This window comes from Fluviicola taffensis DSM 16823 (assembly GCF_943372375.1).
In the GTDB taxonomy this organism is placed as follows: domain Bacteria; phylum Bacteroidota; class Bacteroidia; order Flavobacteriales_D; family Crocinitomicaceae; genus Fluviicola; species Fluviicola taffensis_A.
Map to the genome: position 1 here is coordinate 57,672 of NZ_CALRYJ010000013.1, position 56,904 is coordinate 114,575.

65 protein-coding genes (2 of these 65 running past the window's edge) are annotated in these 56,904 nt (G+C 38.0%); 12 read left to right on the forward strand and 53 right to left on the reverse strand.

What is annotated here, in order from left to right:
- The 28 genes from rpsM to rpsL form a co-directional block, all read right to left on the reverse strand.
- On the reverse strand, nt 1-273 hold the 5' portion of the coding sequence (gene rpsM, locus AAG807_RS16120) for a 30S ribosomal protein S13 (RefSeq protein WP_294861415.1). 102 nt of this gene lie to the left of the window's left edge; only the first 273 of its 375 coding nucleotides appear in the window; it begins with the start codon at nt 271-273; the stop codon falls past the left edge of the window.
- 2 nt (nt 274-275) lie between these two features.
- Nucleotides 276-392 carry a 50S ribosomal protein L36 gene (rpmJ, locus tag AAG807_RS16125; protein WP_013685533.1) on the reverse strand — a complete coding sequence of 39 codons (117 nt, stop codon included), beginning with the start codon at nt 390-392 and terminating at the stop codon, nt 276-278.
- Nucleotides 393-426: 34 nt separating this feature from the next.
- On the reverse strand, nt 427-645 hold the full coding sequence (gene infA, locus AAG807_RS16130; protein WP_013685534.1) for a translation initiation factor IF-1: 219 nt from the start codon (nt 643-645) through the stop codon (nt 427-429).
- A gap of 4 nt (nt 646-649) precedes the next feature.
- The gene (secY, locus tag AAG807_RS16135; protein WP_341906170.1) at nt 650-1,993 is read right to left on the reverse strand and encodes a preprotein translocase subunit SecY; all 1,344 of its coding nucleotides are present in this window, start codon (nt 1,991-1,993) and stop codon (nt 650-652) included.
- 23 nt (nt 1,994-2,016) lie between these two features.
- Entirely contained in the window at nt 2,017-2,463 is a 447-nt protein-coding gene (rplO, locus tag AAG807_RS16140) for a 50S ribosomal protein L15 (protein ID WP_294861413.1), read from the reverse strand.
- A 20-nt stretch (nt 2,464-2,483) separates the two neighbouring features.
- Nucleotides 2,484-2,660: a 50S ribosomal protein L30 gene (gene rpmD, locus AAG807_RS16145; protein WP_341906173.1), complete on the reverse strand. Its 177-nt coding sequence runs from the start codon at nt 2,658-2,660 to the stop codon at nt 2,484-2,486.
- A gap of 11 nt (nt 2,661-2,671) precedes the next feature.
- Entirely contained in the window at nt 2,672-3,190 is a 519-nt protein-coding gene (rpsE, locus tag AAG807_RS16150; protein ID WP_294861411.1) for a 30S ribosomal protein S5, read from the reverse strand.
- Between the two features lie 5 nt (nt 3,191-3,195).
- A complete protein-coding gene (rplR, locus tag AAG807_RS16155) occupies nt 3,196-3,549 on the reverse strand; it encodes a 50S ribosomal protein L18 (protein WP_341906176.1) in 354 nt (117 codons plus the stop codon).
- An 11-nt stretch (nt 3,550-3,560) separates the two neighbouring features.
- Nucleotides 3,561-4,115 carry a 50S ribosomal protein L6 gene (gene rplF, locus AAG807_RS16160; protein ID WP_341906179.1) on the reverse strand — a complete coding sequence of 185 codons (555 nt, stop codon included), beginning with the start codon at nt 4,113-4,115 and terminating at the stop codon, nt 3,561-3,563.
- A gap of 66 nt (nt 4,116-4,181) precedes the next feature.
- Entirely contained in the window at nt 4,182-4,580 is a 399-nt protein-coding gene (gene rpsH / locus AAG807_RS16165; RefSeq protein ID WP_341906182.1) for a 30S ribosomal protein S8, read from the reverse strand.
- A 58-nt stretch (nt 4,581-4,638) separates the two neighbouring features.
- Entirely contained in the window at nt 4,639-4,908 is a 270-nt protein-coding gene (rpsN, locus tag AAG807_RS16170; RefSeq protein ID WP_294861407.1) for a 30S ribosomal protein S14, read from the reverse strand.
- A gap of 4 nt (nt 4,909-4,912) precedes the next feature.
- Nucleotides 4,913-5,464 (reverse strand): 50S ribosomal protein L5, encoded by a 552-nt coding sequence (gene rplE / locus AAG807_RS16175; RefSeq protein ID WP_294861405.1) that lies wholly within the window; start codon nt 5,462-5,464, stop codon nt 4,913-4,915.
- Entirely contained in the window at nt 5,464-5,781 is a 318-nt protein-coding gene (gene rplX, locus AAG807_RS16180; protein WP_294861404.1) for a 50S ribosomal protein L24, read from the reverse strand. The genes rplE and rplX overlap by 1 nt, the downstream gene beginning before the upstream one ends.
- 14 nt (nt 5,782-5,795) lie before the next feature.
- Nucleotides 5,796-6,164 (reverse strand): 50S ribosomal protein L14, encoded by a 369-nt coding sequence (rplN, locus tag AAG807_RS16185; protein ID WP_013685545.1) that lies wholly within the window; start codon nt 6,162-6,164, stop codon nt 5,796-5,798.
- A gap of 12 nt (nt 6,165-6,176) precedes the next feature.
- Nucleotides 6,177-6,434, reverse strand: a complete 258-nt coding sequence (gene rpsQ / locus AAG807_RS16190; RefSeq protein WP_124747812.1) for a 30S ribosomal protein S17 — start codon at nt 6,432-6,434, stop codon at nt 6,177-6,179.
- Between the two features lie 25 nt (nt 6,435-6,459).
- A complete protein-coding gene (gene rpmC, locus AAG807_RS16195; protein ID WP_294861403.1) occupies nt 6,460-6,654 on the reverse strand; it encodes a 50S ribosomal protein L29 in 195 nt (64 codons plus the stop codon).
- Between the two features lie 6 nt (nt 6,655-6,660).
- The gene (gene rplP / locus AAG807_RS16200) at nt 6,661-7,089 is read right to left on the reverse strand and encodes a 50S ribosomal protein L16 (protein WP_294861402.1); all 429 of its coding nucleotides are present in this window, start codon (nt 7,087-7,089) and stop codon (nt 6,661-6,663) included.
- Nucleotides 7,090-7,113: 24 nt separating this feature from the next.
- Nucleotides 7,114-7,869: a 30S ribosomal protein S3 gene (rpsC, locus tag AAG807_RS16205; protein WP_341906190.1), complete on the reverse strand. Its 756-nt coding sequence runs from the start codon at nt 7,867-7,869 to the stop codon at nt 7,114-7,116.
- A 10-nt stretch (nt 7,870-7,879) separates the two neighbouring features.
- A complete protein-coding gene (gene rplV / locus AAG807_RS16210; protein WP_341906193.1) occupies nt 7,880-8,275 on the reverse strand; it encodes a 50S ribosomal protein L22 in 396 nt (131 codons plus the stop codon).
- A 16-nt stretch (nt 8,276-8,291) separates the two neighbouring features.
- Entirely contained in the window at nt 8,292-8,570 is a 279-nt protein-coding gene (gene rpsS, locus AAG807_RS16215; protein WP_300356766.1) for a 30S ribosomal protein S19, read from the reverse strand.
- A 3-nt stretch (nt 8,571-8,573) separates the two neighbouring features.
- The gene (gene rplB, locus AAG807_RS16220; RefSeq protein ID WP_341906197.1) at nt 8,574-9,398 is read right to left on the reverse strand and encodes a 50S ribosomal protein L2; all 825 of its coding nucleotides are present in this window, start codon (nt 9,396-9,398) and stop codon (nt 8,574-8,576) included.
- Nucleotides 9,399-9,408: 10 nt separating this feature from the next.
- Nucleotides 9,409-9,702: a 50S ribosomal protein L23 gene (gene rplW / locus AAG807_RS16225; RefSeq protein ID WP_294861395.1), complete on the reverse strand. Its 294-nt coding sequence runs from the start codon at nt 9,700-9,702 to the stop codon at nt 9,409-9,411.
- A 6-nt stretch (nt 9,703-9,708) separates the two neighbouring features.
- The gene (gene rplD, locus AAG807_RS16230; RefSeq protein WP_341906201.1) at nt 9,709-10,335 is read right to left on the reverse strand and encodes a 50S ribosomal protein L4; all 627 of its coding nucleotides are present in this window, start codon (nt 10,333-10,335) and stop codon (nt 9,709-9,711) included.
- Entirely contained in the window at nt 10,335-10,949 is a 615-nt protein-coding gene (gene rplC / locus AAG807_RS16235) for a 50S ribosomal protein L3 (RefSeq protein WP_294861391.1), read from the reverse strand. The genes rplD and rplC overlap by 1 nt, the downstream gene beginning before the upstream one ends.
- Before the next feature lie 88 nt (nt 10,950-11,037).
- Nucleotides 11,038-11,343 (reverse strand): 30S ribosomal protein S10, encoded by a 306-nt coding sequence (rpsJ, locus tag AAG807_RS16240; RefSeq protein ID WP_013685556.1) that lies wholly within the window; start codon nt 11,341-11,343, stop codon nt 11,038-11,040.
- A gap of 12 nt (nt 11,344-11,355) precedes the next feature.
- Nucleotides 11,356-13,461 (reverse strand): elongation factor G, encoded by a 2,106-nt coding sequence (fusA, locus tag AAG807_RS16245; protein WP_341906207.1) that lies wholly within the window; start codon nt 13,459-13,461, stop codon nt 11,356-11,358.
- 3 nt (nt 13,462-13,464) lie between these two features.
- Nucleotides 13,465-13,935, reverse strand: coding sequence for a 30S ribosomal protein S7 (gene rpsG / locus AAG807_RS16250; protein ID WP_124744418.1), 471 nt, complete (start codon nt 13,933-13,935; stop codon nt 13,465-13,467).
- Nucleotides 13,936-13,950: 15 nt separating this feature from the next.
- On the reverse strand, nt 13,951-14,331 hold the full coding sequence (gene rpsL, locus AAG807_RS16255) for a 30S ribosomal protein S12 (RefSeq protein WP_124744417.1): 381 nt from the start codon (nt 14,329-14,331) through the stop codon (nt 13,951-13,953).
- 247 nt (nt 14,332-14,578) lie between these two features.
- Between rpsL and AAG807_RS16260 the strand changes: the two genes are divergently transcribed.
- A complete protein-coding gene (locus tag AAG807_RS16260) occupies nt 14,579-15,568 on the forward strand; it encodes a transglutaminase domain-containing protein (RefSeq protein ID WP_341906214.1) in 990 nt (329 codons plus the stop codon).
- Between the two features lie 309 nt (nt 15,569-15,877).
- On the forward strand, nt 15,878-17,983 hold the full coding sequence (locus AAG807_RS16265) for a hypothetical protein (RefSeq protein WP_341906216.1): 2,106 nt from the start codon (nt 15,878-15,880) through the stop codon (nt 17,981-17,983).
- Between the two features lie 142 nt (nt 17,984-18,125).
- On the opposite strand, the gene AAG807_RS16270 is transcribed toward AAG807_RS16265, so the two are convergent.
- On the reverse strand, nt 18,126-18,575 hold the full coding sequence (locus AAG807_RS16270) for a hypothetical protein (RefSeq protein WP_341906219.1): 450 nt from the start codon (nt 18,573-18,575) through the stop codon (nt 18,126-18,128).
- Between the two features lie 154 nt (nt 18,576-18,729).
- Entirely contained in the window at nt 18,730-18,864 is a 135-nt protein-coding gene (locus AAG807_RS16275; RefSeq protein WP_341906222.1) for a hypothetical protein, read from the reverse strand.
- 73 nt (nt 18,865-18,937) lie between these two features.
- Here AAG807_RS16275 and AAG807_RS16280 point away from each other — a divergent pair, with 73 nt between their 5' ends.
- Nucleotides 18,938-19,945: a transglutaminase domain-containing protein gene (locus tag AAG807_RS16280; protein WP_341906224.1), complete on the forward strand. Its 1,008-nt coding sequence runs from the start codon at nt 18,938-18,940 to the stop codon at nt 19,943-19,945.
- Nucleotides 19,946-20,020: 75 nt separating this feature from the next.
- Here AAG807_RS16280 and AAG807_RS16285 read toward each other — a convergent pair whose 3' ends face one another.
- From AAG807_RS16285 to AAG807_RS16305, 5 genes are all read right to left on the reverse strand, one after another.
- The gene (locus AAG807_RS16285; protein WP_341906227.1) at nt 20,021-20,935 is read right to left on the reverse strand and encodes a T9SS type A sorting domain-containing protein; all 915 of its coding nucleotides are present in this window, start codon (nt 20,933-20,935) and stop codon (nt 20,021-20,023) included.
- 71 nt (nt 20,936-21,006) lie between these two features.
- Nucleotides 21,007-22,122 (reverse strand): lysine-epsilon-oxidase maturase LodB, encoded by a 1,116-nt coding sequence (gene lodB, locus AAG807_RS16290; protein WP_341906231.1) that lies wholly within the window; start codon nt 22,120-22,122, stop codon nt 21,007-21,009.
- An 11-nt stretch (nt 22,123-22,133) separates the two neighbouring features.
- Nucleotides 22,134-24,176, reverse strand: coding sequence for a CTQ-dependent lysine 6-oxidase LodA (lodA, locus tag AAG807_RS16295; RefSeq protein ID WP_341906234.1), 2,043 nt, complete (start codon nt 24,174-24,176; stop codon nt 22,134-22,136).
- A gap of 195 nt (nt 24,177-24,371) precedes the next feature.
- On the reverse strand, nt 24,372-25,433 hold the full coding sequence (locus tag AAG807_RS16300) for a ketoacyl-ACP synthase III (protein ID WP_341906237.1): 1,062 nt from the start codon (nt 25,431-25,433) through the stop codon (nt 24,372-24,374).
- Between the two features lie 186 nt (nt 25,434-25,619).
- The gene (locus tag AAG807_RS16305; RefSeq protein ID WP_341906241.1) at nt 25,620-26,402 is read right to left on the reverse strand and encodes an alpha/beta hydrolase-fold protein; all 783 of its coding nucleotides are present in this window, start codon (nt 26,400-26,402) and stop codon (nt 25,620-25,622) included.
- Between the two features lie 52 nt (nt 26,403-26,454).
- On the opposite strand from AAG807_RS16305, the gene AAG807_RS16310 reads away from it, so the two are divergent.
- The gene (locus AAG807_RS16310; RefSeq protein WP_341906243.1) at nt 26,455-29,091 is read left to right on the forward strand and encodes a glycoside hydrolase family 3 N-terminal domain-containing protein; all 2,637 of its coding nucleotides are present in this window, start codon (nt 26,455-26,457) and stop codon (nt 29,089-29,091) included.
- On the opposite strand, the gene AAG807_RS16315 is transcribed toward AAG807_RS16310, so the two are convergent.
- Nucleotides 29,081-30,511, reverse strand: a complete 1,431-nt coding sequence (locus AAG807_RS16315) for an alpha-L-fucosidase (protein ID WP_341906246.1) — start codon at nt 30,509-30,511, stop codon at nt 29,081-29,083. The two genes, AAG807_RS16310 and AAG807_RS16315, sit on opposite strands and share 11 nt — an antisense overlap.
- 220 nt (nt 30,512-30,731) lie before the next feature.
- Between AAG807_RS16315 and AAG807_RS16320 the strand changes: the two genes are divergently transcribed.
- Nucleotides 30,732-33,044: a UvrD-helicase domain-containing protein gene (locus tag AAG807_RS16320; protein WP_341906249.1), complete on the forward strand. Its 2,313-nt coding sequence runs from the start codon at nt 30,732-30,734 to the stop codon at nt 33,042-33,044.
- Between the two features lie 52 nt (nt 33,045-33,096).
- On the opposite strand, the gene AAG807_RS16325 is transcribed toward AAG807_RS16320, so the two are convergent.
- The 5 genes from AAG807_RS16325 to ssb (AAG807_RS16345) form a co-directional block, all read right to left on the reverse strand.
- Complete coding sequence (locus AAG807_RS16325; protein WP_341906252.1) at nt 33,097-33,825, reverse strand: GLPGLI family protein; 729 nt, start codon at nt 33,823-33,825, stop codon at nt 33,097-33,099.
- Nucleotides 33,806-36,568: an outer membrane beta-barrel protein gene (locus tag AAG807_RS16330; protein ID WP_341906255.1), complete on the reverse strand. Its 2,763-nt coding sequence runs from the start codon at nt 36,566-36,568 to the stop codon at nt 33,806-33,808. Before AAG807_RS16330 ends, AAG807_RS16325 begins: the two co-directional genes overlap by 20 nt.
- Before the next feature lie 187 nt (nt 36,569-36,755).
- Nucleotides 36,756-37,067: a single-stranded DNA-binding protein gene (locus AAG807_RS16335; RefSeq protein ID WP_341906258.1), complete on the reverse strand. Its 312-nt coding sequence runs from the start codon at nt 37,065-37,067 to the stop codon at nt 36,756-36,758.
- A gap of 1 nt (nt 37,068) precedes the next feature.
- A complete protein-coding gene (gene ssb, locus AAG807_RS16340; protein ID WP_341906260.1) occupies nt 37,069-37,419 on the reverse strand; it encodes a single-stranded DNA-binding protein in 351 nt (116 codons plus the stop codon).
- Nucleotides 37,420-37,430: 11 nt separating this feature from the next.
- Nucleotides 37,431-37,781 (reverse strand): single-stranded DNA-binding protein, encoded by a 351-nt coding sequence (ssb, locus tag AAG807_RS16345; protein WP_341906263.1) that lies wholly within the window; start codon nt 37,779-37,781, stop codon nt 37,431-37,433.
- 294 nt (nt 37,782-38,075) lie between these two features.
- On the opposite strand from ssb (AAG807_RS16345), the gene AAG807_RS16350 reads away from it, so the two are divergent.
- The 4 genes from AAG807_RS16350 to AAG807_RS16365 are packed head-to-tail and all read left to right on the forward strand — an operon-like array spanning nt 38,076 to nt 42,385.
- Complete coding sequence (locus AAG807_RS16350; protein WP_341906265.1) at nt 38,076-38,717, forward strand: TnsA endonuclease N-terminal domain-containing protein; 642 nt, start codon at nt 38,076-38,078, stop codon at nt 38,715-38,717.
- A complete protein-coding gene (locus AAG807_RS16355) occupies nt 38,705-40,594 on the forward strand; it encodes a Mu transposase C-terminal domain-containing protein (RefSeq protein ID WP_341906267.1) in 1,890 nt (629 codons plus the stop codon). Before AAG807_RS16350 ends, AAG807_RS16355 begins: the two co-directional genes overlap by 13 nt.
- Complete coding sequence (locus AAG807_RS16360) at nt 40,591-41,457, forward strand: TniB family NTP-binding protein (protein WP_341906269.1); 867 nt, start codon at nt 40,591-40,593, stop codon at nt 41,455-41,457. Before AAG807_RS16355 ends, AAG807_RS16360 begins: the two co-directional genes overlap by 4 nt.
- Entirely contained in the window at nt 41,435-42,385 is a 951-nt protein-coding gene (locus AAG807_RS16365) for a TniQ family protein (protein ID WP_341906272.1), read from the forward strand. The genes AAG807_RS16360 and AAG807_RS16365 overlap by 23 nt, the downstream gene beginning before the upstream one ends.
- Here the strand turns inward: AAG807_RS16365 and AAG807_RS16370 are convergent.
- Both AAG807_RS16370 and AAG807_RS16375 read right to left on the reverse strand, forming a co-directional pair.
- The gene (locus AAG807_RS16370; protein ID WP_341906275.1) at nt 42,382-44,106 is read right to left on the reverse strand and encodes a hypothetical protein; all 1,725 of its coding nucleotides are present in this window, start codon (nt 44,104-44,106) and stop codon (nt 42,382-42,384) included. The genes AAG807_RS16365 and AAG807_RS16370 overlap by 4 nt on opposite strands.
- Nucleotides 44,107-44,159: 53 nt before the next feature.
- Nucleotides 44,160-44,408: a helix-turn-helix transcriptional regulator gene (locus AAG807_RS16375; protein WP_341906278.1), complete on the reverse strand. Its 249-nt coding sequence runs from the start codon at nt 44,406-44,408 to the stop codon at nt 44,160-44,162.
- Between the two features lie 100 nt (nt 44,409-44,508).
- On the opposite strand from AAG807_RS16375, the gene AAG807_RS16380 reads away from it, so the two are divergent.
- Nucleotides 44,509-44,934, forward strand: a complete 426-nt coding sequence (locus AAG807_RS16380; protein WP_341906281.1) for a hypothetical protein — start codon at nt 44,509-44,511, stop codon at nt 44,932-44,934.
- A gap of 58 nt (nt 44,935-44,992) precedes the next feature.
- Complete coding sequence (locus AAG807_RS16385; RefSeq protein ID WP_341906284.1) at nt 44,993-45,139, forward strand: hypothetical protein; 147 nt, start codon at nt 44,993-44,995, stop codon at nt 45,137-45,139.
- Between the two features lie 72 nt (nt 45,140-45,211).
- Here the strand turns inward: AAG807_RS16385 and AAG807_RS16390 are convergent, their stop codons facing one another.
- The 7 genes from AAG807_RS16390 to AAG807_RS16420 all read right to left on the reverse strand — a co-directional run bounded on the left by AAG807_RS16390 (nt 45,212) and on the right by AAG807_RS16420 (nt 50,395).
- Nucleotides 45,212-45,514, reverse strand: coding sequence for a helix-turn-helix transcriptional regulator (locus tag AAG807_RS16390; protein ID WP_341906286.1), 303 nt, complete (start codon nt 45,512-45,514; stop codon nt 45,212-45,214).
- Between the two features lie 16 nt (nt 45,515-45,530).
- Nucleotides 45,531-45,728: a hypothetical protein gene (locus AAG807_RS16395; protein ID WP_341906288.1), complete on the reverse strand. Its 198-nt coding sequence runs from the start codon at nt 45,726-45,728 to the stop codon at nt 45,531-45,533.
- A gap of 17 nt (nt 45,729-45,745) precedes the next feature.
- Entirely contained in the window at nt 45,746-46,264 is a 519-nt protein-coding gene (locus AAG807_RS16400) for a hypothetical protein (protein WP_341906290.1), read from the reverse strand.
- A gap of 242 nt (nt 46,265-46,506) precedes the next feature.
- Nucleotides 46,507-47,031: a hypothetical protein gene (locus AAG807_RS16405; RefSeq protein WP_341906292.1), complete on the reverse strand. Its 525-nt coding sequence runs from the start codon at nt 47,029-47,031 to the stop codon at nt 46,507-46,509.
- Between the two features lie 30 nt (nt 47,032-47,061).
- Entirely contained in the window at nt 47,062-48,792 is a 1,731-nt protein-coding gene (locus tag AAG807_RS16410) for a DUF4209 domain-containing protein (protein ID WP_341906294.1), read from the reverse strand.
- A 2-nt stretch (nt 48,793-48,794) separates the two neighbouring features.
- Complete coding sequence (locus AAG807_RS16415; protein WP_341906296.1) at nt 48,795-50,117, reverse strand: hypothetical protein; 1,323 nt, start codon at nt 50,115-50,117, stop codon at nt 48,795-48,797.
- Between the two features lie 29 nt (nt 50,118-50,146).
- The gene (locus AAG807_RS16420; RefSeq protein WP_341906298.1) at nt 50,147-50,395 is read right to left on the reverse strand and encodes a hypothetical protein; all 249 of its coding nucleotides are present in this window, start codon (nt 50,393-50,395) and stop codon (nt 50,147-50,149) included.
- Nucleotides 50,396-50,652: 257 nt separating this feature from the next.
- Here AAG807_RS16420 and AAG807_RS16425 point away from each other — a divergent pair, with 257 nt between their 5' ends.
- Nucleotides 50,653-52,002, forward strand: coding sequence for a hypothetical protein (locus AAG807_RS16425; protein WP_341906300.1), 1,350 nt, complete (start codon nt 50,653-50,655; stop codon nt 52,000-52,002).
- Nucleotides 52,003-52,182: 180 nt separating this feature from the next.
- Here AAG807_RS16425 and AAG807_RS16430 read toward each other — a convergent pair whose 3' ends face one another.
- The 3 genes from AAG807_RS16430 to AAG807_RS16440 all read right to left on the reverse strand — a co-directional run.
- The gene (locus AAG807_RS16430) at nt 52,183-55,215 is read right to left on the reverse strand and encodes a metallophosphoesterase (RefSeq protein ID WP_341906301.1); all 3,033 of its coding nucleotides are present in this window, start codon (nt 55,213-55,215) and stop codon (nt 52,183-52,185) included.
- A gap of 163 nt (nt 55,216-55,378) precedes the next feature.
- Nucleotides 55,379-56,356: a RelA/SpoT domain-containing protein gene (locus AAG807_RS16435; RefSeq protein ID WP_341906303.1), complete on the reverse strand. Its 978-nt coding sequence runs from the start codon at nt 56,354-56,356 to the stop codon at nt 55,379-55,381.
- Nucleotides 56,346-56,904 carry the 3' portion of a nucleoid-associated protein gene (locus tag AAG807_RS16440; RefSeq protein WP_341906305.1) on the reverse strand. Its footprint extends 467 nt past the window's final position, so the window shows 559 of its 1,026 coding nt (coding positions 468-1,026); the start codon falls outside the window, past its right edge — the gene reads right to left on this strand; the stop codon is at nt 56,346-56,348. The genes AAG807_RS16435 and AAG807_RS16440 overlap by 11 nt, the downstream gene beginning before the upstream one ends.

The following is a 56,904-nucleotide window of genomic DNA, read 5'->3' on the forward strand; positions in this document are numbered from 1 at the left end:
GTGACGAATTCCTCGTGTACATCCGATATCCATCAAACGTTTAATGTTCAATTGGATCTCAGAACGCAACTGTCCTTCTGTCTTGATTTCCGAAATAGATGTACGTATCAAAGCAATCTGATCGTCATTCCAATCTTGTACTTTGATGTTTTCATCAATTCCGTTAGCTATCAATAGCTTCTTAGCCGTGCTACGACCAATTCCAAAGATGTACGTCAATCCGATTACACCTCTCTTGTTTTTTGGTAGATCAATACCTGCAATACGTGCCATAATTACCCTTGTCTTTGTTTTAGTTTAGGATTCTTCTTGTTAATCACGTAAACTCTTCCTTTTCTTTTTACGATCTTACAATCTACAGATCGCTTTTTTACTGAAGCTCTTACTTTCATCTTTTGCTTTTTTATCGGAGTTCTTTCTTACAAATTATTTGTAGCGGAAAGAAATACGTCCTTTAGTTAAATCATATGGAGACATTTCCACTTTTACTCGGTCACCAGGTAAAATCTTAATGTAAAACATTCTCATTTTACCAGAAATGTGAGCCGTAATAACGTGTCCATTCTCCAATTCGACACGAAACATTGCGTTAGACAATGCCTCGATGATCGTTCCGTCTTGTTCTATAGATGCCTGTTTAGCCATAATCTTAGAAACCTGATGACATTTCGTTTATACTTCTTCTTCCTCTAACTCGGGAACCTTCCATCAATCCATCCATGTGACGGTTCAATAAATAAGATTCAATTTGTTGAAGGGTATCTAAAACTACTCCCACCATGATTAACAACGAAGTTCCTCCGAAGAAATACTCAAAACCAGAAGTAATATTACAAGCATATGCAATTGAAGGTAGAATCGCAATCAAAGCCAAGAACATCGATCCAGGCAAAGTAATACGAGACACCAACGAGTCAATATACTCAGCAGTCTCATCTCCGGGACGAACCCCAGGGATAAATCCTCCACTGCGTTTCAAATCATCCGCCATTTTACGCGGGTTGATCATAATTGCAGTGTAGAAGTATGTAAATACGATAATCAAAAGCGCTAACAATGCGTTATAAGGAACACCATGGGTATCTCCTAAAGCGTATTGAATGACACCTCCCTCTTTTTGTTGAGAGAAAATCATAACGGGAATGGTCATAATCGCTTGCGCGAAAATGATCGGCATTACACCAGAAGCATTTACTTTCAAAGGCAAATAGTTTCTAGCTCCCTGCTCATCTACTGCTCTGGCACCAACCACACGTTTTGCAGTGTTTAATGGAACCTTACGCACACCTTGAACAATCAGGATTGTTCCAAGTACGATAAGCATGAATACGATGATCTCCAAAACAATTTTCAATGGGAAATTACTGTTAGCAGCCATTTCAGCTAGGAAAGAAGATGGGAGACGGGATAAGATCCCTACGGTAATCAATAGAGAAATACCATTCCCAATTCCTTTGTCTGTAATGCGTTCACCTAACCATACAGCAAACATTGAACCGGCAACCATACAAGACACTGCTGTTGTCCACCATAACATGGATTGATCAGCAGGCAGCGCACCTTTAATACTAGACGCATATAACGAAATATAACTTGGTGCCTGAACGGCACAAATTATAATCGTCAACACACGTGTATACGTATTGATTTGTTTTCTACCTGATTCACCTTCATTCTGCATTTTTTGAACAGCTGGAACAGCCATCCCTAATAATTGCATAATAATCGATGCACTAATGTAGGGCATAATACCAAGTGCCATAATTGACACGTTAGTAAATCCACCTCCTGAGAACATCGATAACAATGATTCAAGTACGTTGTCACCTCCTTTGCTAGATGCATTTGCCATTACAGCCTCTGCATTCACACCAGGTAACATGATAAACGATCCGATACGGTACACAAGAATTAAGAAAAGCGTCAATAAGATACGCTTTCTTAACTCTTCTACTTTCCAGATGTTTTTTATGTTTTGTATAAACCGTTTCATAAAAAAAATGTCGGCAAAGTTAATTAGATTTCTGAAATACTACCACCTTGAGCTTCAATTCCTGCTTTTGCAGAAGAAGAAAACTTGTGAGCACTTACTGTTACTTTAGATTTAAGCTCTCCACGACCCAAGATTTTCACTAGGTCATTACGAGATACCAAACCGTTTTCACGTAGTACTTCGATAGTAATATCAGTTATATTCTTACGTTCAACAATTGATTGAATAGCATCCAAATTGATTGCTTTGTATTCAACTCTGTTGATGTTCTTGAATCCGAACTTAGGAACACGACGTTGTAACGGCATTTGTCCCCCTTCGAATCCAATTTTCTTAGAATAACCAGAACGAGACTTCGCTCCTTTGTGACCGCGCGTAGCGGTACCACCACCACCGGAACCGTGTCCACGACCAATTCTCTTATCAGATAGAACAGATCCTGCAGCTGGTGTTAAATTATTTAAATTCATGGATAATTCGTTTTAAAGTATTAATCTACAACTTGTACCAAATGCTCAACTTTCTTGATCATGCCAAGAATTTGTGGAGTTGCTTCTTTCTCAATTACCTGGTTCAAACGGCTAAATCCTAACGCTTCGATCGTTCTTTTTTGACGAGCCGGACGTTTGATAGCACTGCGAACTTGTTTTATTTTAATTGTTGCCATACTATTTTTTATTAACCGTTAAACACTTTGTCCATACTGATTCCACGTTGACGAGCAACAGCAGCTGCATCGCGCATAGACGCCAATGCATTGATAGTTGCTTTAACAACGTTGTGTGGATTGGATGATCCTTGAGATTTTGCCAATACATTGTGAACACCTACAGATTCTAGAACTGCACGCATCGCACCACCAGCGATAACTCCTGTACCATTTGTAGCAGGTTTCAATAAAACTTCTGCACCACCGAATTTTCCTTTTTGAGCGTGAGGAACTGTACCTCTCAAGATCGGAACTTTAATAAGGTTCTTTTTCGCATCGTCGATTCCTTTTGTAATCGCTTCTGTTACTTCTTTCGCCTTACCAAGACCATGACCTACGATACCGTTTTCATCCCCGACAACTACGATAGCTGAGAAACTGAATGTACGACCACCTTTTGTTACTTTAGTCACACGGTTCACAGATACCAATTTATCTTTAAGCTCTATATCAGAGGCTTTTACTCTATTTCCTATAATTGCTGCCATGATGATTAAAATTTAAGTCCACCTTCTCTAGCTGAATCAGCTAATGATTTAACACGACCGTGGTATAAATACCCGTTACGATCAAATACAACTGTTTCTACGCCAGCTTTCACCGCTTTTGAAGCGATTTCTTTTCCTACAACAACTGCCTGATCAGATTTGCTTTTCTTGTCAGCTTCTTTGTTTTTGTAAGAAGAAGCAGCGACTAGTGTCACACCTTTTGTATCATCAATCAACTGAGCATAGATTTGCTTGTTTGAACGGAATACAGATAGGCGAGGCACTAAAGTAGTACCAGAAATTTTCTTTCTGATTCTTCTCTTAATTTTTGCTCTTCTGTTTAATTTACTAAATGCCATAACTTTTAAAATTATTTTTTACCTGCAGATTTACCAGCTTTTCTTCTAATCTCTTCGCCTAAGAAGCGAATACCTTTTCCTTTATACGGCTCTGGTTTACGAAGGGAACGAATTTTGGCAGCAACCTGGCCCAAAAGTTGTTTATCGTAAGACTCCAATGTTACCAATGGTGCCTTACCCTTTTGAGTATCTGCAGATACCTTAATTTCTTTCGGAAGTTCGATAATGATCGGGTGAGAATAACCTAATGCTAATTCCAACTGTTGACCAGTTGCTGTAGCACGGTAACCTACACCGATTACTTCTAACTCCTTTTTGAACCCTTCGGATACTCCAGCTATCATATTAAATACCAAAGCACGGTATAAACCATGTTTTGCTCTATGATCTGGCGCATCAGACGCGCGGATAAAAGTGATTTCAGAACCTTCAATCTGGATTGTTACACAAGAATCCAATTCTTGAGTCAGTTCTCCTTTTGAACCTTTAACGGTTACTGTCGTACCGTTCACTTTTACTTCAACTCCACTCGGGATTGTTACTGGGGATTTACCTATCCTTGACATTACTTTTTTAATTATGGATTACGAAAGGCGAAGCGAACTTCGCACAATCTGCATCTCTATATTAATTTAATATACGTAGCAAAGAACTTCTCCACCAACGTTTTCTTTTCTTGCTTCTTTATCCGTGATTACTCCACGAGAAGTAGAAACGATAGCAATTCCTAAACCATTCAATACGCGTGGCATTTCTGCTGCGCTGGAGTACTTACGAAGACCTGGACGAGACGCACGGTCTATCTTAGTGATCGCTGGAACTTTTGTTGATTGGTTATACTTCAATGCGATTCTAATGATACCTTGTTTATCATCTTCTTCGAATTTGTAATTCGCGATATAACCTTGATCAAACAAGATTGCTGTCATAGCACGCTTTGTGTTTGAACCAGGAATTTCTACGGTTTTCAAACGAGCCATACTCGCATTACGAATACGTGTAAGAAAATCTGCAATAGGATCTGTATACATGTCCTTTTCTTTTATTAATTACTCGGTAGAGTTTCAACCTGTCAACTGACAGAGACTTTTACCAACTTGCTTTTTTAACTCCCGGTATTTTACCAGCCAATGCCATTTCACGGAAAGTAACACGTGAAACACCGAACTGACGCATATAACCACGAGGACGACCTGTCAACCCACAACGATTGTGTACACGAACTTTAGAAGAGTTCGCAGGCAATTGTTGCAATGCATCCCAATCTCCGGCAGCTTTCAACGCAGCTCTTTTCGCTGCGTATTTTTCTACCATTTTTTCTCTTTTGCGCTCACGCGCTTTCATTGATTCCTTAGCCATCGTCTTATTTTTTAATGAAAGGGAATCCAAAGGCATCAAGCAATGCTCTTCCTTCTTCGTCGCTTTCAGCTGATGTTACAAAAGTGATATCCATTCCTAAAATCTTGCTTACCTTATCGATATCGATCTCAGGGAAAATGATATGCTCTTTAACTCCTAAATTGAAGTTACCACGTCCGTCAAATCCTTTTGGATTAATCCCACGGAAATCGCGAGTACGTGGTAAAGCAACAGCGATAAAACGATCTAAGAAGTCGTACATTTTATCTCCACGCAACGTAACTTTCGTACCAATTGGCATTCCTTTACGTAGTTTGAAGTTTGATACGTCTTTTTTAGACATTGTAGCTACTGCTTTTTGACCTGCGATACGAGAAACATCTGCAACCGCATTGTCAACAATTTTCTTATCAGCAACTGCATCACCCAAACCTTGGCTGATAACAATCTTTTGTAACTTAGGTACACGCATAATGGTTTTGTACCCAAATTTCTCAGTAAGTGCAGGAATGATTTCCTCTCTGTACTGTTTCTTTAATCTTGGTGAATAACTCATTACTTGATCTCCTCTCCTGATTTTTTAGAATAACGAACTAACTTACCTTTAGCATCTTCCTTACGGCCTGTGCGACTAGCTTGTCCTTTAACCATCACCATTAAGTTGGAAATATGAATAGTTCCTTCTTTTTCGATGATTCCGCCTTGCGGCTCAGATGCACTAGGTTTGGTGTGGCGTTTTACCATGTTCACACCTCCTACGGTAGCACGTTCTTTGTTTCTGTCAATGGTCAATACTGTTCCTTCTTGACCTCTAGACTCACCGCTTAATACTTTAACAGTGTCGCCTACTTTGATGTGTAATTTCTTTTGCATGACTTCACTACTTATTAAAGTACTTCGGGAGCAAGTGAAACAATTTTCATGTAATTGTTTTCACGAAGCTCACGAGCTACTGGTCCAAAAATACGGGTTCCTCTCATCTCCCCCGCCTGATTCAAGATAACGCAAGCGTTATCATCGAAACGAATGTAAGAACCGTCTGGTCGGCGAACCTCCTTACGTGTTCTTACAACAACCGCCTTGGCAACCGATCCTTTTTTTACGGCTCCAGAGGGCATTGCGCTCTTAACAGCTACGACGATCTTATCTCCTACTGAAGCATAGCGACGTTTAGTTCCGCCTAATACGCGGATACATAACACCTCTTTTGCTCCGGAGTTATCGGCAACTGCAAGTCTTGATTCTTGTTGTATCATTGCAACTAATTATTATTTAGCTCTTTCTAAAATTTCTACTAATCTCCAATTCTTGTTTTTAGACAAGGGGCGAGTCTCCATGATCTTAACGGTGTCACCAATGTTACAGTCGTTATTTTCATCGTGGGCCACAAATTTAGTAGTTTTTTTGACGAACTTACCATATTTCGGGTGTTTTACTTTTCTTTCTACAGAAACTACGATAGATTTTTCCATCTTATCGCTAGTAACAGTCCCAATACGTTCTTTTCTTAAATTACGCTTTTCCATTTCAAGCTTCTTTTACTTTCAAGCCTTAAGCTTGAATTTCACGTTTTCTCAATTCTGTATTTAAACGAGCAATATGCTTGCGAACGTTACGAATTTGAATCGGGTTTTCCAGTGGAGTCACTGTATGTCCTAATTTCATTTTCGTTAACTTTTCTGTTTCGCTTGTCACTTGCTTTTTCAAATCATCAACTGAAAGTTTACTAATTTCTTGTTGTTTCATCTTGTCTTATTTTCCTGGTACAACATAATCGTTACGAACGATGAACTTACATTTTACTGGAAGTTTTTGAGCAGCTAGACGAAGTGCTTCCTTAGCAACTTCATATGGAACTCCATCAGCTTCGAACATAATACGACCTGGTCTTACAACTGCCACCCAGTGGCTAGGAGCTCCCTTACCTTTACCCATACGAACCTCTGCAGGCTTCGATGTGATCGGTTTGTCAGGGAAGATACGAATCCACACCTTACCTTCACGCTTCATGTAACGCGTAACTGCGATACGGGAAGCTTCGATTTGGCGTGATGTAATCCATCCTGGCTCCAATGTTTTCAGTCCAAAAGATCCGAATGCAATTGTAGCTCCGCGTTGCGCTTCACCACGATTACGACCTTTTTGAACTCTTCTAAATTTGGTTCTCTTTGGAGATAACATCTTCTGAAAATTTTAAATGTGTTTTTACTTCTTTTTACGGTTGTTTCCACCTTTTCCTCCAGCTGGGCGACGGTTACCTCTATCACGGTCTCCGGATGGCGCACCACCTTTTGAACCTTGAGCAGCCATTCCAACATTTGGAGAAAGATCACGACGACCGTAAACTTCACCTTTGCAGATCCATACTTTGATACCGATCAAACCGTAAGTAGTCAATGCCTCACCTACTGCGTAATCGATGTCAGCTCTGAACGTATGTAACGGAGTACGTCCATCTTTGTACATTTCTGAACGAGCCATTTCAGCTCCATTCAAACGACCTGAAATTTTCACTTTGATCCCTTCGGCACCCATTCTCATGGTTGAACCGATAGACATCTTAATAGCGCGACGAAATGAAATACGAGCTTCAATTTGACGAGCGATTCCATCAGCTACCAAGCGAGCATCCAATTCAGGACGTTTCACTTCGAAAATGTTGATTTGAATCTCTTTTTTCGTCAATTTTTTTAACTCTTCTTTCAATTTGTCTACTTCTTGACCACCTTTACCGATAATCACACCCGGACGAGCCGTGTTGATTGTTACAGTAACGAGCTTGAGGGTGCGCTCGATGATGATTTTCGAAATACTTGCTCTGGATAAACGGGCGTGTAAATATTTACGAATTTTATCGTCTTCAACGATTTTATCTTTGTAATTATCTCCACCGTACCAGTTAGACTCCCATCCGTGGATGAAACCTAATCTATTTCCAATTGGATTTGTTTTTTGTCCCATTTTCCTTCAATTATTTTGAACCATCGACAACGATAGTCACGTGGTTTGATCTTTTACGAACTCGGTAAGCTCTACCTTGAGGAGCAGTTTGAATACGTTTCAACATTCCTGCACTACCTACTTCAATAGATTTCACCACTAATTTTTCATCCTCAATGCTCTTACCTTCGTTTTTAGCTTCCCAGTTAGCAATTGCTGAACGCAATAACTTGGATAAACTTAACGATGCGTCTTTCGCATTGTGTTGCAATATGTTTAGAGCTTTGTTTACCTCTACTCCACGTACAAGATCTGCAACCAATCTCATTTTACGAGGAGAAATAGGAGAATCATTCAACTTAGCGAAAGCTATTGACTTGTTCTCTTCTTTAATTCTATCAGCTCTTAATTTCTTTCTAGCGCCCATGTCACTTGAATTTTAACTATCTTTTTTTATCCTTTTTGTTAGCACCATGCCCACGGAAGTTACGAGTAGGAGAAAACTCCCCTAACTTGTGTCCAACCATGTTCTCTGTTGCGAACACAGGAATAAACTTATTCCCGTTATGCACTGCAAACGTCAACCCAACCATGTCAGGAGTGATTGTAGAAGCGCGAGACCATGTTTTGATTACTGCTTTGCTTCCACTTTCTTGTGCTGCATCCACTCTCTTTGTCAACTTATAGTGTACAAAAGGTGGTTTTTTCAACGAACGACTCATACCTTATTTCTTTCTTCTCTCGATGATAAACTTATCTGAATACTTCTTTTTCGAACGCGTTTTGTATCCTTTAGCAGGCATACCGTTACGAGAACGAGGGTGACCACCGGCGTTACGCCCTTCACCACCACCCATCGGGTGATCGACCGGGTTCATCACAACACCACGTACACGTGGACGACGACCCAACCAGCGCGAGCGACCAGCTTTACCAGAAACTACTAATGAATGTTCTCCATTCGATACAGCACCGATTGTAGCCATACAAGTAGTCAAAATCATACGAGTCTCACCTGAAGGTAACTTGATAATCGCAAAGCGACCATCACGAGCGTTCAATTGAGCATATGTTCCTGCTCCACGAGCAATTGCACCACCTTTTCCAGGTTGCAACTCAATGTTATGGATCACAGATCCAAGAGGAACATCGGATAAAAATAATGCGTTTCCAACATTTGGAGTGGCACCAGCACCTGAAACTACTGTATCACCAACTTTCAATCCTTCAGGAGCAACGATGTAACGTTTCTCTCCATCCACATAATAAAGCAATGCAATACGTGCAGTTCTGTTTGGATCGTATTCTATTGTCTTAACTACCGCTGGCACTCCGTGCTTGTCGCGTTTAAAGTCAATAATACGATACTTTTGCTTGTGTCCACCACCGATGTAACGCATGGTCATACGACCATCATTGTTACGACCACCAGACTTGCTTTTCTTCGCAACTAAGCTCTTTTCAGGAACATTCGTTGTTACTTCAGCATACGTACTGTTGATCTTGTGTCTTTGCCCTGGAGTAATAGGCTGAAATTTTCTAAGACTCATCAGTTTTTACTTAAAAATTATTAAACAAATCAATCGTTTCTCCTTCGGCAACAGTTACGATGGCTTTTTTCCATACGCGACTTTTTTGCTCAACGACACCTCTATTCGTAAACTTCGTAGAGGATTTACCACCGCCATAAGTGAGTGTGCGTACATTCACAACGTGAACTCCGTACATCTTTTCGACAGCGCTTTTTATTTCCAATTTATTCGCCTTGCGATCAACTTCGAAAGCGAAACTACCGTTTTCATTAGCGGCAGTTGCTTTTTCTGTTATAATTGGCTTTTTGATAATAATGCTCATCATCAATTAATTTAAAATCTTTTCGATTACTTCGATTGAACTTTCTGTTAATACAACTTTCTTCGCATTCAACACATCGTATGTGTTAACCGAATCAGCAGATACAACTTTAACGCGTTGTAGGTTACGTGAAGACAAGTAAACATTGTCGTTACCTGCTCCTACGATCATCAACACCTTCTCGTTTAACAAGTTCAAGTTCGATAACATCGATCTGAATTCTGCTGTTTTTGGTGTTGCAAGCGCTACATCTTCTACTACTAAAATTGAATCCAATTTTGCTTTATAAGCGAAAGCAGATTTACGTGCCAAACGCTTTAATTTGATATTCAATTTGAAGTGGTAGTTACGAGGGCGTGGTCCGAAAATACGTCCACCACCTACACGTGTACCAGATTTAACACTACCAGCACGAGCACCACCCGTACCTTTTTGTTTTTTAATCTTTCTGGTAGATCCAGCGATCTCAGCTCTTTCCTTAGACTTGTGCGTTCCTTGACGACGATTCGCCAAATGTTGCTTAACATCCAAATAAATTGCGTGATCATTTGGTTCGATTCCAAAAATTCCGTCAGACAAGGTTACCTTTTTGGAAGTAGCCTTTCCTTTGCTATCAATTACTTTTACTTCCATTATTTCTGAATTGTTACGGTTGAACCTTTAGGTCCTGGAATAGAACCTTTAACTACGATTAAATTTTTGTCAGCCAAAATACGTAATACCTCCAAGTTCTCTACTGTTACGCGTTTGTTACCCATTTGTCCAGCCATGCGCATTCCTTTGAATACACGTGCAGGATAAGAACAAGCACCAATTGAACCAGGAGCACGCAAACGGTTGTGTTGACCGTGAGTTGATTGTCCAACACCACCAAAATTGTGACGTTTTACAACTCCTTGGAAACCTTTACCTTTTGATGTTCCAGCAATTCCAACGAATTCACCTTCTTCGAACATTTGAACGTCCACTACATCTCCAAGATTAAGTCCGTCAAAACCTTTAAACTCTACCAATTTAGATTTTGGTGTTGTTTTAGCTTTTTTGAAATGACCTTTCAATGCATTTGGAGTGTTGCGCTCTTTACGCTCTCCAAATCCTAATTGAATTGCCTCGTACCCATCTCGATCTTGTGTCTTAACCTGAGTCACTACACAAGGACCAGCTTCTATTACTGTGCATGGCGTTGCCTTACCCTCGGCACTGTAGACGCTAGTCATTCCGATTTTTTTACCAATAATTCCAGGCATACTTTACTAATTATAAATTATAAATTATTAAAGTGATGTAAATCTCAATGTCGGGGTGAAAAATTTTCACCCCGACCAGAGTATTTCATCACACTTTAATTTCTACATCAACTCCCGAAGGAAGTTCTAATCTCATTAACGCATCAACAGTTTTAGAAGAAGAACTGTAGATATCCAACAAACGTTTGTAAGAACACAATTCGAACTGCTCACGCGCTTTTTTGTTAACGTGTGGAGAACGCAATACTGTGTAAATACGTTTGTGCGTTGGAAGTGGAATTGGACCACTAACTACTGCTCCTGTTGCTTTAACCGTCTTAACGATTTTCTCAGCCGATTTGTCAACCAAGTTATGGTCGTACGACTTTAATTTAATTCTAATTTTTTGGCTCATTACTCGTTTGTATTAAGCGGATACTTTTCCGTTAATTTTTGCAATCACTTCTTCTGCTACGTTCTTAGGCGCTTCTGCATAATGCGAAAACTCCATAGAAGACGTTGCACGACCTGACGATAACGTACGCAATTGCGTTACATATCCAAACATTTCAGATAAAGGAACATCAGCTTTAACAACTTTACCTCCTGCTTTATCATCCATACCTTTCATCATACCACGACGACGGTTCAAGTCACCTACAATATCTCCCATGTTTTCTTCCGGACAAATCACTTCTAATTTCATGATCGGTTCCAACAAGATTGGTTTACATGCTTTCAATGCATGGCGATATGCCATTTTAGCTGCCATCTCGAACGACAATGAATCTGAATCGACCGCGTGGAATGAACCATCAATCAATTCTACTTTCATTGCTTCAACAGGGAATCCAGCCAAAACTCCATTTTTCATAGATTCTTTGAAACCTTTCTCAACAGATGGGATAAATTCACGAGGAATGTTACCACCTTTGATAGAGTTAACGAATTCTAATCCAGTTTTCTCAGCATCTGTTTGTGGAGAAATCTTAACCAAAATGTCCGCGAATTTACCACGTCCACCAGATTGTTTCTTATACTGCTCACGGTGTTCAACAGGAATTGTAATATCCTCACGGTATGTTACTTGAGGAGCACCTTGATTTACTTCAACCTTGAACTCACGACGTAAGCGGTCAACGATAATGTCTAAGTGCAACTCACCCATTCCTGAGATAATTGTCTGTCCTGACTCCTCATCCGTATTTACACGGAAAGTCGGATCCTCTTCAGCCAATTTATTCAATCCGTTAGATAAACGGTCAGCATCTGCTTGAGTTTTAGGCTCAATTGCAATACCAATTACCGGATCAGGGAAATTCATAGATTCAAGAATGATCGGATGCCCTTCAGCACACAATGTATCTCCTGTACGAATATCTTTAAATCCAACAACAGCACCGATATCACCAGCACCTAACTCATCAATTTGATTTTGTTTGTTTGCGTGCATTTGGAAGATACGAGAAATACGTTCTTTTTGATTTGAACGTGTATTGTAAACGTATGATCCAGCAGGTAATTTACCTGAGTAAGCACGGATAAAACACAAACGACCTACGAAAGGATCCGTTGCAATTTTAAACGCCAATGCAGCAAATGGAGCATCGTAAGATGGTAAACGCTCTTCTTCTTCATCTGTTTTAGGATTGACTCCAACGATGGAACCGTTATCCAATGGAGAAGGAAGAATTTCCATTACCATATCCAACATTGCCTGTACACCTTTGTTTTTGAAAGATGAACCACACATCATCGGAACTACTTTTCCTGAGATTGTAGCTGCACGTAATGCAGTCAAGATCTCACGCTCTGTCAATGAATTCTCATCTTCGAAGAATTTCTCCATCAAAGTCTCGTCAAATTCAGCAACTGCTTCCAATAATTCACTTCTTAAACGTCTTGCTTCGTCAACGATATCTGCAGGAATTTCAACTTCTTGAAAAGTCATCCCCATATCGTGCTCGTTCCATTCAATTCCTTTAAAGTTGATCAAGTCAACAACTCCTCTGAAGTTATCCTCGTCACCAATATTGATTTGCAATGGTAAAGCATGGCTACCCAACATTTCTTTCACCTGTGCACACACGTTTAAGAAATCTGCTCCCTGACGGTCCATTTTGTTAACGAAACCGATACGTGGAACATTGTAGTTGTTTGCCAAACGCCAGTTTGTTTCAGATTGAGGCTCAACACCATCAACTGCTGAAAACAAGAAAACCAACCCGTCCAATACACGTAACGAACGATTCACCTCAACTGTAAAGTCAACGTGTCCCGGAGTATCGATGATATTGATGTGGTAGTTATCTCCTCTATATTTCCAATTTACTGTTGTAGCAGCAGAAGTAATGGTAATACCACGTTCTTGCTCTTGCTCCATCCAGTCCATTGTAGCTCCACCGTCGTGAACCTCACCAATCTTGTGGTTTACACCAGAATAGTAAAGAATACGCTCAGTAGTTGTTGTTTTCCCAGCATCAATGTGAGCTGCGATACCAATATTTCTTGTGTATTTAAGATCTCTTGCCATTTCTTAGAATCTAAAATGTGAAAATGCTTTGTTAGCTTCAGCCATTCTTAAAGTATCTTCTTTCTTTTTGAAAGCAGCACCTTCTTCTTTTGAAGCAGCAATAATTTCAGAGGCTAATTTACCAGCCATAGATTTCTCATTACGTTTACGAGCGTAACCAATTAACCATTTCATAGCCAATGATTGTTTACGTCCTTCACGAACAGGAGTAGGGATTTGGAAAGTAGCTCCACCAACACGACGAGAACGAACCTCCACTGATGGAGTAACGTTTTCCAATGCTTTTTTGAACACTTCTAATCCTTCTTGATCTTCTAATTTTTTATCTACGATCTCTAACGCGTCGTAGAAAATTTTAAATGCCAAATTCTTTTTACCAGAATACATTAAGTTGTTAACGAACTTTGTTACTACAACGTCATTAAACTTTGGATCTGGGAGTATGGCTATCTTCTTCGCTTTTCTTCTTCTCATCTCTTCAAAGTTTTATTATTTCTTAGCTTTTGGACGTTTTGTTCCGTACTTAGAACGACGTTGTGAACGGCCTTCAACACCTGCAGTATCTTCCGCACCGCGAACGATGTGGTAACGAACCCCTGGTAAATCTTTAACCCTTCCACCACGCACAAGAACCAATGAGTGTTCTTGTAAGTTGTGACCTTCTCCACCGATATAGGCATTCACCTCTTTACCGTTGGTAAGACGAACACGCGCTACTTTTCTCATAGCTGAGTTCGGCTTCTTAGGTGTAGTGGTGTACACACGTACACATACTCCTTTGCGCTGCGGGCAAGAATCCAAAGCCGCTGACTTTGATTTCTTTACTACCGCAGTCCTTCCCTTTCGCACTAACTGTTGTATAGTTGGCATACAGTACTCAAATTTTGATAATTAATAAATATAATATTCCCCAAAGAACACACTTTGAGGGGTGCAAAGATAGAGAGAAAATCTTAGGATGCAAGAAATTTGCTAAAAAAGTGCTGTTTTTGAACAAATTAATGTTGATATAGTATTCTTCCACGTCAATTCATAGTCTGATGATAATTTATGAGAATTGACTTAACTTTGAATGCAACTATCATAACAACATATGCGGTTTATACTAATTACCTTTTTGATTCTCACAACTCAAACAACAAATGCACTAGAAAAGTTAAATGTTAAGTTGAATAATTATGCTAAAGCCTGTCCTGAACACACATCAAAAAATCTAAAAACATTAGTCGATTACCTCTACAAGGGAGGGAACACACAAACCCAGCGAGTTGAATTGTTTTGTTACTGGATAGCGGACAATATTGCGTATGACACGGAAAATTATATCTCTGGAAAAGATACCGACACCGATGATATTCTCATCTCTAAAAAAGGGGTCTGTCAAAACTATGCTGAACTCTTACAAAAAATGTGTGAATCTATTAGAATCGAATGCCACATTGTATCCGGATATTCCAAAGGTTATGGCTATTCAAAAAACGAACCCTTTCAAGATCCTAATCATGCTTGGAATATTGTCAAGGCTGATGGCAAATATCTTTTTATTGATGCAACCTGGTCTAGCGGATATGTTGATATCGTTAAAGGCACTCTCACCTTTTTCAAAAAACTTGAAATTGAGGAAATATTTGCTGAGCCAGACTCCTTTCTCAGCACACATCTTCCTGGTGATCCCAGATGGCAAATACGAAACAATCCAATCACAATGAAAAGCTTTGCTTCGAATGATTCAATCAAAAACATGCTAAAACTCACTCTTCCCAAATACAATTATCTTGACAGTTTAAAGACCTACATTGCTTCTGACAGCTTGGATCGTAGAGTTATTTCAGCTATTAGTACTTACAATTTTCATCCGGTTAATGCTAATCTTACGGAAGTAGGAGACGCTTATTACCATAAGGCATGGACAATAAGTCACAATTCAAATCAGATTAAAAATTATGAAACTGCAATCATCTGGTATAATAAGTCTATTACTGTTTTCTCCAAGCTTAACAATCCTTACGGAGTAAAATGGATTAATCATGCGAAAACAGGAATTACCCATTGCAACTATCAACTAAAAAAACTAAAAGAAGCTGCTCCAAGTAAGTCGATGAAATAATTCAGAGAAAATTTCAAATGAAAAAAGTGACCAAATTCCAGTCAACTAATTTCAGAAAAATAATCGGATGCTAACAAGCTTTATTTCTTCGGATTTTGCTTTAAAAAACCCCTTTTTTAAATTGTTTCAGATCTTTTACAAAATTACCAAGAAATAGTTTACTAAAATTTAAGATTTTCTAAACAAGACTAAATCGTTTTACATCTGAATATTCCAATTTTCAAGAGTTTAGGCTCACTGAAAATTAATCTTACCTTAACTTTAACTTGATTACACCTACACTACTTTAGCAAAAAAATTCGCTACAATATGAAGTTATTTCTCTCCTCCTCCTTATTGTTCCTGTTTGGTTCTATTTCTGCTCAAACAACTATTGCTACTCAGGATTTTGATGGAGGCACTCCAGTATGGGGCTACTCCAATACAGGTGGAGCAACTGTTACCGGAAACTCCGCTGCCGGTGACAGACCGGCTTCATCAACCGTTTATACAAGCGCAACAACAGCTTTTGGTACAATTAATACAACATCTACATTAACCTTTACCAATATAAGCGGTTTAGCATCTTACACAACTAAGTATGTTGAGTTCCGTTTAGCATCCTGGTCTATTGGATCAACAGGCAATGGTGCTGAAGCTTCTGACGCAGTCAATCTGGACATCTCTTTTGACGGTGGTGCAACTTATTCCAATGAAATCCAGGTTACCGGAAGCTCAACTAGTAATGCATACTGGCATTACAGTACAGGAACAGGTTTGGCAACAGCTGTCTATGACGGAAATAATACGGCCACCAATTTTGCACCCACAGGTTCAGGTAACAGAACAACAGACGGTTATTCTACCGTTCATTTGGATCTTCCGAACTCATGTACACAAGTGCAAATCCGCATCCGTTCAAATAACAACGCTGCAGCAGAACGCTGGACGATTGACAATGTAAAACTAATCGGAACACTCTCTACTCCTTGTTCGCCCGGGGCAGCACCCACAACAAATGCAAGCGCGATTATCTCTACCGATTTCTGTACAAGTTCTCAATTGAGCTTTACAGCAGGAAACGGAGCGAATAGAATCGGAGTCATCTCGTTGACGAACTTCTCCAATACGCCTGTGAACGGAACAAGCTATGCAGCAAATGCGTCGTATGGATCAGGATCAACGATTGGAGCGGGAAACTACGTCGTAATGAATGGAAGCGGGAACACTGTTACTGTAACTGGACTTTCTTCCGGAACAACTTATTATTTCAAAGTTTTCGAATACAACGGAACCAGTGTCAACTGCGATGAATCATATCAGATTACATCAGTAGCTACCTATTCCTTTACAACCCAATCCAATTGCAACACTCCTCAAATCCGTTCGATTCTGGCAGATGCCTGCTCAAGTGTGGAAGGATTAGATGAGCAAGTAATCATCGAGAACGGTGCAAATCCTTTATCAGTAAACAGCATTTCACTTGCATTTCCATCAGGAGGAACTTATTGTAATTCCGGTTGCGGAACAAATACGCTTGGCAACAATGCGGCTTACATCGCTCAATTAAATACCCTCGCGGGTTGCGCATTGTTTACTTATGCAGATCCGATCCCGGCAGGACAAATCATTGTGGTCTTTACAGGACAAACACCTTCCTACGTATTTGATTATTCTCCTCAGTGTCCTTCAACACAACAATATTATGCGGTTTTCTGCAACAATACCAGTACAGCCGGACGATTTGCAAATAGCGGTACCGGAACACGAACACTGGATGCTATTTTTAGCGGAACAAACGAATCTGTAACTTATGCACCAAACTCATTGGGTGGAAACGGAAGTTTTATTGATTTCGATGATCCGGGAAATCCGACTTATCATGTTGACCCTACTTGTATTTATCCTCTAGGCATTGAATTGCTAAACTGGCAAGCTTCCATGATGGATAATGATGTTTTACTGACTTGGACCACACTTTCAGAAACCAACCTCAACCAATTTGAAGTTCTCAATGTAGATCCTTATAACAAGACGGAGCAGGTTGTTCAAACAATTTATGTTGAAGAAGGGAATTCCAACTCAAGAAAAGAATATTCAGCAGTTGATCCAAATCCGAATCCGGGAATGAATTATTATCAATTACTGTCGGTAGACCGTGATGGAAAACAGCAACGAAGCGAAATCATTGCCATTAACACTCAATCTTCAGAGCAATATGCCAGATATAATTCAGGAACTATCATCTTCGGGAAGGCACTGAAAAAAGGAGATGCATTGACATTCTACAACTGCGAAGGGAAAGAGATCAGTTCATTCGATATTCATGAAGCAAGTAACTTTGTAGAGCAGGAATTGAGTAATGGCGTTGCATTGATACGCATTACTTACCGAAATGGTTTTTCAGAAGTAATAAGGCTGTTAGTAACCAATTAATCAGGAAAACAAACTAGAATTTAAAACAAATAAAGCAGCTCTATTCAAGTTGCTTTATTTGTTTTTGTCAAGTCATTATTATTTATTCAGAAGCTGAACTGGTTTAACCATCAATTGACCGTTTGAATTTTCAAATAATTCTCTACTTACTTTGATTCCTAGATACCCACCGCTCAAGTGCAGAACTTTTAGTCACAAGCAAAAAGCCCAAGATAACTTTCAACAATGACAACAATGTCAGTTTAGAAGCGAACAACTGTAAATTCCCCAAAAATTCAGGGATACTTTGAGTCAATGAGTAAATCCCAATAACCGCAATCGCAATCTGTAAAATTTTACTGCTTTCAATGTTTGCATCGATTCTCTTTTCAGGAATGGATTCTTCCAGATGAAACCGCTTAATAACAGAATCTGTCCGGAATAAAAACATGTAAGCGAAAACAGCCTCTACAATAAAAACAGCGAATCCGGCGGGACCTGCCTTATCTATATTAAAGGTTGCCAAAGAAAAAACGAGCATCATGATCGTGCCGTATGCAAAGTAGACTCCAAAGATTTTGATGATGATGGACCAGAGCGTGATTAATTTCATAATAGATTACAGCGGTAAAAGTATGAAGGCAAAAATAAGATTATCTCTCAAATTCGCTGTTAGTTAATGGATAAACATGGAGTATTGTGAAAAATGTTCGCATTTCATACAAAGCAAAAAAGTCACTTTCAATTTCCGAATCAAATTCAGTCCATCATCTTCCCGAAATTTGAATCGGTTTGATACTATGCGCTCCGTTTGAATTTTCGATTTTCAAATAATAGGTTCCCTGAGGCAATTCCGTCAGATCAATTTCTGTTAAAGTCAAATTCGCATCAAATTCTTTCAATGTCAATTTATTGTACTGATGAATAATTTATAGGAATTGACTTACCTTTGAATACAAATTATCATAACAACACATGCGGTTTATACTAATTACCTTTTTGATTTTCACAGTTCATACTGCAGATGCATTAGAAAAGTTAGATATAAAGTTGAACAATTATGCCAAAGCTTGTCCTGAAAACACATCCAAAAATCTAAAAACATTAGTAGATTATCTCTACAAGGGAGGAAATACGCAAACGCAACGAGTTGAATTATTTTGTTACTGGATAGCAGACAATATTGCATACGATACAGAAAGCTATATATCCGGTAAAGACACTGACACGGATAAAATTCTCATATCAAAAAAAGGTGTTTGTCAAAACTATGCTGAGCTTTTGCAAAAAATGTGCGAATCCATTAAGATCGAATGCCATCTTGTTTCTGGTTATTCCAAAGGTTATGGCTATTCAAAAAACAAACCCTTTCAAGATCCTGATCATGTATGGAATATTGTTAAAGCTGATGGCAAATATCTTTTTATTGATGCGACCTGGTCTAGCGGATATGTTGATATAGTTAAAAGTACTCTTACCTTTTTCAAGAAACTTGAAATTAAGGAAATATTTGCTGAGCCTGATTCCTTTCTCAGTACACATCTTCCAGGTGATCCAAGATGGCAATTACGAAACAATCCAATTACAATGAAAAGTTTTACATCGAATGATTCAATCAAAAACATGCTTAAGCTCACACTTCCCAAATACAATTACCTTGACAGTTTAAAAACCTATATAGCTGCTGACAGTTTAGATCGCAGAATAATCTCGGCCATTAGTATTTACAATTTCCATTCGGCTACTGCTAACCTTATTGAAGTAGGTGACGCTTATTACAATAAAGCATGGACAATAAGTCACAATTCAAATCAGATTAAACATCATGAGGCTGCAATTATCTGGTATGACAAATCAATTACCGTTTTTTCAAAGCTTAATAATCCTTATGGAATGAAATGGATTAATAATGCGAAAAAAGGGATTAACTATTCTAGTTATCAAATAAAACTGCTAAAAGAAGTTGCTCCAGAAAGCAAATAAAATAATCTGGAGAAAATTTTAAATAAAAAAGGCGACCAAAAAGTCGCTTTCAATTTCCGAATCAAATTCAGTCCATCATCTTCCCGAAATTTGAATCGGTTTGATACTATGCGCTCCGTTTGAATTTTCGATTTTCAAATAATAGGTTCCCTGAGGCAATTCCGTCAGATCGATTTCTGTTAAAGTCAGATTCATATCAAACTCTTTCAATAATGCTCCAACCACATTAACAAGCTGAATATTCCTTAAAGGTATATCCGATAGCAATTCGATCTTTCCGGAAGAAGGATTGGGAAAGACAGAAACATGATTTAATTCGGCTTCGTTCACTCCAAGATGCATTTCACATGACTGACTATTCGGATTGTAGTACAAACTATCATCTTCAAAGCAGATAAAGCTTACCTGATCGTATTCAACGATAGAGCTGTCGCAATTGGTCGGGAAGGGAAGTAAATAACCCTCTGAGGATCCAAAGCGAGAGTTTGCCTTTCCTGATAAATATACATTGGAGCCGGGGGCATGGCTCAAAGTTAGTTCCGGATAATTCTCTCCGCCAATGGTAACCGTTGCTGCGGATTGAACCACGCATATAGATGTATCATTACATCCAAAAGCAGAACCGCCGGTTTGCAAATACCAGGTATCATTCATTGTCGCTGAAAAATCATAAAGCACGGAAAAGTGATCCACGTCCCAGTGAAAAACCGTATCATTCGAAGTATAAACAATCCCTGAAATATAACCGCTTACGGATTCGAAATAATTACCGTTAGGTCCTGTCAGCATAAAGCTGTGTCTTTCTGCTTTCAGTTTCGTACACTGCTTCCCCAAAAGAGTGGTATCCCCATTTTCCCAAACCTTGATATATCCGGTTTCCCCAACGTTGAAAAAACGGTAATGCCAAACGGCGTTTCCTTTGGTCCAAATAGATTGTGCCAACGAAGACAAACTGATCAATGCAAAAATGAATAGTAAACTTTTTTTCATGTCGATGATTTATGAGGTTAACGGTTAAAAATACAACTTTAGAAAAATCGGGAAAATAAATTCCTCAAAAATTAGTGACTGTTTTTTTCTAAACCTTCATTTCTACGCTTCCAAAATAAGGAATCAGACCATCTTTTCTCTTTGCTGTAAAAGTACTTATATGTAGATTCAAACTGAATAAATTGCTTTCGGATATCTTCCCTGAATTGTTCAACACCTGATTCATCTCCCGAAATCAACTCATTTTTAATCACCAGTGATGCATTACATGCGCTGGAAATCGAAAAACCCACTCCCAATGACGCAATCGGATCAAAGGCAGCAGCAGCATCACCAACAGCCAAAAATCTTGGAACCCCGCTTACATCCGTATACTGACTGGAAGCACTTCTTACCCATGGTGTCGAAGTCAAAAACTGATATTCATCAAGAGATTCTTTAACATGAACTGTTTTTCCCAATTCCTCAAGCCATTTCTCTGTCGTACTCCATTTATTTTCAGAAATCAGATCCGCATCGGAAAAGAAAACTGCAGTGGCTATTCCATTTGGGAGAAAGGCATGGTACCACCAGCCGTTTTCTACTGCTTCGATGGTTTGCTTAATCGAACAAGGCTTTGATAACTTCATGTGCATACCAACTCCGGTTAACTTATCTTTCTTTTGGACTTCAACTCCCAATATTCTGCCAACACTCGCTTTTCTTCCGGTAGCATCTACCAAAAACTTAGCCTGAATTGTTATTTCATCTCGTTCCGGATGTTGTAATGTAACCTTCCAACCATCTTCATTCGATACATAGGTTTTACATTTCGTTCTAGGGAAAACCAAGCCACCCCGCTCTGAAACAGTCTCCAGCAACTTCAAATCAAATTGAATGCGATTGAGCTGATAGGTTTCTATTTCTGTTGTGAAAATATTATCCCTATTTACTTTTTCCGGGTTTCCCCAAACGGAAGAATGACTGTGTGAGGAAATAAACGTATCCGATTCGAAATCTTGCCTGCTTAACTTCAGATAATTGAGCAGAGGAAAGATAGCCCCGGACACATGTTCCCCAACCCGTTCCGAAGTCAGATCTGAATGTTCTACTACAACGACCTCCAAATCAGAGTAAGCCAACAATCCCAAAGCAGTGGAGGCCCCTGCAGGACCTCCACCTATGATTAAAACATCTGTTTGAAACATTTCCTTTCAAATTATCGGCGTGCACGCGTTCCTGAACGAGGCATTCCCAATCCTCCGGCAGCAACCTCAATAGCTTTGAATGCCCTCTGTTCCAAAGCAGAAACCAAGAGCATTCCTTTATTACCTTTTGCCTGAACAGATTCCATATTCGGATCAATGTAATAGACAGGAATAGTTGTTTCACTATCTTGAGTGTTTCCGCTAATCTGACTAACAGGAACTTCTTCAAAAGTAAACAAGACATTATTTCGTTCTGTTTCCGTGAAATAAGGATAACCAAAAGAACCTGAGTTTCTGTTGCGGATAAATGCCAAAGCAGACCAGTGTTCCACCATTTGAACAAAACTATTTATTCCTCGCGCATAATTCATCTGCTGTCCCATCGGAACATTAAAATCTGTAAATGATTGCTCTTCTATTGTCATATCTCCAACCAATACATCCCAAGGACTTTGAGGTGGCCACCAGTATGAATAATAAGCCGGAGGTAAAGGCTGCCCGGCTTCTTTATTAATTGCAGGAACTGTAAAGTTGATATACTGAATTGTACACTGAAAGAAATCTGCCTGCCACGGACAAGCCATTCTTTTCGTTAAATCTCCAGGCTGACAACCTCCCCCTTCACATTCATCTCTTGACGGATTCAATCCTGTTTGATTGTAGCCATTCTTCCCTTTTTCATCTGCTATTACAAAAGGAGCTTTATAAATACTCGGATTTTGTAAACTCCATGTCACTTCAATTCCGGGACACATCGGCAAACCGACGCAATTTCCAGCTGCTGCCATATCCATATAACTAACAGGATAAGGTGTAAAATCAGGATTACTCTCAAATTTCCCATTAGCCCATTGTTCCATGAAAAAATACTGCGTTTCATTCAGTGAAAGAAACTTTACAACTGTAACATTACTAACAGAATTACTTCCTGAATTCAAAGGCATCATTGGAAAAATATCTGGTCCATTTTCTAAAAACAGGGTTCCGGAAGGTTGATTCGGAGAAGGATCACTAGTTCCATTTGGTTGACGGAAGTAGGAAAGATACTTCATCCGGTTAATCATATTTGCATCCGAGGCATCTGAAAAGTCAAATATTGCACTTGTCAAAGCTGTCATTGGTTGCACATTAGCTACCCATTGATAATTTGCCATTCGCTGAATAATCGGCAAAATGTCGCGTTGAAAATTCACCTTGTAATTTGTATTCCATTGATTATCGGAGTAAACATCCGGCATCAGATTAAAATTTCTTATCCCAACGTCCAACATTGTATCACTTAGGGCAGAAATATTGACAATTTCAGGAGCATAATCCGGTGAGCCGACGATTACCCATGCCTGAAGATTAACAGCAGGTGTTCCGTCATTAAAGTTGACTGTACAATAAACGGGACCGTCTGAAATATCGTCATGCCAGGTATTCGAACCTCCGTAACTTGTCAAGGGTTCATCTCCTCCGGCATTTCCGTAACCACCCAATACAATTAACCTTCCGTAACTATCTGTCTGTAAATTACCCAGAGACAAAATCGGAGTGCCATACTCAACATTTGACGGTGGAAAAGATGCAGGATATCCGTCAGGAACAGAATCCTGGGTGAAACTGGCAGAAGCCTCAGCGCCCGAAACAGTTCGCGGTCCGGGATCAATGATCAATTGTTGGCGGGCATCTCCTGAAACATCCGGATTTCTGAAGGCTACCTTTCTGTTTTCATAACTGTTTTCATTACCGAAAAGCAGGTTTCCTTCTAATTCGCTGTACTGATACCAAGCAGCTTTTTTATTAGCCAAATGAACAGTCCATTCGATGCTTGCTACGTTAGCCGTTTTTACCGTAACTTCATTCCCATTGTCGTCATAAATGGAAAATGGCTGTCCCTGCCTCCTTACTCTTCCTGCCGCATCTTTAAAACGTACTACAGGACCGAGTTTGTTGCCAAGACTGTCAGATTCATAGGGTAATCCTCCGATTGCATCCGGAGCGAGATAAAATTGTCCAGGACTGTTTCCCAACCGGGCAACACCTAGTGATGGATGAATGTTTAAATTCATAATAGTGAAGTGAATAATGGTTCTTAAGTGCTTTTCACACCCTTGTGACCAAAATAAACATTCTACTTCATTATTTAAATATTTTCAAAGACTAAATATTCAACAATTTAAAAGAGCGGCATATTAAAAGATCATTTAAACAAAACAATCTCTTATCCATCAATAGGTTTAATAGCTCAAGTTACGGGTGCGTTCCTAAACCCGATAACAAACTGCATTGATATTCATCCCTGCTCCAACGGAAGCAAACAACACAATATCTCCTTCTGTGATTTTATATCCGTTCATTTCCTCTCGTTTCACCATACTTAACAAGGTAGGAATCGTTGCAACAGAACTATTTCCCAGCTTATGAATATTCATCGGCATCAGATGTTCCGGCATATTAGAAACACCATAGAGCTTGAACAGTTCACGAACAATAGCCTCATCCAGTTTTTCATTTGCCTGATGAATGAAAATCTTCTTCACATCGGTGATTAAAACTCCGGCCTTATCCAAACAATCTTTCATTGCTAAAGGCACATTCTTGATTGCATATTCGTAAACTTTTCTTCCTTTCATTTTCACGTAGCGAATGCGCGGGTCGGATTCAGGGAAGTTTGATTTTCCCAGATTGAGATAAGTCACCTCATCTTCACAATGACTTTGTGCACTAAAGGAAAGTATTCCTGAGTTTGAATCCTGCAATTCGAGGATGGTTGCCCCTGCTCCATCGGAAAAAATCATACTGTCGCGATCATGCTGATCCAATACCCGACTGAGAGCTTCGGCTCCAATGACCAAACATTTTTTTGCCATTCCCGCCTGAATGAATGCATGTGCTTGAATCAGTCCTTGTAACCAACCCGGACAACCGAATATCAGATCGTATGCTACACAATTGGGATTCTTGATTCCCAGATTGTGCTTTACCCGTGAAGCAATGGAAGGAATCATATCTGTTTGGATCGTATGCTTAACCACATCTCCAAAATTGTGCGCCACGATAATCTGATCTATTGTCTCGCGGTCACAATTCACATCTTGAATGGCATCTTCTGCGGCACTGGTTGCCATGTCCGAACAATTCATATCGGAAGTGGTATACCTTCTTTCTTCAATTCCTGTTATGGTCTCAAACTTGCGGGCAATCACTTCAGGATTCAATGGAATAGGCTGCTGATTTTCATCATAAAATTTGTGAAGTGCGAAGTCACCATTTGTTTTGATAACAGTCGGAATGTATCTTCCGACACCTGTAATTACACTTTTCATGCTCAACTAAAAACGTTAATAAATAATTACAGAAGCTCTGGGGTACCGATGATTGCTATCGGCTTGTTTTTTCCTTCAGAGTAGGGCGCTCAGATCAAAGGTAAGAACAATTTAACGGGATGGTGTTTTTTTAATGTTTTTTATAGGAAAGACAGGCAAAAAAAGTAATTTTTACTAGCTCAAATTCTATTTTAATTGTTCTTCCAGTCTCACCAAGGCTTTAAAAAAGGCCAATTCCCATTCTTTCCGATCATGCCCACCTGTCCAGGTAACAAGGAAATGAGAAATCCCACGTTTTATGAAGTATTCTTCCATTCGAAGGGCTTCTTCTTCAACATGCTGCATTTCCCTTATACCATAACCCAGATAAAAATAAATCCCATCCTTTTCCTTCCATTTGAACGGTTTCTCTGTTCCTCCAAAAACTGAGAAGAGTATAAAACACTTAACCAATTCCGGATGATCCTGTGCAAGAGAAACACCAAAATCTGCACCATTTGAAACCCCATAAAAAATACGCTCTTGCGGTTTTATGGAAACCCGATAGTTGGATTCTGCATATTGGATCAATTCCTCCGAATAGAATTTCATATGCTCATTGAATCTGATGGTCAAAGGAGATTCGGGATTATACTTCATCCGCATGTAATCCAGGTTCCTGTATTCCACCCCGCCAACCGGTTGTTCATTAGAATGAGAACCGATCAGTATAAAAGGCGCTGTTAATTTATTTTCAATCAGCGAATCCATGCTTTTTCGATAAAAATCGGTGATTAACTGACCATCAGTAGTATAAATTACGGGATAAACAATTGAATGTTCATCGTATTTATCCGGAAGATAAATAGTGATCCTGCGGTATTCATTTAAGCTGCTGCTGAACAGTGAATCCGTGAAAAATCGGGATTGAGCGCTGCCCGCTAAAGGAAGGGATACAAATAAAAAGAAAAACAGCTTATTTTGAATCATGGATGATTTGGCTTTCGAACATGAAATTAATCAAATAATGTAATTTTGTTACATGAAACAACTCCTCTTTTTTCTTCTACTGATTCCAGTTCCGTCTGTATTCGGGCAACTTTACAAAGATGCAACTCAACCGGTAGAGGTGCGCGTGAAAGACCTATTGAGCAAAATGACAATAGAAGAAAAATTCTGGCAAGTATTCATGATTCCATCTGATGGAGACACTACTGATGGAAAATTGAAACACGGAATTTTCGGGTTGCAGCTCAGTGCAAACGCTCAGGGAGATGCAGGTGGACAGTTGCTTTCTTATAACACTTCAGATAACGCTTCGCAACTAGTAAAAAAGATCAATAACACCCAACGGTTCTTTGTAGAAAAAACCCGCTTGGGAATACCCATCATACCTTTTGATGAAGCATTGCACGGACTGGTTCGGAATGATGCTGCTAGCTTTCCGCAAGCCATTGCAATGGCAGCGACTTGGGATACAACCCTGATTAAACTTGCAGCCGGGCACATTGCAGAAGAATGTAAGGTTCGGGGAATTCGACAGATCCTTTCTCCTGTGATTAATTTGGCAACTGATGTTCGTTGGGGGCGCACAGAAGAAACCTATGGAGAAGATCCATTCTTAACCACTCAAATGGGATTAGCATTTGTTCGCGCTTTCGAATCGCGTGGAATTATTACTACTCCCAAACACTTTGTAGCCAATGTTGGTGATGGAGGTCGTGACAGTTATCCCATTCATTTAAGCGAGCGCGCTTTGGAAGAAACGCATTTTATCCCTTTCAAACAAGTGATCCAACTAGGAAATGCCCGTTCCATTATGACCGCTTACAATTCCCTCAATGGAACTGCCTGCTCTTCAAACAAGTGGCTTTTAACCGAAAAATTAAAAGATGAATGGAAGTTTAAAGGCTTTGTTATTTCTGATGCCAATGCAGTAGGTGGAGAATTGGTATTGCATCGAACCGCTAAAGATTATGCTGAAAGTGGAGCTCATGCAATCAATGCGGGAATGGATGTCATTTTTCAAACGGATATCACTCATGCTTCTTTATTCTATCCGGCTTTTGAAAACGGACTAGTCGATACAAACCGTTTGAATGATGCTGTTTCGCGCGTGCTTCGGGCAAAATTTGAGTTGGGTTTGTTTGAGCATCCTTATGTGTCAGAAGAAATTGACGAAAACACACTTCATCAGGAAGGGTCAATCCTTAGTCGCCAGGTTGCAAAGGAATCGATTGTTTTATTGAAGAATGAGCAAAAAACGCTTCCGATTCCTTACTCGACAAAACGAATAGCATTATTCGGAGCAGATGCCATAGAAGCCCGATTGGGCGGATATAGTGGTCCCGGATATCGAAAAGTAAGTATTTTGCAAGAACTGGGGAATCATATTGATAAAAAGGCAACCATCACTTATTCGGAAGGTGCAAGTCGTTACGACCTTTCTTACGAAATTATTTCAACCAACTATTTGACATCGGATGGAACTCCCGGACTAAAAGCAGCTTATTTCGACAATACCGAATTAAACGGAACACCAATTTACGAATGCAAAAACGAAGCAATTGATTTTCACTGGACCTTGTATTCTCCTCATGAAAAATTGAAAGCTGATCACTACAGTGCTCGCTGGACCGGAGAGCTAACAGCTCCAGAAAACGGGAACTTTCAAATCGGGCTGGAAGGCAATGATGGATTTCGTTTGTACCTGGATGACAAAATGCTAATCGACCGCTGGAATAAACAATCTTATCATACGGACCTGGTAAACTATTCCTTCAAAAAAGGAAAAAAGTATGCTATTCGAATTGAATTCCATGAAACACAGGGCGATGGAAAGCTCAAATTACTTTGGAATGCAACGACTAAAACAGACTGGAAAAAAGAGATTGATAAGAGTGTCAAAATTGCCAAAAAGTCTGATATTGCTATTGTAGTTGCCGGAATCACGGAAGGTGAATTTCAGGATAGGGCATCGTTGAAACTTCCAGGACATCAGGAGGAATTGATCCAAGCACTAAATGCTACGGGAACGCCAGTCGTGGTATTAATTGTAGGAGGAAGTGCCGTATCAATGGAAAACTGGATCGATGGAACAAATGCCGTTGCCATGCTTTGGTATCCGGGACAAGAAGGTGGTCGTGCGGTGTCCGATTTTCTTTTGGGAGAGGTGAATCCGAGTGGAAAATTACCCATTACATTTCCGATGAATGAAGCACAACTTCCGCTTGTCTATAATCACCAGCCAACCGGTCGCGGAAATGATTACAACAATCTAAGCGGTCAACCACTCTTTCCATTCGGATTCGGGCTAAGTTATACTCAATTTGCCTACTCGGATATTCTTTTAGATCGTTCGGTTATTTCGAAAAATGAAAAGGCAATCGTTCGTTTCAAGCTGAAAAATGTTGGAACACGAGACGGAGATGAAGTCGTTCAGTTGTACATCAAAGATATTCTAAGCTCTGTTGTAAGACCTGTACAGGAATTGAAGGGTTTTCAGCGGATTCATCTGAAAGCCGGGGAAGAAAAAGAAGTTGCATTCGAGATCACTCCCGAATTATTGGAACAACTGGACACTGATTTAAAACCAATCGTGGAGTCCGGAGAATTTCGCATCATGATCGGTTCTTCTTCCAGAGATCTCCCGTTGAAGACGATTCTGACTATTCAGTAGCTTGTTCAAACTTGAACACCCAAACCGGATTGTCTTTTTGTTTCATGACCAGCTTTCTGGATAAATCCAATTGTACAACACCATCCACAATCCGATAAGTTACTTTTTCTCCGGTTGGAACAAAAATCAATTTTGAACCTTTTTTTGGAAGATTCACAGTCCATTCAACCCTTGTTAAAGCCATATCATTCGGAACAAGGATATAGGCTGTTTTTTCATCTTTCGATTGGGTGAAAAAGAAATCTGAGTCATTGTAATGAGGCATGCTTCTCGTATGGTAGATTGCTTCTCCATTTACATCCAGCCACTTTCCAATTTCCAACAGCCGCGCTTCTACATCAACAGGAAATGTTCCATCCGGTTTCGGTCCAACACCCAAAAGCAGGTTTCCTCCTTTTGCCACAACCTCTACCAAAGTCCTGATTATTCGGTCGGCAGATTTCAAGTTGTTATTTGGAACATATCCCCAATCATTTCCTAGCGGCATGCAGGTTTCCCATGGATTATCAATACGTTTTTCAGGAATCGTATGTTCCGGTGTCTGGTAATTCTCAAAAGGTCCTTGAACTGTTCTGTCTACCACAATCATCCCCGGCTGATTGGATCGCGCCATCTTTGCAATTTTCGCAATATCCAATTCCTGATCCCACTGTGGAATGGGCGCTCCCCACATCAAAACTTCTTCATCAATCGTGTTTTTCGGTCTCACCCAACCGCCATCCAACCAAAGAATATCCACGCCACCATATCCGGTTACAATTTCCTGAATTTGCTTGAACGTATAATCCTGGAATTGTTGCCAACGCCAAGGATGTTTCCGCGTATCGTAATTGTTATTTCGATCCGGAGTTGCATACAAAGGCCACCAGTAATTTTCATTGTGCCAATCAGGTTTGGAGAAATAAGCTCCAATCATAAATCCCTGATTGCGGTAAGCCGAGAAAACATGTTTCAACACGTCTGATTTCGGATTCGTTGCAAAAGGACCGCTGGCAATACTAAAATCCGTTTGTTTGGTATCAAACATGCAAAACCCATCGTGATGCTTGGTAGTAAAAACCAAGTACTTCATCCCTGCCTTTTTCGAAATCTCTGCCCATTTTTCAGGATTGAACGTTGTTGGATTTAACGAATCTTTCAAGCCAAAATACCATTTTTTATAATCGTCGTAAGATGAATTCGTATCTCTGGTGATCCAATCTTCCGAACAAATGGACCATGATTCAATCATTCCGGGAACGGCATACAATCCCCAATGAATGATAATCCCAAATTTCTGATCCTGCCATCGATCCAATTTCTGAAGTACTTGCGGGTCTGTTGGTTTTTGATAAGCGTTTGAAATGGGATGGGTTCCTAGATTCTGGGCGAATGAGCCGGAAGAAAGAACCAAAAAAACAAAAAGAATAAGTCGAATCATAATTAGTTATTGCGAATTAAATATAGCTTACAAGTTCCAATTAAAGTTTTTTGAGAAGTCAATCGTCAAACCACACTTGGTGTATGTTTTAATCAGCTTCGCTCTTTTTACCTAATCATTCCTTTGCATACTAAGGCATTCGTCGTCAAATTTAAACTTTTCAGGAAATTACACATCTGATATCCTAGTTTAAAAGCTTCAATGTTCTAACTTTGTAGACATGAATTATTTGGATGGATTAAACGAAAGTCAACGCATTGCAGTAGAGAACTTTCAAGGCCCAACGATGGTAATTGCCGGAGCCGGATCGGGGAAAACACGGGTGCTTACGATGCGCATTGCTTTCATGATTGATCATGGAATTGATCCGTTCAATATTTTGGCATTGACTTTTACCAATAAAGCCGCAAAGGAAATGACCGAACGTATCGGTTCGATTATTGGTGCCAGCGAAGCGAAAAATATTACGATGGGTACATTTCACTCGGTTTTTTCACGCATTCTGAGAATCAATGCTGACCGATTGGGATATCCTCAAAATTTCACCATTTACGATACTCAAGATACCAAGAGCTTGTTGAAAGATATCATCAAGGAATTGAACCTGGATGATAAGATCTATAAACCAAGCATGGTTTATGGTCGCATTTCTGCTGCAAAAAACAATCTGCTTTCCGCTGACGATTACGCTTTGAATCCTGAAATAATGGAGGAAGACAAAATCAGTCAACGACCGGAATTGGCACGTATCTATAAAGCCTATGCCGTTCGATGTTTCAAAGCAGGAGCTATGGATTTTGATGATCTATTGTATCAGACGAATGTGCTTCTGCGCGATTTCCCGGATGTTCTTTCCTATTATCAGCATAAGTTCAAGTATATTTTGGTGGATGAGTACCAGGATACCAATTACGCACAGTATCTGATTGTAAAAAAACTGGCCGCTGTTTTTGAGAACATTTGTGTCGTTGGAGACGATGCACAAAGTATCTATTCTTTCCGCGGAGCAAATATTCAGAACATTCTGAATTTCAGGAACGACTATCCGGATTACAATTTGTATAAGCTCGAGCAGAATTACCGAAGCACTCAAAATATCGTTGAAGCTGCGAATAGTATCATCTCAAAAAACAAAGAGCAAATCCAGAAAAACGTTTGGACGAATAACGATAAAGGAAACCTGATTCGCGTGATTCGCGCCATGACCGATAACGAAGAGGGTCGAATCATTGCCAACAAGATTTTTGATGTCAAACACCAGGAAACCGGAGATTGGACTGACTTTGCCATTCTATACCGAACAAATCGTCAATCTCGTGCATTTGAGGAAGCATTGCGCAAGATGAATATTCCATACAAGATTTATGGAGGACTTTCATTTTATCAGCGCAAGGAGATCAAAGACATATTGGCTTATTTCCGATTAGCGGCCAATCAGAAGGATGAAGAGGCTTTGAAACGCGTCATTAACTATCCGAAACGAGGTATCGGGAAAACATCCTGGGAGAACATCATCATTGCTGCAAATCACCACGATGTATCCATTTGGGATGTCATTTCGGAATTTGGAAGATACCCTGTATCCATTCCAGGTGCCACGAAACAAAAAATTTCGGAGTTCGTGATCATGATTCAAAGCTTTACAGCTCAACTGAATTCTCAAAATGCCTATCAATTGGCGCAAACCATTGCAAAAAGTTCCGGAATTTTGAAAGAATTGTATTCGGAAAAAGACAAAGGTCCGGAAGAAGTAGAGCGTTATCAGAATATTGAAGAGTTATTGGCTGCAATCAAGGAATTTACTGTTCAGAGAGGAGAAGAAGATCCGGGGACACTGGCCGACTTCATGATTGATGTGGCTCTTTTGACCGATGCAGATAATGAAAAAGAAGAGGATAAGAACAAAATCAGTCTGATGACCATTCACTCCAGCAAGGGATTGGAATTCAAACATGTCTATTTGGTTGGACTGGAAGAGAATTTATTTCCGTCTCAATTATCGATCAACTCACGAACCGAACTGGAAGAAGAAAGACGGTTATTTTATGTTGCTGTAACAAGAGCAGAAAAGAACTGTACCATTTCGTATGCCGCTTCCCGTTTTCAGTGGGGAAATCTGATTACCTCGGAACCAAGCAGGTTCATCTCGGAAATCAACCAGGATTATTTGAGTTTTGAAACTGCATACGGTGCTTCACAAGGAGGCGGAGGTCGCTCCTTAAACTCAGGAAGAGGTGGATTCGACAAGCCCTTTACCGGGGGATTAAACCGGATGCCAGGCTCAACAACTAGTCAGACTGCTCCAAGAGGTTTAAAAAGCATGTCGGAATTGACTTCAAAAGCTGGAACCAGTGATTCGAACATTGACATTAAGGTGGGTTACAATGTAGAACACGAGCGTTTTGGAAAAGGGAAAGTCACTAAATTAGAGGGAAGCGGAGTGGATCGAAAAGCAACCATTTTCTTTCCTCATGCCGGAGCTAAAACGCTCTTACTGAAATTCGCCAAGCTAACGATATTGGATATTGATTAAAAAACAAAAGGCTAGTCAAATGACTAGCCTTTATAGTATCTAAAAAGTTATTCTACCAAAAGAACAAACCGCTTATAATGCGATCTCCCATCGGCTGCCCCTTCAATTTCTCTGTCAAATCAGCGATTAGCTCTGCCTCTGTAGTTTGTTTTCCTTTTTTCTTAGGTTGCGCAACTTGCTCCGGAGTTGGAGTCATCAAATCCACTTTCTTCGCAAAATAAACGATACTTCCATCTTCTGTCGCCAAACCAAGAACAGCACCAGGTAATCCCTGAATGTTTTCTGGTCCTACCGTAGCGATAATATCTGTTGTATACCAAGCATAGATACGAGTGGAATCATCCTTTTGCCAAATCACACGTGTGCATTCATATCCTGCAATTTTTCGTGTTTTGTCAGTGATCTTCCAGGTATGTTTGACTAAAGAATCTCCGATAGTCATTGAATTTCCCATCATATCCATGTAAACAAATCTCATGTGTTGATTGAATTTGTTATACACTGTATTTTTAAGCGTCATCCAACTTTGCGGATCCGGTTGTTCAGGAGTGATATAAGAAAATAAGGAAACCGTATCATTGAAGTACAGACTAAATTCCTCCGTTTTAATTTTGTTTTTCTCCCCGATCATTTGACGAAACCGGTCATCATCGAACATCTTCCAAACATTGGTGCGTCTTTCGTAAGTGATTTTCCCTTCACGAACCAATTGTGCTTGTGCCGTTCCTCCTAAGAAAACCATTCCTAAAAGGACCAGAATCCTAATACCAGCCGTTACCATCTTCTTCTTTTGTTTTAAAGTTATTGAATCTAAGTGTCATTTTTGCCATGAAATAACGGCGAATGATGTTTGTTTTCTGATCGACAATCACGTTATTGTTAACCGTTCTGTAGTTACTGATATTCTGATTCAGGATATCGTATGCTTCGATACCGAATAATAGATTTCCTGTTTTCAGGAATGAACGCTGAATGGAAGCATTCCAAATCACATAATTCACATTGTAACCACTTGTTCTACCGGTATTGACATTGTATGTCGCATCCGTCTTAAAGAACCAACGGTAAGGAAGCGTCCAATCAACCACGGCTCTGAAGTTATACGTTGTGTATGGTTGATTTGATTGAGTGGATAATGAGTTGAATGGAATATTGTAATCAACTCCACCACCCAATTCTGTTCTCAAGGAATCGCCGTTATAATTCAACGATAAATCTCCTCCAATTCCGGTATTTCTGGTATCATTATCCACCGAATTAATTTGATTTTTCGATGATGTGAAATTACCATTTGCATTAATCTGTAAACTCAAATCCTTCACAGATTTTATCGGAACTCCAGCACCGGCCCAGTAATACAAAAAGTCTGAACTTTTCACATTGATTGCTTGGGAAATAGATCCTCCGTTCATACCGAAAATCGTGTTTGTACTGAAGTTGTCCTTGATATGTGAATAACTGAAACCGGAATACATATAGAAACCGCTCAAGCCTTTCCAAGTATTGAAATTACCATTGATACTGTGGGTGTAATTTGGTTTCAATTCCGAGTTACCGATTTGGATAAAGTTCGGGTTAGTATTGTTCAAAACCGGCTGCAACTGATCTATCGATGGCAAACTGGAATTCGTGTTATATTGAATCATTAAACGAGTTGTTTGGCTAAACTTGTATCTGAATACAACTCGTGGCAATACGTTATTCAAACCTTGTTGAATCACTGAATCCGTAAACATATTTCTATTATCTATAGCAATTGTTCTGAATCGCGATCCTGCTGATATTCTCAATTTGGTATTCTCATAAATCAAGAATGCTCCTGCACGGTGTTGTTGTCTATCCGTTTTGAAATTATTCGAGAACAAAGTATCAACATCCACATATTCACCATTAATCGGATTCAATGTGGTTTTGCGCTGACCGTTGTTATTTTGATAAAACTCGTAATCGAATTCCAGCTTAAATCGTTTCCCAAGTGGCTCAAAATAGTCTGCATAGGCAGTATGAATCATTGAATTACTTCTGATCTCTTTACGTTGATCAAATCTCAAACCATTGTTCGAAGTATTGGTAATTGCATTGGTATCTGAAGAGAGCAAATCACCATCTGATTTATTATCCGATCCCACAAAATTGTAACGGGCAATCAACTTTCTGTTTTTCTTCTTGAAATCCTTAAACAATCTGAAAGTGGTATTCAAACTAGATCCTGTTGCCTTGCTTCCGTTATCAATTGTTGTAAAACGGGTCATCACACTATCTTCGGATAAGAAGTCAGTTCTGGATAAGGAGTTCTGATCTGTAAGGTTGTATTGGAATTTTGGTTCCAATTCGAAACGCGTTAATGAATCGATCTTTTGCGAATACTTTACTCCGATCTGATGCTGCAGATAAGACTCTTTCGTATAACTGTTCAAATCTGTCGTATAGGAGGTATCCGTCAATAAATACTGAGATCGGCTATTGGTTTGCGTTTTCACACCGTATTGGGCAAACGAATAATTCAAACGGACTTTTGCTCCTTTTTTGAATTTCTGATCCAGGTAAAAACCAGCTTTAAACGTATTCGGAATACCCTCGTTCTCATCCTGACCACTTCCGCTATAAGATTGTAAGTCATCATTTTCCGCCATCCAATCACGTCCTTCAGACAAACCAAACTTGAACATATCACTTCCATTCAGGTTTGTTTTAGGTGTATTTGAACCCAAGGCGTAAACAGCTAATTTTTGGTTCTTATTATATGAATTCACAAGCATTTCCCCCTCATAAAATCCATGATTGGGGTTTGTGAACTTATCGATCCCGCCGGCCAGATTAATCTTCCCGAAATAGCCCTTCTTGGCTTCATCCTTGAGCCTGAGATCCAAAACCTGGACCTTTTCATCACTTCCGTCTTCCGCATCTTTTTCGTAAACCTCAACGGTCTCAACTCCTTTTGCAGCAAGGTTTTTAGTTGCGATTGTGGGGTCATTTCCAAAGAATTCATCGCCATCCACAAGTACCTGACCAATTTCCTTTCCTTGATTCTTGATTTTTCCATTTTCATCAATTGTCATTCCCGGCAACTTGCGAATCAGATCTTCAACAACGGCATTCTCCTTCACTTTAAACGAGTCGGCAACATATACCAGCGTGTCTCCGCGATAATAGATCGGATTTCGGTTTGCATAGATCAGGACTTCATCCAAGGCTGTGCTTTTATCAGGCATAGCTAAGGTATCCATCACAAAAGCATTGTTGTCCTTTGAGCCAAAAAAGAATGCCCGAAAGACTCCATACTCCGGATGAACAATTGTAAATTCTACGGTATCTATAGGAAGTGTAAACTCCATATGACCGTATTTATCAGATCGCTTAAAATCCAATAAAACAGAATCGCGAACACGTTTCACAATACCTACTGCGTTTCTAACGATGGTTTGTGTATTCGTATCAATAACGTTTGCCTTGATGGTCATAGTTTGTTGGGAATTACCCAAATATGAGATCATCAGGAATAATAGAAGTACAATTTTTTTCAATGCGTCAAGTGTTTGATTATACAAAATTAGACGGAAATTCTAGCTTTTAATAAAAAATATGCGAAACGTTACGCAAAATAGATGAATGGCTAAGAAAGTAGTTTAACGGAATAAAAAACGGGAATCCATTGTGACGGACTCCCGTTCTACTGCACATCGTTAAGAAACTACTATTCCATTGACCTAACTAAAACTTAACGACTTGTCTTACTTCCACTTCTGTAACTCGTTGGGGCAATCCCTCTTTGTTCAAATAAGTCCGATTCACCAATCTCCCTGAAACTGCCAATTTGCTTCCTTTCTTACAATAATTAGTTAAAAAATTTGCCGTATTTCCCCAAGCAAACATTCGGTACAAGGAATTTGAATCAGAATCGATTTTCTTCAATTGATTGTCCACTGCGAATTGAAAACGAGCAACCATGGATCCATTTTCAAAAGTGGTGATGGTGGCGTCTGATCCCAGACGCCCCACCAACGTAACTTGATTTCGCAGCATTTTATAAAATAATTAAGTCGTTGACTTCAATCTCAGAGAACATTTTTCGTTCCCCGGACTCCGTTTTATAAAAGCGGCTAACCAACCTACCTTCCACCGCTACATTTATTCCTTTGGCGCACAGTTCTTCCAAAATGGTTACCCAGCGCCCAAAGGCAGTCAATCGATGCCAATCTTGTTTGACCTGCAGATTTCCATCCTTATCCAAATAATGCTCCTTGGTAGCAAGTGAGAAATTAACAACTCGTCTTCCTCCCGGCAAAATGCTCACTTTCGGTTCAGAACTTATTTTCCCGATAATATTCACGTGATTCATATGCAGAATCTGATCCTGTTTAATAGTGGTATTCATCTCGATTCGAATTAATTGTTTTCTTGTTTTTTGCCATTCAACAACACAAACTCATTGAGTTCTATTTCTGTTGAGAAGCGTTTTTCACCTTCTTTCGTTTCATAAGACCGATTGACGATTCTTCCTTCAATCACAACCTCGGAACCTTTATCCAAAACTTTTTCGACACGGTCGCACAATTTTCCCCAGACAATGACTGTATGCCATTGAGTATTGTCCTCCCATTCTCCTTTTTTATTCTTGTAGCGTTCATTTGTTGCTACTGATAAGCGGATCTTCTTTGCCCCTGAATCAAAAGTTTGTGCTACTGGTTTCGCTCCTAATCGTCCGATTAAATTCACTTTGTTTTTGAGTGTGCTCATGATTTGTTTGTTTTAACGTTTGTAAATAATTGATTCGATTGACCTTCAACCGATTTGATGTACAATTCAAAAGTTAGAGTCATGAAAACACTCAAAAACAGCCCTTTAATAGCTAAAGCCCTTGTCAATTTCAACCACAAGAAGTTGTCAGTAAATCACTTTGAATCAACACTCTCTGTCAGTAGCCAACATTTTGGATTTTCTGTGAATTTTTTATGAATAACTCTACCACTAATGCATAGTTATATGAGCACTGAACTACGTAAATTGTATCAAACTATTGATAAAAGCCACATGGTAAAAAGAAAGTTTATTACAAAGTATACTTCATTATCTGGAGTAATCTCAAGCAAGAAGAACCTTACTCATGTTTGGTTTGAATCCGCTTTAGAAAAAGATTTTGCATTACTCCTCGAATATCATCCAACGGTTAATCGATACACAGAACAGCCCGTGACAATTGAGTATATGGTGAACGACAAAGTCAGAGTATACACTCCAGATTTTCTTGTCCATTTTAAAGATCCGGACCAAAAGCCTTGGCTATGTGAGATTAAGTATCGAGATGACTTTTCTATGAACTTCAAAAAGTACAAAGCGAAATTCAAAGCCGCCGTGCAATTTTGCAAGGAACAAGGCTGGGAATTCAAACTTATCTCTGAAAACAATATCAGGACCCCTCTGCTTGAGAATTTAAAGTTTCTGAATAGATACGAAAAAGAATATGTGGATCAGAATTGTTACGATCTGATTTTAAACCGAGTGAATGATCTTGGATCCACCACTCCAAGAGAAGTTCTTGTTTCTATCTCTGATGCCAACCCTTCTATACATGCAAAATGTGTTTATGCACTCTGGTATGCTCTTAGAATCTCAAAAGTCGGCTGCGACTATTCAAAACCATTAACACTAGAAACTGAATTATGGAAACAATAAAGTTCGATATCGGTGACACATGTATATTAAATGAGATAAAATTTGTCATTGATAAATTTATTACGCCCGAAAAAGTCATTATCCGGAGTCAGGAAACAAATGAGATTCAAATGGCCTATACAAGGACATTGTCTAAAATTGATTCAGATCAAAAAGACAGTATGACCATACTTGATTTAGTTACTGATGACGAATGGCGCGAAGCACAAAGAAGATTTTCAATCATTTTAGAAATCGAAACAGAATTACAGAATAATCCTAATTTATTCATTTCAGATGCAATCGATAATGTTGCTCTAAAACATAAAATTAGTTCAAGAACTATCTATAGATGGAAAAAGAGATTCGATAACAGCTCATTGATTTCTAGTTTGGTTCCAGGAACAAGTTCAGGAGGAAGAGGAGTCGGTAGAATCTCTAACGCACAAGAAATTATTATAAAAGAGGTTATCAATGAGTTCCATTTCAATTCTTTGAAGCCTCGGGTAAAAAAGTCTTACCGAGAATTGAGCATTCGCTGCAGAAAGAACAACATTGTATTACCGAGTTTAAACACTTTCAGAAGTAGAATTTCCAGAGAATCTTTAAAGAAAAGCATTACAAAAAGACATGGTCGTGCTGCTGCACATCAAATTACAGAAGCGGTAACCGGTCACTATCCGAAAGTTCATTCACCGCTCGAAGTCTTACAAATAGATCACACACCATTAGACATTATTGTAGTAAGTGAAGATCGAAAACCCATAGGACGACCTTGGTTAACATTAGCAATTGATTTGTATAGTCGAATGATTGCAGGATTTTATATTTCATTCGATACTCCAGGAACTTTAGGAACCGGTATCTGTATTTCCAATGCAATACTTCCAAAAGATCCCTTTATCAGTAAGTACAATTTGAAATCTGAATGGCCATTAAATGGAAAAATTCAAAATGTGCATTCAGATAATGCACCGGAGTTCAAAAGTAAGAGTCTTTTAATCGCTTGTCAAGAATACGGCATCCATTTAAACTACAGAGGAAAAGGAAAAACACACTGGGGTGGTCATATAGAGCGGCTATTAGGAAATTTTCTTGAAGAAGTTCATTTAATTCCAGGAACTACTTTTTCTAACACAAAGGATCGTGGAGATTATGACTCAACTGGACAAGCCGTATTGACAATCAAAGAACTGGATAATTGGCTTCATGTTTTTATAGTTGACGTATATCACAACAATATCCATACTGCTTTAGGTATGTCCCCATTGAAAAAATACTATGAGGGAGTTAATTCACTAGATTCAAAACTACCATCAGGAATGGGAAGTTTCAATTTTGATCCTCTTAAGGTTAAAATTGATTTCCTTCCTGCAGAAGTACGGACAGTTCAAAGAACAGGAGTACAAATTGATCATATACGTTATTTCGCAGATGTACTCAAACCGTACGTCTACATTGATAATCCAAGCAATAGTTTAAGTGTTTCTAAGAGAAAAACACCATTAAAACTAATTTTCAAGCGAGATCCAAGAGACATCAGTAGAATTTATTTCTTAGAACCTAAGTTGAAAAAATACTTTCCAATATACTATGCAGATGCTTCCCGACCTCCAATAAATATTTGGGAACACAGAGAAGCCCTGAAAGAATTGAAACGAAAAGGAAAGATTGATAAAATCACAGAAGACATCATTTTTGAAGCACATGATGAATTGAAGAAAATTGTAGATCATGCCAAATCAGAAAAACGGAAAGCTCTTCGTGAAGAACGCAAAAAGAGTAGTGAAGAGCATATTCCAAGTCAAGCCAAATCTGTATCAATAAATAGTTCCATAAATTCTCCCGGGCCTGACTTCGATAACATTGACTTTTTCACTTTTAACGACGAATTATGACACAAGATATACAAACTCGCATTGCAGAAATATACAAACCTCATTGGATCAACTACCCTACTTCAGTTCAGATTATCGCTCAGTTGAATCAACTCCTTGAGTTTCCGCGATCACATCGTCCTCAGAGCTTATTACTTCTTAGTGAAACCAACAATGGAAAAACAATTGTTGCAAAACGCTTTCTTGCAGCTCACCCACCTAGATATAAAATCAACCACGAAGGATATGAGAAGGTCATTATGGATATATTGATGATCCAATGCCCTCATGTCCCAGATGAGAAACGGCTGTATTTTAGTTTAATGGATAAACTTAATATTGCATATCGAGCAAGTATTAGAACTCAAGAGCTTTCTTCAATCGTTCTAAGTGCATTCAGACGACTAGAGATTAAAATACTCATTCTTGATGAGTTACAACACACCCTAACGAAAGCCGGTCCTTCAAAACAAAGAGAGTTCCTAAATTTGATCAAGTACATTTCAAACGAACTGGAAATCTGCATTGTCGGAGTCGGGAACTGGGAAGCATTCTATGTAATTAATTCTGATCCACAGTTAGCAAATAGATTCAATAAGGCAATAATACCCAAATGGAAATACGATAATAACTTCATTAGTCTGATCGGAACCTATCAGCAATTCATCAAACTCGAGAAACCATTTAACCTGGTTGAACCACAAATTTCTAAACGAATATATGACATGGGAGAAGGCCTTTTAGGTGAATACATTGATATCATAAAATTGTGTGGTGAATATGCGATTCGTTCTGGGGAAGAGACTATTACGTTATCTACACTCGATGCAATCGATTATACTGTTCCATCACTAAGAAGAGATGCGAGTTTACTCGAAGATTGATTTCTTAAAGAGGCTCGAAGAGCGTTCTATTAATTTGTTCTTCGAACCTGCTTTAACTAATGAAAGTCTAACATCCTGGATTTGCCGAAATGCACTATCAAGCTACTCCGATCCTAAACAATTCGTTAGTTATTGGCTTAACGCTCATGCTGCCGTTCATTATGATTTTGATCATAAACCGATTGACGAGTTAAATCAATGGATAATCAAATACTCACCAAAAAGGTTTTCAGAAGAATCTGTCAGCAAGAACTTAAACAGCCTTTATCAAGCATTCAAGTACGCCAAAACAGTATTACCTCCTGTAATTGTAAACGGCACTCGCAATAAACAAAACATCCATCGTCCCCAATTTTGCCCTAAGTGTCTTAATTCCAACAAACCATACTTTAAACTTGATTGGAAATTTTCTATGATATTTGGCTGCAGTAATTGTGGTTGTTTTTTGGCCACAGAATGCTTCTATTGTCAAAATCCTCAACAACTAATGAAATTAATTTTTCTTCGGAAGAATCATTTTACTTCGATTAACGAGTGTAACTTTTGCCACAATTCGCTTTCGGATTCAAAAACCAAATTACTTACTAAATCAGAAATCAAATTAAACAATTGGATAACTGAAATTATTGGTCTTAAAGCAATTGAATCCCAGAATCCAATAAAAGCATCGCTTTTACTGGATCTTTGCAACGTTATTAGCTCAAACAATCCTATGGGAAAGATTCTCAGGGAATATTTTGGTATTCGAATCCCTGAGCAATCATTCGGTACTATGAATCCAATTAATAGAATAGTCGTAATTAAAGCTGCAAAAAAATGGATAGATGCTTTCTATCAAATCACTTTGGAAATCAATGATAGATACAATATTAATCGACGTCATTGGCGATCATTCATTAACTTTCCTGAAGATAATATTCATCCCTAACGGAAATTTAGCAATATCAGTTTGGCTAATTTAACCCCTTGGTTTTTTAACGATGCATCAAACTTCAATCGCTTTGTTTGATTACTGCCATTAACAAAGTATTGATGCTTAACGACTCCATAGCCAATTTCAAAGTCATTAAGCGTTTCTGCAGCAATTTGCTTTGGAACACCGTTATTTTCAAAGTATTTATTCAAAAAAACCTCAATTTGACCTTTACCCAAAGAGGAACCACCACTATTATCCCAGAATACCATTGTTGGAACTTCATACTTTTCAGGATTAACTTCCATTATATAAAAACTGAACATTGACATATTCAATTCCACAAGATAGAAATCTTCAGAGGTGTAATTTTTCAAAACTTTTTCAAAATTTGAGGTCACCTCTTCCGGGACAAAAGTCAAGTCATTTGAAAAATACCGTATTGAATGAGAATAATTACCCAATTCATTACTTAAGTGCTTTATTATTTCTGGAAACTTTTCCCAGTACTTTTTTTCCGTGATTGCATCTCCCTCTAATTCGATGTCATTATCTACTGGGACAATATTCGATCCCCGTTCCCCATTACCAGACATCGCGGCTTTACCATTCGGATCTACATTATCACCAGGTGTCTTATCTCCTGCTATATTCTTTTGATCAGTTTTCAGAACTTTAATTCCCACCTCTTTCCTATCCTCCCATTCATAATTATCGATTGAATGTCCCAGAGATTCAGACTCCATGTTGGGATCGCCCAGCTTTTCATGATCGATGTTTTCCTTCTTTTTCTTCTTTTGTTTGTTTTTTTTCTTACCGCCAAAAATCTTCTTCATTGAATTGTTTCTTTTCGAAGTACTACGACCGTCATTATCCCGGCCATATAAATATCTTTCTCCGAAATCAATCGTAGCGAACGACAGTATTTCAAATCCATTATCTCCATCCTTATTTTTGGTAAACCTTCCATAAGCTCTAATGCTTCTTAATTCTGGAATAGGGAACTTTCCAATAAAAAAAGGATTCGTCCCTTTATTCACTTCACCAATAACCCTTCCTGCAAGCTCTTTTATACCTTCATAACAAATAAAATCTCCAATAAGTGGAACACTTGAATCTGGTACTTCTTTTCTAATCTGGATATAACGATATTCCTTACCGTCTTCATCTTTCTCCACGCCTGTTCTCTCAGGATTATAAATCTTATTTGATTTATCTTCATTAAAAATCGTTCCCTCTATTAATAATTCATTGTATTTGTTAGCCCCAAATAAGAAATACCTCGATAATTCATAAGTTGGGATCACAATAAACTTCACATAAACATCATTCAGCTTGAGTGGGTATTTAGGCACAAATACTATTAACCTCTGATTGTAATATTCTGGAGGAGTTTCCTTATATCGAAATCTACCAAACTGGAGATAATCTGGATGAATATACTTAGTTGATTCTAAATTATAACTCTTTGCTCTTCCAAGCCAGTTGGGGAGATCCACTACTAGAATATCATCGCTGCGCACTGCGTTATCACCTATCCAAGTAACTCCGACACGCAATTGTCTTCCAAATTGAACATTAGCATATCTTTCTTCAAAGATTTGCTCGCCTTCCTGCTCAGACGAGAGTACAGCTCTTAATTCATACGTAGCACTCCCATCTCTTTTTCTGAGTGTGTTTACATCAATAACAGTATAGCGTATTTCGGCCTTTAAGCCTTTAAATCCAAATTTCATGTGAATAGTGATTGTGTGAATAGTGATTGTGTTGCCCTAAAGCGTACCTGGTATTATTCCAGATTCATGTTGAAGAAATCTGCAAGTGTCATTTTATGATGCTTGAGAATCTTCATCAGGGTAGTAATCATCAAATTTGCTCCATTTTCATATTTACCATACTGGGCTCTTGCTATATCTGCATCATGTGCGAAATCTTCATAATTGGAATAACCGGCTTTAATACGCAAATATTTAATTTTCTTTCCAATTAATTCTAATTCCTCCTTTTGAAATTCTTCCAGGATACCTTTTTTTCTCATGTATCAAAAGAAGAAATTCAGCGACTCAATTGTTACCCATTTATTATTACCACAATAAAGTAGCTTTTTTAATTATATTTGGCACTTAATTTCACCGATTATGAATGTCAAACCATTATTGATCACTGCAGCTGCTGCAGTAACATTATTGCTAAATTCTTGCTCTGGAACTCCGGGGATTGCAGATGTTGAATCTGAATTAAAATCAAAGATTCAAAATGAATCCAATGGAAATATTGAACTTACTCACATTGAAAAGACGAATTCAAAGGACAACGAAATTCTTGGTCAAAAAATTCATACCATCGAATACAAAGCCACAATCACTTTTAAGAAAGATTGCGACATGTATGTAAACAAATCAGGTGTAGGACCTTTATTTGAAAGCTTCGAAACTTATGATGAACAACCTGAATTTATCCCCAGTATGATGATGATGGTAATGCCTTTTGTAAAAGGCGAAAAAACAACCTTTTACGGATCAATGAGATTTCAAGATACTGAAAACGGATGGGTGACAATGTAAATTATATTTATAAAAACTGTGGGAAAAGTTATATCTTGAAAACACCAATTGCAGCTAAATGAATTCACTGATTAGAGATTTAATGGCTTTGTTTTCAGGACAGGATCCGGGAGGTTTTACTGATAAAGAAGTTTCCGGATTTAAGTTGGTCCTGGGAATCTTAATCACGATCTCAGTTATAATAACCTATTCAAAATTGTTTTAATTCAATTATAATTACCGGGATCAGACATTTTAAAAAGTGCAGCGCAGATTTAGTACCTACGCTGCACAATTATTATTTATTGGAATCCTCCAAAAATATTTTCATCATAAGATCTTTGGCCCACGGGTAAAGCGTATTGAACTTTTCCTTCTTATCCTGGGCAATAGTAGATTCATCAATACTAAGAAAATAGATTAACTCTTCCGGAACCTCCAAAACTTCGCAAATACGTCTAAAAGTGGTCTTATTTGGCATCCTGGTTCCATTCTCAATAAGACTCAATGCTGACTGGCTAATTTCACAACGTTCTCCAAAGGTTATTTGACTATAACCCCGATCCTTTCGTAATTGTTTTATCGTTTTTCCAATATTCATTTATCGTACAATTATTCTAAAAAATGTCCCAATCTTCCGGATTAAAATAGTCAAGAAAGATCCTCATAAAAACAGTCAATGCTTGCTTTATCTTATTATGATCATTCTCCGTTTCAAGAACATTAATTATGTTACTTAATGCTTCGTTATTTTCATTTGAGAGTGTCTCTTCATTTCTTATTTTATACAACACCTCCAGTAATTCTTTATTCATTTCATTATGATTAAAAGTTAATAGTAAATCTTCATGTTTAGATTTGCTATTAGATCTTCTTCATCTATGTTGTTTGAATAAATTCTCAGAAATTTAAATCGCCTGGTGGATTTCCGGATATCAATTAACCTTCCTCCACGCGCAGCCTTGGATAACCTTTTGTAAATCCGGATAAAGGATTCTCGTCTTTCATTGACAATAGCTCTTATCTCACCAATTGATCTATTGGATCCAGGTTCACTTGATGATCGTGAAAAAAATGATGATAAAAACCCAAGAATTGAAAAGAATAATCTGCCAAAAAAAGATTTTCTTCTTCGTTGAATCTTTAATGCAGTTCCTAAGACTATTGTATTTATTTGCTCTTCAAAACTTGGCTGAGACAGATCAATAGTCGTCTCCCAGACAACAAATTTCGGCTCGTCTTTGTCTAGATTTTTTAAAATATGGATAAATTCAGAAGAAAATTTGATCTTATTCTCTAACTCTAATTTTTCAAGTCTAGTGGATTGCCAAATGTTATCAGTCTCCTTCATTTGACACAAAGATAATAAAAAGAATTAAAAATATTACGTTTTGAGTAATATTTTTAATTTAATAACTCTTTATCGATCTAAGAGCAGGAGGCGTAATCGCCCCCTTTCTCTATTTGGACCACAAAATGGTAAGTGCAATTTTCTTGAATTTTAAACTAAAATAGAACATATTTAATCGATGAAATTATACACAAACGTATAAATAAATACACAAATACGAGCAATTAATTTTAAGTAAATTACTAAAGATCCAGGAATCGTGGAAGTACAAATTCCTCGACGATTCTAAAAACAGTTGGTATGTACCAGTTAACTGCAGCCTGACGCCGATCTCCACGCACCATCCTTCCCATTGGAAGTTCAATACAATTTTGATCGGTTAATTGAAATAGATTTCTTGTAGGTCTATACATCCATTCTGAACCATCTCGATTTGCCATCACTATAAGATTTGGAATCAAATTACGAACCTGAAGTTCCTGGATGTAACCATGCAGCCATTGAATTTCATTGAAATTATCTCCCCAGGAATAAAAGAGAACTAATTGATCTCTTTGGTCTTTTAGCAATACGTAGAAATCATTTGCAGGATTAGTTGGTAAACCATAACCTTCATTTTCACGCTGATTACTTTGCTCATTTGGAATTGCATTAAATCCACGACCTAAAAGGAATTGACAAGTATTTTGGATAGATAATGTTTTCCCAACATTACTTGGACCGGTGAAAACAAGAAAATTAGTTTTTGAGGATAGATTGTTGTTCATTATAAATGATTAATTGGTTACTAATGGTGTTTAAACATTGATTTTACCAAGCCGCAATAAAGCTATAAGCAGCAAAAACATACTTGCTTCCGAATACTTTTCAATTGGATAAAAACAATGCGCAACGTTGTTTCTAATATTCCATCCTTCAGAAGTAAATAGAAACTTAAAAAAAGTCAGATCGTCTTCAGGAATAATAGCTGCTATTTTACCATTGCTAAGTAGATTTTCATACGAAATTCTTTGCTTCGTTTTATCCGGATTGATTTCAATCGTCTGGGCCCCGACTCTGTGATTAAGTTCTCTAAATAACCCTTCAAACTTTAAGGTCAATGAATCAATTGCCAGGATATAAGTATTTGATGATCGATCATTGTCTGCCTCAATGTTAGCAGAAACCTGTTCAAAGAAAATCTCAATCGAAGGAGTCATCAAACCGATCCAATCAAATTTTTCATAACTCGCTGATTTCGGATCGACCTTCTTATCTCCAAACCAAGAATTCTCCTTTAAATACTTTAAAAAAGAGTCACTTGTTAACTTTCCACTTTTAACTCCTTCTACACACAATTTCCCAAGCTTTGGTATCGAAAAATCTTTGAACTGCTGTTTATACTGATTAATAATCTTCTTTTGAGTGTTGACTTTAAAATTCATATTTGTATCAAAGGCCATATTCGAAAAGGGGATTTCAGGCATTAGTTCTGTGCTTTTTTCCCAAACTTCTGCCCTGGGAAATATTTTTCCATCTGCCATGTAATCATATATACCATCTGCTGGTAGTGCCAAGACAGTATTTAATTCAATTTTATCCTTAATAACAAGTAGTTTAAGAGCAGCAAGCACTTTCTCATCCTTTATTTCAAAAGAAACTGTTGCTAACTCAACCTTATTTTTGCTGGTCTCAATCCTTACAGCCATTTCTTCCATCTTTTCCCGGTTACCCGCTTTTGAATAAGCTTGATAAGCTTTCTGATAAAACTGAGGAGCAACGAAGCTGGTTCCTAATTGAACCGCATGGTTTAAATGACTTTCTCCTAGTCTCTCATAAAGATGTTTAGAAGATACATTAAGTTTAAAGGAAACCGCAATCTGTAATTCTATTAGGTAAACTTCATCAAAGTTTGACAAATCATCATCGTAAGAACCTTCCAAATACTCAAAGAAATCAGACCAAACAGACGTCTCCAGTTTCTTTCCTGAGTCAATTATATTGGATATTATTACTTGTACCGTTAATCTGTCTAAAACATTAACCTTTCCCAAGAGTAAATCGACAATTTGATCAACAGAAGATTTGACTTCAAAGCATAGATAAAAAGCATTTTCGTAAAATCTTTTAAAGTTCCTCGAATCATCATCCAGATCAATTGAACCTAAAAAATCAAGATAAAGAGGTATCGTTTTTTCTGCAATTCTTCTATCTTTCGTTAGTTTGAACAAAAGATGATTGTAGTGAATTCGATATTTCAAACCTACCGCTTGTTCTGCTCTTTTAGTTAAGTATTCCTTATCAAGATCAAGTTTCTTTAAATCTACAAGTTGCTTACCTAACGGATAAATCACCTGGTATACATCATTCCTTTGAATCTTTAGAGATTGAATTTTTTCTTCATTTTGGCAGCCCTTCATATCTTCATTGCTTTCTAATCTTTCCCCTAAATCCTTTATTTTAGACGGTAAATCGTATCGATACTCTGCAGAACTGTCTTCATCCAGGAAGCTATACAGTTCTCCTAAAGATTTAAATTCATTATTCATAGTCAATATGCTCTATTAATTGCTTCGTCAATTTCGTTTAAAAGAGACGCTTTTGTTTGGTGACTTTCGGTTTTATGCATGAGATTCAAAATGAGTGAAAATAAGAGTTGCTGAAAATTACTCAGTTCAGTTAAATCGATATGCTTTCTCTTTCCATGATGCACAAGTACACTACGAATTTCATAAACCCTTTTAAGAAGCTCCATTATTGAATTCCTTATCTCCGGATCCGGAGTAACTAATTTCGGACAATACTTCTGTAATGAAGAAAGTATCCCCACATTCTCATTGTTTAATAACAATGATTCAAATATTGAGCACGAGCTAGCAATACGCTGATGAAGATCCGGATTTGACAATGCAGAGGCAAAATTTGTGATTGCATTTATTATCAATCCACAAAGCTCTGATTCAGTTGAATCCTCAAATACAAACCTGGAAAGAATATCTAATCCTCTTCCATTCATTTCAAAGAAATATTCATCGGTCAATGCGATAAATCTAGTTGCACTATCGGTAAAATTAAATGATTCAAAATTCAATCCATGTGAGATAATCGTTGTTACTTCATGATTTTTTGCTCTTGAATCAATGTCAAACACTAAGTCCAAATCGGGCATGTACAGTGTATTTGAACTTATTTTCAAAAGATCGATCGCCAGGGAGCATTTTTCCAAAGCAATTTCAGATGCTCGATCTTTTTGAGCAGAAACGGTAGTGCAAACAACTACTTTTCCCTGAAAATGTTCCCTAACAGCAGTTATGTCACCAGGAGTGGATTCGGAAAGTCTGTCAAAATCTTCTTCGGTAAAGTATCTAATTTGTACCGGTCCTATTTCAAAGGAGTTGGAAATTTGCACCATTGCTACTGGAAAACAATATACCATTTCAGAAATATTTGATTTGATTAGTTCAATTAGATCATCTGAAAATGTCGTGCTTCCCTCTTCCCTTTTGAAAAGGAACCATTTAAATAGTTCTACTTCAAGAAATCGGTAAGCGACTAGCTCATTTATTTCCTTCCTTTTGTAAATAGCATTAAGAAGTTTTTTATATTCTTCGTAGCCGGCCTTATCAAATCCAATTTTCTCATCGGGAGAGGTTATCAACCACTTTTGGATTAATTCTCCTTTATCAGAATGTTCAACAGAAAAAATTTCACCTTTTATGATATCTTCTGGACCAAAATCAGCCACAGGAATACGTTCACTAAGTGATTCTATGAGATCTCCTGCGATTCCATTGTTCGTCTTTTTCTTAACTAATGTTTGTATTGTTGCTGCCTGAGTATTCAGGTAGGCAATAAAATGTTGATCTAAATTCATAATAAAAAAGGCGCTTTAAGCGCCTGAAGTTAAATATTGCCTTTCGTCTGAGGGATCGAGTTAATATCCAAGAGAGCACATATTGAAACTCCATCAGAGTAATAGTCTCGATACAAGTGAAGCAATTTACCAGGAAAAATACTATCGAAAATATGGTTCGTAATCTTCGCTTCTAACTGGGCTTTCTCTTGAAGAGTAGGCATTTTTGACAAAATCCCTGAGACAACAACCCCTAAAATTTTGTCGTTATCTTTTAAATACTGAATAGTGATGTTCATTTTGGTTTCGTTTAAGTTATTAAGGTCCTAGGACCATATTAAAAATTTACATGCTTTTCAATAAATTGAAAACCGGGTAATGATACTATTTTTTTGTTTTGGGAAACATCAAATGAAAAAAAATGTGGTTTTCCGAAGCCTGCCACGGAAAACCACATTGCTCAATGGGATTAACTCCCAAATCCTACTTTTGATTTAGTTAATGAAGTTTTCAACCACGGGAGAAACTGACAATTTGATTGTTTAACTTTAATTCTATGATTAGAGTTTATTTGGATTCAGATGTAATTAATAAGATTAGGAATGGTACATTACCTGAATTAGCGGAGGCTATTAACCGTTTCAGATCAGAATTGCTCATACCATTCAGTCCGGCCCACGTTCGTGACAAACTTCCTTCTAAGAAAGCAAATGAGGATCGATTTTGGGAAGATATCGATCATCTGACTTTATTTTCTCAAAGCAAGCATATTGCCTATAACAACAAAACAGACTTTATACAGCCATACGTAATTGATGCTAAAAAAGTCGCTGAGAATATCGAGGAACACAATTTCACCCTAGAAACATTGTTTACCGGTAATGGAATGATGGATTTTCTTGTTGAAACTGCAACCGAGTTGGACAATCCAGAAATGGCAGAGAAAATAATAAAGGCATTTCACACTCCTACACTCAACGAAAATGAAACCATAAAAGACGATATTAACAATTTTGCCAATCGCATTTTTTCACTTCGAAATGATGCTTCAGCTTATAAAGCTAATCGTGAATTGATAAGAGATCACATCAGTATTCCGACAGATGCAAGCAATTGGCAAGGAGATATCATTGATAAACTTGATGAGTATGTTAAAGCTTCAGGTTACTATGAAAGCTTTCATCAGATGGTAGAAGCCAGTTTTGGTGTGAACGAAGAAATTACTCGATTTAGATATTATAGCCAAGCCTACCAACTTCTCGGCAGTTTGGGCTATAATCCTGACAAAATTGATCTTAAAAGCAATAAAGGTTTCGATAATCATCTTCAGGATGCGTGGCATTCATTTTATGGAGCTCACTGTGATTTTTTTGTTGTCATGGACAAACGCTTAAAAGCAAAAAGCCAAGTTCTTTACGATAAATATCGTATTTACACAAAAATAATTGGTCCGGAAGAATTTGCAGCTCTACTTTCTAGTCTACTGGAAAAAAACAACTTGAATAAGTTAATATTAGATACACTTCAAAGTTTACCCGTTAATACTTTGATTGAAGATGGTATTCATAAATTCCTTTACAGACTAAATAGTTATTTGTTTGGGTATTTTACACATCTACAATATGAAATGGAAAACTCAGATGGGTTAACTGTTTTTCTATTTACCAAAATGTACGATAATTATTCAGACTTCATATTTTTCCAAGAATATGATAGTCTAATAGAAGAAGTTCATCAGTGTTTTGGGGGAAACGAATTATTAGATGATGTATTAAAAAAGTTCAGATCTGATGACACTGATAACCATTGGCATGATTATCATTTCAGATCTGGATTCGCACAATTACAATATGTCAAGGGAAAATTCTATTTAAAGTTGTATCTTTTAAATGATCAACAAGACTAATATTGAATATTTTTATCAACCACTTCTGTGTTTTGGCTCATCCTCTTATCAATTAGTCCGCAGCAACGGAAAACCACAGCTTTCCAGCGATGACATTAAAACATTTTTAAATATTATTCACTTAGAGGCAAATGCCGAAACATACTCTAAAGTCAATTTCAATCAAATATTCGTTTGTTGTCATCTATCTTTTTTCCCCTCTTGGAAACTCAACTTTTTTGCTGCGCTAACACTAAAATTACAAAGAGCAGAAATCTTCTGTTCCTTTTTATAATCAACAGGATGTTGATACAGGTAACTCCTAACTCTAGAGCGTAAAATATCAGTTGCAACAGGATTGTTCCGAAAGTCTTCCAATAAGTCAGAAAGGTGAGAGACATTGAGCTTTCCAAAGTACGACCTAATCGAAAAACTAATAAGTTTCGCAGCTGGAGTACCAATTTCAGTAGCTACTCTATCATAGATATCATCCATTTTCGATGCTCCTACTGAACCACCCAGGTTTGCGAAACTCTGGAGACAAAATCGGTATCCAATTTGATGAATCATTCTTTTGATTCTTGATATCATCTCCTGATGATCCTTCTGCCCCTCAAATTCATCAACGAGCTCTGCAATAATTTCTGGCTTGGCAAGCTGTAACACACTTGAAACATGGCTAATTGATCTGAAACATGCAAGGTATGACTCCTTGACCAGATTAACCAACTGCTCCTTTTCAAAGCTACCTTGTTGGTTTTTTACAATTTGACCTAATATTTTGATGATTTTTCCCACTCGGACCAGTTCCTTGATTTCATCGTCTAATTGGGCATCCTTGTCCGCTTGTGAGACGGATTCTAGAGATTTTTTAACCTTACGATCGTTGTCATCCTCTCTCTGTAGTAACTCCTTCCGCTTCCCAAGATGGTCCGTTACTCGTGGAATTACTTCAGGCGAAATTTCTTTGATAAATTCATTTAAAAACTTGAAAAACGAATCGTCAGAGTTAAGAGTGATTGGAGTTATATCGTCGAACGGAAGCATACTGTGAAACAATAACTCATTAATCAGATCCTGATGACCAGTATGGTGCACTAAAAAAATGACAATGTTGGCGTTGCTTTCAACGTCTAACTCAGCACATAAATGCTTTACTTGCGCAATAACATCAGAATTTACTTCTGTCGCCATTTTTTTCGCAGTGAGGTAGTAAAATAAGTATTTATAGGAAAATTGTAGCTCATCATCTTCTTCGATTATGATATTAGAAATTAACAGTATATCCAAAAGTGCCTGAAGTGGATATTTCATTATAAATCTCGAGCCATAATCGTTGTAGAAGATTTCAAATTTGGTACGGCTCATGCTCTTCTTTCCAGACCGATGTATTTCGTAAGCAAATTGAGATAGAAAATTAATTATTGATCCAACATTTTCCTTTCCAACACCTGCCTTTGTTAATCCAACAAGAATCAAGCTTTGATAGCAGTATGCATAGCTTGTCTGCTCTATATTAAAATTGTTGATCGAGGTTCCTAAGCTTTGAAGAAGAGTAAGTAGAAAAACTGGATATGGTGGAATTAACTGCTCACCTAAGAGTTCGGAAACTTGGTCGAACTGGGCTTGAATTACATGTGTAAGTTCTAATTCTTCTGTAGAATCAAACTCTTTCCCCAATCTTATCCATGACTCGATGAGCTCATTTCGCTTAACTTTCCCTAGTGGCAATATTTTAAACTGAGTATAATCTTTATACACTTGCTCCGTCTTGATCAACGATCTTACTTCATTTTCATTCGAAGATACCACAATCACCTTTGAGAAAAGCTCCGCTAGTCTCTCGAATAAGATTTTCTTTTGATCCAAATTGATTGAGCACCTGTCAATATCATCAACTAGAACAATTCTATTCTCTATTGGAACTGAAATATATTTTTCAAGAGCATTCTCCTTCTGTCCAAATTGAACCTTCAGTGCTCGCTTGATATATGAGTGTGCATCAATACCTTTAATTTCTCGAGCATTCAAATAGACCGCAGGTTTGTTGATATTATTTAAGTCCGCTTGTAACTTCTGAAGTAGACTTGTTTTGCCGGATTGTGCGTCGCCGTGAATAAGAAAGAAACGACTATCGTTGAGCAAAATTTCCGAGGCCTCTATATATTGAGCCGTGTCATCATTATTCATTGGTTCCAAATCCGGATAGATGAACATGTCCCACTTGGTAATTTCCCTCTTATTTGGATGATTGAGCGGAATTGGAATCTTTGCTATCTCGTCCAAATAACCTTTAACTAGATGAAAGCCTGTTTGCTTCAAAGTAGGTATTGCGAATTCGGAGGAGTCCTTAACAACATACAAGTTGTTGTCTAATTTCAAACGGCTCAAACTAATAACATTTTTGTCCAGATCAATTTCTAAGATATTAAATCCACTTGAGCTAGCCCCATCATTCAATGAATCAGCTTCAATAAAATGTGCAGATAGTTCTGTATAGACATCCTTGACTTTACTAGCACTAGACGAATGTTCATGGCCAGTCAGTACTAAATTTGATCGTTCAACAATATGATTTTGAAACATTTTCTTATTGTTCGACTCCGTGTTTGGAGAAAACCACGACAAAGGATGATGGAAAACTGATACCGAAATAGAATTTTTTATCGGTTTCGATTTATCAATTCGAGAAATTGGAAAAATTAGGTCTCCGGGTTTCTCATTTTTGGTAGACATCCAGCTTGTATTGTAACAGTTAAATCGAATGTCGACTTCGACACTTACAGGAATAGTTATAACATAGTTGAGCTTGTTTTTTGGAAGTTCACCGACTTGATCCTCATAAAACTTCCAGAAACTCGATTGACAACTCAGCGCATGATCGATAATTTGATCTGATGCATCGTCCTTTCCTTTCAGATTATCGATTACAAGCTGCCTAACTTCATCATGTGGAACAAATTGGCAGTCGTGATTACCGGGAACAAAGATATTCTTAAACAGAATTTTAGGAAATTTCGCTCTAATATTCTCTTCAATTTGAAGGATAAATGTTGTTACATTTTGTGAGCTCTGACCTCGATCAACCAGATCTCCACTGTAAACAACATAAATTTGTTTTGATTCGCTCGAAGCTAAGTGTATAGCATTAGTAATGGCGTCCACACGATGCAATAACTTTTCGTTCGAAGCCTTGATATGTAAATCGGACAATTGAATTATTGAAATTTTCATAGGGGATTATAGATTTAATAGAGCGTTATAAAGTGAACTTGGAGTAGGTGCAGAATTGAAAAGTCAACAACACCTATTACAAAAAATTGTATTGTCATTTTATTCAGGATTAATTCAATGAAACCGTTTCAATATTCAAAATTTGAATTCCTGAAAACATTATTTAATATTCTCCAGCAGAATAGTTGAATGCATTTAGAATCTTGGATAATGATTCATTGGATAATGGCCAGTTTTCCTCCAAAAAGCTTCGATGATTCTCAATGTAATAATTAATTAATAGAATGATAGGTTGATTCAAAATCAAATCGTTTTTGGAACTAATCGCGTCTTTAATTGCTTTGGTTTCCTTCATAACGAATGTCTCAAGCTCATTAACTGGAACGTCCTTTATATCAAGTAACGAAAGTATTTCTTCCGTCATATTAAAGGAAATAGACTTGCGCTCGAATTCAAATCCAAGAGTATTATAAATTCGGATCAGTTCGTTAATATAATTCGAGTACTTTCTTGCTTGATCAGACATAATCGTGAAAATATTACAGAAATAATCATCCGTCGCTTCCATCAAAGCCATACTTTTTGAAAGCTGTCGGATAATCTCCTTATCATTCTTATATGGCCCCTTATATGTACTATCATGGCTAACTTCTGCAAACGCATGCTGCAGTAGAGTCCGTATCTGTATTTCACAGCCCATCCAGCTATGTTTTTCTCCGTACTTATCATCAGCCTTTGGAAAAACAACTATGTGCTGTGATTGATAATCAAAGTTACTGGGTTTGTCTTTGATTTCGTCCAATCTCGACTTTGTTACTTTAGCAACCCATCCGTCATACTCCAAAAGGCTAGTTGAAACAATTTCAATATCATCAGCTTTCAAAAGAACAACCCTGGTTCCAATTTTATCTTCAATATCTACCATTGGATCGTCATAAGACTTATTACGATAAAATGCTTTATCAATAAATGACTTACTCCCCTTTACTCTATAGGAAGGTGGAATTTTAACAAAATTATTGTCCAACTCAGAGCTTTCAATTATACTTATTATCTGAGAATCTACTCTCCCGCCCCAATCCTGAAGATTAGACCTAAGATCCTCAAACTGTTTTAGAAGCTCCTCTTCCCTACTGTTCATTTGTAAAAGGTTTACCTTTAACTACTATTATTGAATAATCCGGATCATTCAATTCCAATGCTTCAAACTGGGCTTTGGAACGGATAATCCTAACAGAATCATCAAATTGATCTTCTGGACCAACCAAATTAATCTTATTTGAGAACGACAGTTTTCTCTTATTTAATTGACTAACGATCAATACAGTATCTTTCGTAAAAGACGATGGTAGGCTATTAGCAACATCTCTAATAAACGCATCTCTAGTTTCACCTTCTAAATAATCGTCTGCAAAATCACTGGGTTTTAAAAGAGGACTAACATTACTCTTGGTCATTACTTTTAAGGCCCTTAGTAACTCTTGTTTCTTAGCAGAATCGCTAATATTGTCAAGAATGAATTCAGAAGTCTTTTTATAAAACTGTAATGTTTGAATTTTAGAGTTTCTCGATGTAGAAAGTCCCAGGAAATCACGATAGAAATATTCAGCAGGATGCCCATCTTGTCTAAATTGACAGTCAAACAAAAGAGCTCCGAACTTTCCATTTACAGCCTCAAGTTCCAAATTC

Excerpts from the sequence above, each read along its gene's own strand:
- lodA (WP_341906234.1), bottom strand. The coding sequence starts at position 24,176 with ATGAATTTAAACATTCATCCATCACTAGGTGTTGCCCGGTTGGGAAAC.
- rplC (WP_294861391.1), bottom strand. The coding sequence starts at position 10,949 with ATGCCTGGAATTATTGGTAAAAAAATCGGAATGACTAGCGTCTACAGT.
- AAG807_RS16315 (WP_341906246.1), bottom strand. The coding sequence starts at position 30,511 with ATGATTCGACTTATTCTTTTTGTTTTTTTGGTTCTTTCTTCCGGCTCA.
- AAG807_RS16280 (WP_341906224.1), top strand. The coding sequence starts at position 18,938 with ATGCGGTTTATACTAATTACCTTTTTGATTTTCACAGTTCATACTGCA.
- rplO (WP_294861413.1), bottom strand. The coding sequence starts at position 2,463 with ATGAATTTAAATAATTTAACACCAGCTGCAGGATCTGTTCTATCTGAT.
- AAG807_RS16285 (WP_341906227.1), bottom strand. The coding sequence starts at position 20,935 with ATGAAAAAAAGTTTACTATTCATTTTTGCATTGATCAGTTTGTCTTCG.
- rplF (WP_341906179.1), bottom strand. The coding sequence starts at position 4,115 with ATGTCAAGGATAGGTAAATCCCCAGTAACAATCCCGAGTGGAGTTGAA.
- infA (WP_013685534.1), bottom strand. The coding sequence starts at position 645 with ATGGCTAAACAGGCATCTATAGAACAAGACGGAACGATCATCGAGGCA.
- rpsH (WP_341906182.1), bottom strand. The coding sequence starts at position 4,580 with ATGTATACAGATCCTATTGCAGATTTTCTTACACGTATTCGTAATGCG.
- AAG807_RS16380 (WP_341906281.1), top strand. The coding sequence starts at position 44,509 with ATGAATGTCAAACCATTATTGATCACTGCAGCTGCTGCAGTAACATTA.
- AAG807_RS16310 (WP_341906243.1), top strand. The coding sequence starts at position 26,455 with ATGAAACAACTCCTCTTTTTTCTTCTACTGATTCCAGTTCCGTCTGTA.
- AAG807_RS16300 (WP_341906237.1), bottom strand. The coding sequence starts at position 25,433 with ATGAAAAGTGTAATTACAGGTGTCGGAAGATACATTCCGACTGTTATC.
- AAG807_RS16375 (WP_341906278.1), bottom strand. The coding sequence starts at position 44,408 with ATGAGAAAAAAAGGTATCCTGGAAGAATTTCAAAAGGAGGAATTAGAA.
- ssb (WP_341906263.1), bottom strand. The coding sequence starts at position 37,781 with ATGAGCACACTCAAAAACAAAGTGAATTTAATCGGACGATTAGGAGCG.
- lodB (WP_341906231.1), bottom strand. The coding sequence starts at position 22,122 with ATGTTTCAAACAGATGTTTTAATCATAGGTGGAGGTCCTGCAGGGGCC.
- rplV (WP_341906193.1), bottom strand. The coding sequence starts at position 8,275 with ATGGGCGCTAGAAAGAAATTAAGAGCTGATAGAATTAAAGAAGAGAAC.
- rpmD (WP_341906173.1), bottom strand. The coding sequence starts at position 2,660 with ATGGCAACAATTAAAATAAAACAAGTTCGCAGTGCTATCAAACGTCCG.
- AAG807_RS16325 (WP_341906252.1), bottom strand. The coding sequence starts at position 33,825 with ATGGTAACGGCTGGTATTAGGATTCTGGTCCTTTTAGGAATGGTTTTC.
- AAG807_RS16305 (WP_341906241.1), bottom strand. The coding sequence starts at position 26,402 with ATGATTCAAAATAAGCTGTTTTTCTTTTTATTTGTATCCCTTCCTTTA.
- AAG807_RS16320 (WP_341906249.1), top strand. The coding sequence starts at position 30,732 with ATGAATTATTTGGATGGATTAAACGAAAGTCAACGCATTGCAGTAGAG.
- rpmC (WP_294861403.1), bottom strand. The coding sequence starts at position 6,654 with ATGAAACAACAAGAAATTAGTAAACTTTCAGTTGATGATTTGAAAAAG.
- rpsJ (WP_013685556.1), bottom strand. The coding sequence starts at position 11,343 with ATGAGCCAAAAAATTAGAATTAAATTAAAGTCGTACGACCATAACTTG.
- rpsL (WP_124744417.1), bottom strand. The coding sequence starts at position 14,331 with ATGCCAACTATACAACAGTTAGTGCGAAAGGGAAGGACTGCGGTAGTA.
- rpsE (WP_294861411.1), bottom strand. The coding sequence starts at position 3,190 with ATGGCAGCAATTATAGGAAATAGAGTAAAAGCCTCTGATATAGAGCTT.
- rplW (WP_294861395.1), bottom strand. The coding sequence starts at position 9,702 with ATGAGCATTATTATCAAAAAGCCAATTATAACAGAAAAAGCAACTGCC.
- secY (WP_341906170.1), bottom strand. The coding sequence starts at position 1,993 with ATGAAACGGTTTATACAAAACATAAAAAACATCTGGAAAGTAGAAGAG.
- AAG807_RS16430 (WP_341906301.1), bottom strand. The coding sequence starts at position 55,215 with ATGAAAATTTCAATAATTCAATTGTCCGATTTACATATCAAGGCTTCG.
- rplB (WP_341906197.1), bottom strand. The coding sequence starts at position 9,398 with ATGAGTCTTAGAAAATTTCAGCCTATTACTCCAGGGCAAAGACACAAG.
- AAG807_RS16385 (WP_341906284.1), top strand. The coding sequence starts at position 44,993 with ATGAATTCACTGATTAGAGATTTAATGGCTTTGTTTTCAGGACAGGAT.
- AAG807_RS16265 (WP_341906216.1), top strand. The coding sequence starts at position 15,878 with ATGAAGTTATTTCTCTCCTCCTCCTTATTGTTCCTGTTTGGTTCTATT.
- rpsC (WP_341906190.1), bottom strand. The coding sequence starts at position 7,869 with ATGGGACAAAAAACAAATCCAATTGGAAATAGATTAGGTTTCATCCAC.
- AAG807_RS16425 (WP_341906300.1), top strand. The coding sequence starts at position 50,653 with ATGATTAGAGTTTATTTGGATTCAGATGTAATTAATAAGATTAGGAAT.
- AAG807_RS16270 (WP_341906219.1), bottom strand. The coding sequence starts at position 18,575 with ATGAAATTAATCACGCTCTGGTCCATCATCATCAAAATCTTTGGAGTC.
- rplN (WP_013685545.1), bottom strand. The coding sequence starts at position 6,164 with ATGATACAACAAGAATCAAGACTTGCAGTTGCCGATAACTCCGGAGCA.
- rpsG (WP_124744418.1), bottom strand. The coding sequence starts at position 13,935 with ATGAGAAGAAGAAAAGCGAAGAAGATAGCCATACTCCCAGATCCAAAG.
- AAG807_RS16415 (WP_341906296.1), bottom strand. The coding sequence starts at position 50,117 with ATGAATTTAGATCAACATTTTATTGCCTACCTGAATACTCAGGCAGCA.
- AAG807_RS16420 (WP_341906298.1), bottom strand. The coding sequence starts at position 50,395 with ATGAACATCACTATTCAGTATTTAAAAGATAACGACAAAATTTTAGGG.
- AAG807_RS16410 (WP_341906294.1), bottom strand. The coding sequence starts at position 48,792 with ATGAATAATGAATTTAAATCTTTAGGAGAACTGTATAGCTTCCTGGAT.
- AAG807_RS16335 (WP_341906258.1), bottom strand. The coding sequence starts at position 37,067 with ATGCTGCGAAATCAAGTTACGTTGGTGGGGCGTCTGGGATCAGACGCC.
- AAG807_RS16435 (WP_341906303.1), bottom strand. The coding sequence starts at position 56,356 with ATGAACAGTAGGGAAGAGGAGCTTCTAAAACAGTTTGAGGATCTTAGG.
- AAG807_RS16395 (WP_341906288.1), bottom strand. The coding sequence starts at position 45,728 with ATGAATAAAGAATTACTGGAGGTGTTGTATAAAATAAGAAATGAAGAG.
- rplE (WP_294861405.1), bottom strand. The coding sequence starts at position 5,464 with ATGAGTTATTCACCAAGATTAAAGAAACAGTACAGAGAGGAAATCATT.
- AAG807_RS16390 (WP_341906286.1), bottom strand. The coding sequence starts at position 45,514 with ATGAATATTGGAAAAACGATAAAACAATTACGAAAGGATCGGGGTTAT.
- rpmJ (WP_013685533.1), bottom strand. The coding sequence starts at position 392 with ATGAAAGTAAGAGCTTCAGTAAAAAAGCGATCTGTAGATTGTAAGATC.
- AAG807_RS16355 (WP_341906267.1), top strand. The coding sequence starts at position 38,705 with ATGGAAACAATAAAGTTCGATATCGGTGACACATGTATATTAAATGAG.
- rpsN (WP_294861407.1), bottom strand. The coding sequence starts at position 4,908 with ATGGCTAAGGAATCAATGAAAGCGCGTGAGCGCAAAAGAGAAAAAATG.
- rplP (WP_294861402.1), bottom strand. The coding sequence starts at position 7,089 with ATGTTATCTCCAAAGAGAACCAAATTTAGAAGAGTTCAAAAAGGTCGT.
- AAG807_RS16360 (WP_341906269.1), top strand. The coding sequence starts at position 40,591 with ATGACACAAGATATACAAACTCGCATTGCAGAAATATACAAACCTCAT.
- rplD (WP_341906201.1), bottom strand. The coding sequence starts at position 10,335 with ATGGAAGTAAAAGTAATTGATAGCAAAGGAAAGGCTACTTCCAAAAAG.
- AAG807_RS16350 (WP_341906265.1), top strand. The coding sequence starts at position 38,076 with ATGGTAAAAAGAAAGTTTATTACAAAGTATACTTCATTATCTGGAGTA.
- AAG807_RS16400 (WP_341906290.1), bottom strand. The coding sequence starts at position 46,264 with ATGAAGGAGACTGATAACATTTGGCAATCCACTAGACTTGAAAAATTA.
- rplR (WP_341906176.1), bottom strand. The coding sequence starts at position 3,549 with ATGGCATTTAGTAAATTAAACAGAAGAGCAAAAATTAAGAGAAGAATC.
- AAG807_RS16370 (WP_341906275.1), bottom strand. The coding sequence starts at position 44,106 with ATGAAATTTGGATTTAAAGGCTTAAAGGCCGAAATACGCTATACTGTT.
- rpsQ (WP_124747812.1), bottom strand. The coding sequence starts at position 6,434 with ATGGAAAAGCGTAATTTAAGAAAAGAACGTATTGGGACTGTTACTAGC.
- rplX (WP_294861404.1), bottom strand. The coding sequence starts at position 5,781 with ATGCAAAAGAAATTACACATCAAAGTAGGCGACACTGTTAAAGTATTA.
- fusA (WP_341906207.1), bottom strand. The coding sequence starts at position 13,461 with ATGGCAAGAGATCTTAAATACACAAGAAATATTGGTATCGCAGCTCAC.
- rpsS (WP_300356766.1), bottom strand. The coding sequence starts at position 8,570 with ATGAGTCGTTCGTTGAAAAAACCACCTTTTGTACACTATAAGTTGACA.
- AAG807_RS16405 (WP_341906292.1), bottom strand. The coding sequence starts at position 47,031 with ATGAACAACAATCTATCCTCAAAAACTAATTTTCTTGTTTTCACCGGT.
- AAG807_RS16365 (WP_341906272.1), top strand. The coding sequence starts at position 41,435 with ATGCGAGTTTACTCGAAGATTGATTTCTTAAAGAGGCTCGAAGAGCGT.
- ssb (WP_341906260.1), bottom strand. The coding sequence starts at position 37,419 with ATGAATACCACTATTAAACAGGATCAGATTCTGCATATGAATCACGTG.